The 57,671-nt window shown below is 61.7% G+C and carries 41 protein-coding genes (2 of these 41 cut by a window edge); 32 read left to right on the top strand and 9 right to left on the bottom strand.

Features of this window, described 5'->3' with window-relative positions:
* From accC to GTQ41_RS03185, 8 genes are all read left to right on the top strand, one after another.
* Positions 1–1,137, top strand: the 3' portion of a protein-coding gene (gene accC, locus GTQ41_RS03220) for an acetyl-CoA carboxylase biotin carboxylase subunit (RefSeq protein ID WP_041068145.1). 222 nt of this gene lie to the left of the window's left edge; 1,137 of the gene's 1,359 nt are visible here — the last part of the coding sequence; the start codon falls outside the window, past its left edge; the stop codon is at positions 1,135–1,137.
* Between the two features lie 235 nt (positions 1,138–1,372).
* On the top strand, positions 1,373–2,251 hold the full coding sequence (prmA, locus tag GTQ41_RS03215) for a 50S ribosomal protein L11 methyltransferase (protein ID WP_041068147.1): 879 nt from the start codon (positions 1,373–1,375) through the stop codon (positions 2,249–2,251).
* Between the two features lie 30 nt (positions 2,252–2,281).
* Positions 2,282–3,574 (top strand): DUF3426 domain-containing protein, encoded by a 1,293-nt coding sequence (locus tag GTQ41_RS03210; protein ID WP_047291055.1) that lies wholly within the window; start codon positions 2,282–2,284, stop codon positions 3,572–3,574.
* Between the two features lie 185 nt (positions 3,575–3,759).
* Entirely contained in the window at positions 3,760–4,770 is a 1,011-nt protein-coding gene (gene dusB / locus GTQ41_RS03205) for a tRNA dihydrouridine synthase DusB (RefSeq protein WP_047291054.1), read from the top strand.
* Positions 4,767–5,087: a DNA-binding transcriptional regulator Fis gene (gene fis, locus GTQ41_RS03200; protein ID WP_003221275.1), complete on the top strand. Its 321-nt coding sequence runs from the start codon at positions 4,767–4,769 to the stop codon at positions 5,085–5,087. The genes dusB and fis overlap by 4 nt, the downstream gene beginning before the upstream one ends.
* A gap of 82 nt (positions 5,088–5,169) precedes the next feature.
* Positions 5,170–6,777 (top strand): bifunctional phosphoribosylaminoimidazolecarboxamide formyltransferase/IMP cyclohydrolase, encoded by a 1,608-nt coding sequence (gene purH, locus GTQ41_RS03195; RefSeq protein WP_047291053.1) that lies wholly within the window; start codon positions 5,170–5,172, stop codon positions 6,775–6,777.
* Positions 6,778–6,967: 190 nt separating this feature from the next.
* Positions 6,968–8,263: a phosphoribosylamine--glycine ligase gene (gene purD / locus GTQ41_RS03190; RefSeq protein WP_047291052.1), complete on the top strand. Its 1,296-nt coding sequence runs from the start codon at positions 6,968–6,970 to the stop codon at positions 8,261–8,263.
* Between the two features lie 99 nt (positions 8,264–8,362).
* Complete coding sequence (locus tag GTQ41_RS03185; RefSeq protein ID WP_047291051.1) at positions 8,363–11,137, top strand: hybrid sensor histidine kinase/response regulator; 2,775 nt, start codon at positions 8,363–8,365, stop codon at positions 11,135–11,137.
* A gap of 49 nt (positions 11,138–11,186) precedes the next feature.
* On the opposite strand, the gene GTQ41_RS03180 is transcribed toward GTQ41_RS03185, so the two are convergent.
* Together GTQ41_RS03180 and GTQ41_RS03175 are read right to left on the bottom strand one after the other, a co-directional pair.
* Entirely contained in the window at positions 11,187–11,867 is a 681-nt protein-coding gene (locus tag GTQ41_RS03180) for a hypothetical protein (protein WP_131671005.1), read from the bottom strand.
* A 69-nt stretch (positions 11,868–11,936) separates the two neighbouring features.
* Positions 11,937–12,719: a hypothetical protein gene (locus GTQ41_RS03175; protein ID WP_041068162.1), complete on the bottom strand. Its 783-nt coding sequence runs from the start codon at positions 12,717–12,719 to the stop codon at positions 11,937–11,939.
* A gap of 237 nt (positions 12,720–12,956) precedes the next feature.
* On the opposite strand from GTQ41_RS03175, the gene GTQ41_RS03170 reads away from it, so the two are divergent.
* A complete protein-coding gene (locus GTQ41_RS03170) occupies positions 12,957–13,553 on the top strand; it encodes a MarC family protein (RefSeq protein WP_047291049.1) in 597 nt (198 codons plus the stop codon).
* A gap of 63 nt (positions 13,554–13,616) precedes the next feature.
* On the opposite strand, the gene GTQ41_RS03165 is transcribed toward GTQ41_RS03170, so the two are convergent.
* The 7 genes from GTQ41_RS03165 to GTQ41_RS03135 form a co-directional block, all read right to left on the bottom strand.
* Positions 13,617–20,585 (bottom strand): TcdA/TcdB pore-forming domain-containing protein, encoded by a 6,969-nt coding sequence (locus GTQ41_RS03165; protein WP_131671004.1) that lies wholly within the window; start codon positions 20,583–20,585, stop codon positions 13,617–13,619.
* Positions 20,586–20,684: 99 nt separating this feature from the next.
* Positions 20,685–27,752 carry a TcdA/TcdB pore-forming domain-containing protein gene (locus tag GTQ41_RS03160; RefSeq protein WP_047291048.1) on the bottom strand — a complete coding sequence of 2,356 codons (7,068 nt, stop codon included), beginning with the start codon at positions 27,750–27,752 and terminating at the stop codon, positions 20,685–20,687.
* Positions 27,753–28,163: 411 nt separating this feature from the next.
* Positions 28,164–29,864 carry a precorrin-3B C(17)-methyltransferase gene (gene cobJ, locus GTQ41_RS03155; protein WP_047291047.1) on the bottom strand — a complete coding sequence of 567 codons (1,701 nt, stop codon included), beginning with the start codon at positions 29,862–29,864 and terminating at the stop codon, positions 28,164–28,166.
* Entirely contained in the window at positions 29,864–30,595 is a 732-nt protein-coding gene (locus GTQ41_RS03150) for a precorrin-2 C(20)-methyltransferase (protein ID WP_047291101.1), read from the bottom strand. The genes cobJ and GTQ41_RS03150 overlap by 1 nt, the downstream gene beginning before the upstream one ends.
* Positions 30,595–31,221, bottom strand: coding sequence for a precorrin-8X methylmutase (locus GTQ41_RS03145; protein ID WP_047291046.1), 627 nt, complete (start codon positions 31,219–31,221; stop codon positions 30,595–30,597). The genes GTQ41_RS03150 and GTQ41_RS03145 overlap by 1 nt, the downstream gene beginning before the upstream one ends.
* Positions 31,214–32,512 (bottom strand): precorrin-3B synthase, encoded by a 1,299-nt coding sequence (gene cobG, locus GTQ41_RS03140; RefSeq protein WP_302183227.1) that lies wholly within the window; start codon positions 32,510–32,512, stop codon positions 31,214–31,216. The genes GTQ41_RS03145 and cobG overlap by 8 nt, the downstream gene beginning before the upstream one ends.
* 147 nt (positions 32,513–32,659) lie before the next feature.
* Entirely contained in the window at positions 32,660–33,316 is a 657-nt protein-coding gene (locus tag GTQ41_RS03135; RefSeq protein ID WP_047291044.1) for a hypothetical protein, read from the bottom strand.
* A gap of 229 nt (positions 33,317–33,545) precedes the next feature.
* Here GTQ41_RS03135 and GTQ41_RS03130 point away from each other — a divergent pair, with 229 nt between their 5' ends.
* The 23 genes from GTQ41_RS03130 to ureC form a co-directional block, all read left to right on the top strand.
* A complete protein-coding gene (locus GTQ41_RS03130) occupies positions 33,546–34,757 on the top strand; it encodes a bifunctional cobalt-precorrin-7 (C(5))-methyltransferase/cobalt-precorrin-6B (C(15))-methyltransferase (protein ID WP_047291043.1) in 1,212 nt (403 codons plus the stop codon).
* A complete protein-coding gene (locus GTQ41_RS03125) occupies positions 34,750–35,847 on the top strand; it encodes a cobalt-precorrin-5B (C(1))-methyltransferase (RefSeq protein WP_047291042.1) in 1,098 nt (365 codons plus the stop codon). Before GTQ41_RS03130 ends, GTQ41_RS03125 begins: the two co-directional genes overlap by 8 nt.
* Positions 35,844–36,572 (top strand): cobalt-precorrin-6A reductase, encoded by a 729-nt coding sequence (locus GTQ41_RS03120; protein WP_047291041.1) that lies wholly within the window; start codon positions 35,844–35,846, stop codon positions 36,570–36,572. The genes GTQ41_RS03125 and GTQ41_RS03120 overlap by 4 nt, the downstream gene beginning before the upstream one ends.
* 349 nt (positions 36,573–36,921) lie before the next feature.
* Positions 36,922–37,320, top strand: a complete 399-nt coding sequence (locus GTQ41_RS03115; protein ID WP_047291040.1) for a DUF2946 domain-containing protein — start codon at positions 36,922–36,924, stop codon at positions 37,318–37,320.
* 48 nt (positions 37,321–37,368) lie between these two features.
* Entirely contained in the window at positions 37,369–37,845 is a 477-nt protein-coding gene (locus GTQ41_RS03110; RefSeq protein WP_047291039.1) for a copper chaperone PCu(A)C, read from the top strand.
* Between the two features lie 21 nt (positions 37,846–37,866).
* Positions 37,867–38,307 carry a DUF2946 domain-containing protein gene (locus tag GTQ41_RS03105; protein ID WP_047291038.1) on the top strand — a complete coding sequence of 147 codons (441 nt, stop codon included), beginning with the start codon at positions 37,867–37,869 and terminating at the stop codon, positions 38,305–38,307.
* Between the two features lie 85 nt (positions 38,308–38,392).
* Entirely contained in the window at positions 38,393–40,513 is a 2,121-nt protein-coding gene (locus GTQ41_RS03100) for a TonB-dependent copper receptor (protein WP_047291037.1), read from the top strand.
* 117 nt (positions 40,514–40,630) lie between these two features.
* Positions 40,631–42,010 (top strand): PepSY domain-containing protein, encoded by a 1,380-nt coding sequence (locus GTQ41_RS03095; protein WP_217325416.1) that lies wholly within the window; start codon positions 40,631–40,633, stop codon positions 42,008–42,010.
* A 150-nt stretch (positions 42,011–42,160) separates the two neighbouring features.
* Complete coding sequence (locus tag GTQ41_RS03090) at positions 42,161–44,284, top strand: TonB-dependent siderophore receptor (protein WP_131671000.1); 2,124 nt, start codon at positions 42,161–42,163, stop codon at positions 44,282–44,284.
* Between the two features lie 170 nt (positions 44,285–44,454).
* A complete protein-coding gene (locus GTQ41_RS03085; protein ID WP_047291034.1) occupies positions 44,455–45,243 on the top strand; it encodes an ABC transporter ATP-binding protein in 789 nt (262 codons plus the stop codon).
* Positions 45,240–46,187 carry an ABC transporter substrate-binding protein gene (locus GTQ41_RS03080; RefSeq protein WP_047291033.1) on the top strand — a complete coding sequence of 316 codons (948 nt, stop codon included), beginning with the start codon at positions 45,240–45,242 and terminating at the stop codon, positions 46,185–46,187. The genes GTQ41_RS03085 and GTQ41_RS03080 overlap by 4 nt, the downstream gene beginning before the upstream one ends.
* Positions 46,184–47,194, top strand: a complete 1,011-nt coding sequence (locus GTQ41_RS03075; protein WP_047291032.1) for an iron ABC transporter permease — start codon at positions 46,184–46,186, stop codon at positions 47,192–47,194. The genes GTQ41_RS03080 and GTQ41_RS03075 overlap by 4 nt, the downstream gene beginning before the upstream one ends.
* 315 nt (positions 47,195–47,509) lie before the next feature.
* On the top strand, positions 47,510–48,775 hold the full coding sequence (urtA, locus tag GTQ41_RS03070) for an urea ABC transporter substrate-binding protein (protein WP_027613564.1): 1,266 nt from the start codon (positions 47,510–47,512) through the stop codon (positions 48,773–48,775).
* A gap of 236 nt (positions 48,776–49,011) precedes the next feature.
* On the top strand, positions 49,012–50,514 hold the full coding sequence (gene urtB, locus GTQ41_RS03065; protein ID WP_047291031.1) for an urea ABC transporter permease subunit UrtB: 1,503 nt from the start codon (positions 49,012–49,014) through the stop codon (positions 50,512–50,514).
* The gene (gene urtC / locus GTQ41_RS03060; protein ID WP_047291030.1) at positions 50,514–51,593 is read left to right on the top strand and encodes an urea ABC transporter permease subunit UrtC; all 1,080 of its coding nucleotides are present in this window, start codon (positions 50,514–50,516) and stop codon (positions 51,591–51,593) included. The genes urtB and urtC overlap by 1 nt, the downstream gene beginning before the upstream one ends.
* Before the next feature lie 23 nt (positions 51,594–51,616).
* Entirely contained in the window at positions 51,617–52,459 is an 843-nt protein-coding gene (urtD, locus tag GTQ41_RS03055; protein ID WP_179295001.1) for an urea ABC transporter ATP-binding protein UrtD, read from the top strand.
* A 120-nt stretch (positions 52,460–52,579) separates the two neighbouring features.
* Entirely contained in the window at positions 52,580–53,278 is a 699-nt protein-coding gene (urtE, locus tag GTQ41_RS03050) for an urea ABC transporter ATP-binding subunit UrtE (RefSeq protein WP_003221219.1), read from the top strand.
* 30 nt (positions 53,279–53,308) lie between these two features.
* Entirely contained in the window at positions 53,309–54,148 is an 840-nt protein-coding gene (locus GTQ41_RS03045) for an urease accessory protein UreD (protein ID WP_047291021.1), read from the top strand.
* A 140-nt stretch (positions 54,149–54,288) separates the two neighbouring features.
* A complete protein-coding gene (gene ureA, locus GTQ41_RS03040; protein ID WP_003221215.1) occupies positions 54,289–54,591 on the top strand; it encodes an urease subunit gamma in 303 nt (100 codons plus the stop codon).
* Between the two features lie 9 nt (positions 54,592–54,600).
* Entirely contained in the window at positions 54,601–55,134 is a 534-nt protein-coding gene (locus tag GTQ41_RS03035) for a GNAT family N-acetyltransferase (protein ID WP_047291020.1), read from the top strand.
* A gap of 6 nt (positions 55,135–55,140) precedes the next feature.
* Positions 55,141–55,677, top strand: coding sequence for a GNAT family N-acetyltransferase (locus GTQ41_RS03030; RefSeq protein WP_047291019.1), 537 nt, complete (start codon positions 55,141–55,143; stop codon positions 55,675–55,677).
* Entirely contained in the window at positions 55,674–55,982 is a 309-nt protein-coding gene (locus GTQ41_RS03025; protein ID WP_007966984.1) for an urease subunit beta, read from the top strand. Before GTQ41_RS03030 ends, GTQ41_RS03025 begins: the two co-directional genes overlap by 4 nt.
* 183 nt (positions 55,983–56,165) lie before the next feature.
* Positions 56,166–57,671, top strand: partial view of an urease subunit alpha gene (ureC, locus tag GTQ41_RS03020; RefSeq protein WP_047291018.1) — the 5' portion only. Its footprint extends 195 nt past the window's final position; only the first 1,506 of its 1,701 coding nucleotides appear in the window; its start codon is at positions 56,166–56,168; its stop codon lies off the right edge, out of view.

The following is a 57,671-nucleotide window of genomic DNA, read 5'->3' as shown; positions in this document are numbered from 1 at the left end:
GTGACTGGCGCCACCGCCATTCACCCAGGCTACGGTTTCCTCGCGGAAAACGCCGATTTCGCCGAACAGGTCGAGAACTCCGGCTTCGCCTTCATCGGCCCGAAAGCCGAAACCATTCGTCTGATGGGCGACAAGGTGTCGGCCAAGCACGCGATGATCGAAGCTGGCGTGCCGACCGTTCCAGGTTCCGACGGCCCGCTGCCGGAAGACGAAGAAACGGCGCTGCGCATCGGTCGTGAAGTCGGCTACCCGGTGATCATCAAGGCCGCTGGCGGTGGTGGTGGTCGCGGCATGCGTGTGGTGCACAAGGAAGAAGACCTGATCGCCTCGGCCAAGCTGACCCGCTCCGAAGCTGGCGCGGCGTTCGGCAACCCGATGGTCTATCTGGAAAAATTCCTGACCAACCCGCGTCACGTCGAAGTTCAGGTACTGTCCGACGGCCAGGGTCACGCCATCCATCTGGGCGATCGCGATTGCTCGCTGCAACGTCGTCACCAGAAAGTTCTCGAAGAAGCGCCGGCACCGGGCATCGACGAGCAGGCGCGTCAGGAAGTGCTGGCACGCTGCGTCAAGGCGTGCATCGACATCGGCTACCGTGGCGCCGGCACGTTCGAGTTCCTGTACGAGAACGGTCGTTTCTACTTCATCGAAATGAACACCCGCGTTCAGGTGGAGCACCCGGTTTCAGAAATGGTCACCGGTATCGACATCGTCAAGGAGATGCTCAGCATCGCCGCTGGCAACAAGCTGTCGTTCACCCAGGATGACGTGGTTATCCGCGGTCACTCGCTGGAGTGCCGGATCAACGCTGAAGACCCGAAAACCTTCATGCCGAGCCCGGGCACGGTCAAGCATTTCCACGCTCCAGGCGGCAACGGCGTTCGCGTCGATTCGCACCTGTACAGCGGTTATGCGGTTCCACCGAACTACGACTCGCTGATCGGCAAGCTGATCACTTACGGCGCGACCCGCGACGAAGCCATGGCGCGCATGCGCAATGCCCTGGACGAAATCGTGGTGGACGGGATCAAGACCAACATCCCGCTGCACCGTGATCTGACCCGCGACGAAGGCTTCTGCAAAGGGGGCGTGAACATTCACTACCTCGAGCACAAGCTGGCTGGCGACAAGCACTAAGCTTCAGCCCGCACCAGACAAGGCCGCCTTCGGGCGGCTTTGTTGTTTCTGGAGATTGCAAAAAACCTGTGGGAGCGAGCTTGCTCGCGAAGGCGGCACATCAGTCAGCATCAAAGTGACTGGCAATCCGCTTTCGCGAGCAAGCTCGCTCCCACAAAAGCTTTGCGCTCGCGTAAACTTGCGCGCTTCTCGCTGGCCGCTAGGCTGCAATCATATTTTTTCAAAGGTGCCCGCCATGCCTTGGCTGCAAGTACGTCTCGCCATCAGCCCGGAACAAGCCGAAACCTACGAAGACGCTTTCCTTGAAGTCGGCGCCGTTTCGGTGACCTTCATGGACGCCGAAGATCAGCCGATCTTCGAGCCGGAACTCAACACCACCCCGCTGTGGGCGCACACGCACCTGCTGGCCCTGTTCGAGGGCGGCACCGAGCCTGCGCCGGTGCTGGCGCATCTGGAACTGCTGACCGGCAGCCCGCTGCCCGAGCATCACAGCGAAGTCATCGAAGACCAGGATTGGGAACGTAGCTGGATGGACGGTTTCCAGCCAATGCGTTTCGGTCAGCGCCTGTGGATCGTGCCGAGCTGGCATGCCGCGCCCGAGCCTGATGCGGTCAACCTGCTGCTGGACCCGGGCCTGGCATTCGGCACCGGCACTCACCCGACTACCGCGCTGTGCCTGGAATGGCTCGACGGCCAGGATCTGAAGGACTGCAACGTACTGGACTTCGGCTGCGGCTCGGGGATTCTGGCGATAGCCGCCCTGCTGCTCGGCGCCAAAGAAGCGGTCGGCACCGACATCGACGTGCAGGCGCTGGAAGCCTCGCGCGATAACGCCGGGCGCAACAATATTGCCGACGAGCTGTTCCCGCTGTACCTGCCGGAAGATCTGCCGCAGGTCAAAGCCGACGTGCTGGTGGCCAACATTCTGGCCGGCCCGCTGGTTTCCCTGGCGCCGCAGCTGTCCGGCCTGGTCAAGTCCGGCGGGCGTCTGGCGTTGTCCGGGATCCTCGCCGAACAAGGCGAAGAGGTCGCTGCAGCCTATGCGCAGGACTTCGATCTGGACCCGATCGCCAATCGTGATGGCTGGGTGCGCATCACCGGCCGTCGGCGCTAGAATGGCCGCCTGCATAAACCGGATCGCCGCATGACCGACAGCTTCGTCACCCAGTGCCCGCATTGCCAAACCAGCTTCCGCGTCAGCCATGCTCAGTTGAGCGTGGCCCGCGGGGTGGTTCGCTGTGGCTCCTGCCTGCAAGTGTTCAATGCCGCCAAACAGCTGCTGGAACAACACGCCGGCAAGGAAGCGGTTACGCCGGTGGCGCCGGCCATTGTCCAGCCAGCACCGTCTCAGCCCGTGGTCAGCGAACCGCCGCCAGTGGTCGAAGCGCCCGTCAACGACGAACCGCCCGCGCCGCGCGCCATCAGCCAAAAGCAATGGAGCGCCAGCGAGCTGGACCTGGACAGCCTCGATCTGGACGAAGAACTGGCCCGCCTCGAACAACGGGAAATCCAGCCGACCACCGAATTCGGTCGCCAGCGCGAAGAGTCCCTGAGCGCCCGCCGCGACAGCCCTGAAGCCGATGAAACGGTGTGGCGCGACAGCCTGTTCAGCGCACGCGACGATGAACGCCTGCCCGAGCCCGAAGATGAAATCGAGCCCGAGATCGTCGAAGCCGAACCGCTGAAAACCGCGCGCACCGAGCCTTCGTTGTCGCTGGAGCCAGTGGATCTGGACGACGAGCCGCCGATCCCGCAACTGCGCCTGCATGACCCGATCGATCCGAATGCCCGCCGCGAACGCCTGTCGGCCAGCGTCGAACCGGACGATGACGAGTTGCCATCGGTCGAACCGCTGCGTAAAAAACGTGAACGTGCCGAACCCGGCGTACGCGCCGAAGTGCTGCAGGATCTGACTGACGATCCACTGCAACTGGACTGGCAGAAGCGCCGTTCGCCCTGGGGCCGGCGCCTGCTCTGGAGTTTGCTGGTTCTATTGGCTGCCGCTGGTCTGGCCGGTCAGTACATCGCCTATCATTTCGACGAACTGGCGCGCCAGGATCAGTACCGCCCGTGGTTCCAGCAGTTCTGCCCGCAGATTGGCTGCACGGTGCCGTCCAAGGTCGACATCGGCAAAATCAAAAGCAGCAACCTGGTGGTGCGCAGCCATCCGGAATTCAGCGGGGCGCTGGTAGTGGATGCGATCATCTACAACCGCGCAACATTCTCCCAGCCGTTCCCGCTGCTGGAGTTGCGCTTCGCCGATCTCAACGGGCACCTGATTGCCAGTCGTCGCTTCAAACCCGGCGAATACCTCAACGGCGACCTTGAGGGCATGGCGGAAATGCCGCCACAGACGCCGATCCACATCGCACTGGACATCCTCGATCCAGGCCCCAAAGCGGTGAATTACAGCCTGAGTTTCCACTCCCCCGAGTGAATCGCTTCATCGCTTCAGGTTTGACGGCAGTTTTCTGACTTCGCCCACGGCAACCAAACCGCTGGCAATAACAGAATAACTGTTCAGATTTTGTTCAATTCAGCCTTTATCCAGTCATCGAGAGCGGGTATCATGCCAACCCTTTTTCGAACTCTCATGATCCGGCCCCACTTCAGGGAAGTCCTATGTCGGCGGTACGCATCGGCCCATATACATTGCAGAACGGTTTGATTCTCGCCCCGATGGCGGGCGTCACCGACCAGCCCTTTCGTCAGCTGTGCAAGCGTTTGGGCGCAGGGCTTGTAGTCTCGGAAATGGTCACCAGTGACATGAGCCTGTGGAACACCCGCAAGTCGCGCATGCGCATGATCCACGAAGGCGATCCCGAGCCACGCTCGGTACAGATTGCCGGTGGCGACGCGCAGATGCTCGCGGATGCGGCCAGGGCCAACGTCGAGCTGGGCGCACAGATTATTGATATCAACATGGGTTGCCCGGCAAAGAAGGTCTGCAACAAGGCCGCCGGCTCCGCGTTATTGAAGGACGAAGCACTGGTCACCGAGATCCTGCAGGCCGTCGTCGCTGCAGTGGATGTGCCGGTGACCCTGAAGATCCGCACCGGATGGGATCGCGACAACAAGAACGGCCTGACCGTGGCGAAGATCGCCGAGCAGGCCGGGATCACCGCGCTGGCCGTGCATGGCCGCACGCGCGCCGATCTGTACACCGGCGAAGCCGAGTACGACACGATTGCCGCGATCAAGCAGGCGGTGTCGATCCCGGTGTTTGCCAATGGCGATATCGATTCGCCGGAAAAGGCCCGCTACGTGCTTGACGCGACCGGTGCCGATGGCCTGCTGATAGGCCGGGCTGCCCAGGGGCGGCCATGGATTTTTCGCGAGATCGAACACTTCCTGCGTACCGGCGAGAAATTGCCGGCGCCGGAGCTGAACGAAGTGGAACGCATCCTGCTGGAGCATCTGGCCGCCCTTCACGCCTTCTATGGGGATGTGATGGGCGTGCGCATTGCCCGCAAGCATGTGGGCTGGTATCTCGCAACCTTGCCGGGCGCCAGGGAGTTTCGCGCCCACTTCAATCGTTTGGATGGTACGGAAACACAATGCGCCAACGTTCGGGAGTTCTTCGCCGAGCGTTACAAGAGCCTGACAGGGGACGAAGAAGGGGTGGCCGCATGACGATGATGACCGAGACTTTAGTGAGTGGAACAGCACCCGTGAGCGACAACGTGAATTTGAAACAGCACCTCAATACCCCAAGCGAAGAAGGTCAGACCCTTCGCGGGAGTGTCGAGAAGGCGCTGCACAATTATTTCGCCCACCTTGAGGGCGCGTCCGTCACGGATGTGTACAACCTGGTGCTCTCCGAAGTCGAGGCTCCCCTGCTCGAAAGCGTGATGAACTACGTCAAGGGCAACCAGACCAAGGCCAGTGAGCTGCTGGGACTCAACCGCGGCACACTGCGCAAGAAACTCAAGCAGTACGATCTGCTGTAAGCATTCAATCAAACCAGAAAGGCGCCCGCGTAAAACCGGTCGCCTTTTTTGCTGACTTCCTTTGCTTTTGATGGAAATTGAGATGACCGACCAGACTACCCGCCTGCCGATCCGCCGCGCCTTGATCAGCGTTTCCGACAAGACCGGGATCCTCGAATTCGCCAAAGAGCTTGAAGCCCTCGGCGTCGAGATCCTCTCCACCGGCGGGACGTTCAAGCTGCTGCGCGACAACGGTGTTGCCGCAGTGGAAGTCGCGGATTACACCGGTTTCGCGGAAATGATGGACGGTCGGGTGAAAACCCTGCACCCGAAAATCCACGGCGGGATCCTCGGTCGTCGCGGTATCGACGATGCGATCATGAACGAGCACGGCATCAAGCCGATCGATCTGGTTGCGGTCAACCTGTACCCGTTCGAAGCCACCATCAACAAGCCAGGCTGCGACCTGCCGACCGCCATCGAGAACATCGACATCGGCGGCCCGACCATGGTCCGTTCGGCGGCGAAAAACCATAAAGACGTGGCGATCGTGGTGAATGCCAGCGATTACGCCAACGTCTTGCAAAACCTCAAGGCCGGCGGCCTGACCTACGCTCAGCGTTTCGACCTGATGCTCAAGGCCTTCGAACACACCGCCGCCTACGACGGCATGATCGCCAACTACATGGGCACCGTGAATCAGGCTGCCGAAACCCTGAGCACCGAAGGCCGCAGCGAATTCCCGCGCACCTTCAACAGCCAGTTCATCAAGGCCCAGGAAATGCGCTACGGCGAGAACCCGCACCAGAGCGCGGCGTTCTACGTGGAAGCCAAGCCTGCCGAAGTCGGTATCGCCACCGCGACCCAACTGCAAGGCAAAGAGCTGTCGTACAACAACGTGGCCGACACCGACGCCGCGCTGGAATGCGTGAAGAGCTTCGTCAAGCCGGCCTGCGTGATCGTCAAGCACGCCAACCCGTGCGGCGTGGCCGTGAGCCCGGACGCCGAGGGCGGTATCCGTCAGGCCTACGAACTGGCCTACGCCACCGACACCGAGTCGGCCTTCGGCGGCATCATCGCCTTCAACCGTGAGCTGGATGCCGAGACCGCCAAGGCGATCGTCGAGCGTCAGTTCGTGGAAGTGATCATTGCCCCAAGCGTTAGCGAAGAGGCTCGCGCCATCGTCGCCGCCAAAGCCAACGTGCGCCTGCTGGCCTGTGGCGAGTGGTCGGCGGACCGCGTTCCGGCCTGGGACTACAAGCGCGTCAACGGTGGCCTGCTGGTGCAGAGCCGCGACATCGGCATGATCGGCGCCGACGACCTGAAAGTGGTGACCAAGCGTGCACCGACCGAACAGGAAATCCACGACCTGATCTTCGCCTGGAAAGTTGCCAAGTACGTCAAGTCCAACGCCATCGTCTACGCCAAGAACCGTCAGACCATCGGTGTCGGCGCTGGCCAGATGAGCCGCGTAAACTCCGCGCGTATTGCTGCGATCAAGGCTGAGCATGCCGGTCTGCAAGTGGCCGGTTCGGTGATGGCATCGGACGCGTTCTTCCCGTTCCGCGACGGTCTGGACAATGCGGCCAAGGTGGGCATCACGGCAGTGATCCAGCCGGGCGGCTCGATGCGTGATGCTGAAGTGATTGCTGCTGCTGACGAAGCAGGCATCGCGATGGTCTTCACCGGCATGCGCCACTTCCGTCACTAACCAGTCGACGGCCGCACTGAAGCCGGCATCTGCTGCGTTGGAGCCGACCTCGATGATGCTCATTGCCAAAAGGCAACTCCGCTCATCGAGGTCAACTCCGCCTTGCATCTACCGACTTCATTGCGACCTCCTACAGCGTGAAGCGCTTTAGGCTCTAAAAACAGAATTAGCGTCATCCGAGGTTTTTGAAATGAATGTTTTGATCATTGGCAGCGGTGGCCGTGAACACGCCCTGGCCTGGAAAGTGGCTCAGGATCCGCGTGTGCAGAAGGTTTTCGTCGCGCCGGGCAATGCCGGTACCGCAATTGAAGCCAAGTGCGAGAACGTCGCCATCGACGTGCTGGCCCTTGAGCAACTGGCCGACTTCGCCGAGAAAAACGTTTCCCTGACCATCGTCGGCCCGGAAGTGCCGCTGGTGGCAGGCGTGGTCGATCTGTTCCGCTCCCGTGGCCTGGACTGCTTCGGTCCGACCGCCGGCGCTGCGCAGCTGGAAGGCTCGAAAGCCTTCACCAAGGATTTCCTGGCCCGCCACAAGATCCCGACCGCCGACTACCAGAATTTCACCGAGATCGAGCCGGCTCTGGCTTATCTGCGGGAAAAAGGCGCACCGATCGTGATCAAGGCCGATGGCCTGGCCGCCGGTAAAGGCGTGATCGTGGCCATGACCCTGGCCGAAGCCGAAGACGCCGTGCGCGACATGCTCGCCGGCAATGCGTTCGGCGACGCCGGTTCGCGCGTGGTGATCGAAGAGTTCCTCGACGGCGAAGAAGCCTCGTTCATCGTCATGGTCGACGGCAAGAATGTCCTGCCGATGGCCACCAGCCAGGATCACAAACGTGTTGGCGACGGCGACAGCGGCCCGAATACTGGCGGCATGGGTGCCTATTCCCCTGCCCCGGTGGTCACCGCCGATGTGCACCAGCGCGTGATGGACCAGGTGATCTGGCCGACCGTGCGCGGCATGGCCGAAGAAGGCAACGTCTACACTGGTTTCCTGTACGCCGGTCTGATGATCGACAAGGCCGGCAACCCGAAAGTCATCGAGTTCAACTGCCGCTTCGGCGACCCGGAGACCCAACCGGTGATGCTGCGTCTGCAGTCGAGCCTGGTGTTGCTGGTCGAAGCCGCTCTGGCGCAAGCGCTGGACAAGGTTGAAGCCCAGTGGGATCCACGTCCGAGCGTCGGCATCGTATTGGCCGCCGGTGGCTACCCGGGCGACTACGCCAAGGGTGCAGCGATCAACGGTCTGGACGCAGCCGCAAGCCTGGAAGGCAAAGTCTTCCACGCTGGTACGGCGCTCAAGGATGGCAACGTGGTGACGGCCGGTGGTCGCGTACTCTGCGCCACTGCCATGGGCGCCAGCGTCAGCGAAGCCCAGCAGCAAGCCTACAAGCTGGCCGCCGCTATCGACTGGGAAGGTTGCTTCTACCGCAAGGACATTGGCTACCGCGCCATTGCCCGTGAACGTGGCGAAACCCAGGAATAAGTTGTCCTTCAGGTCCGGCGCGGGATGCAGTCCCTCGCCGGGCTGTTCCGCCGCTGCGCATCGTTATATTCTGGCATCAACCTACGAAGGGATTTCGCCGTGCGCTGGCTCAGGATTGCCATAAGCTTCACCGTCACGCTGCTGACCTTGCTCTGCATGCTTCCGGCGCTGGCCGCGCAAGGCAGTGGCTGGTCGGTATTGCTTGACGATCAGGGCAATCTGCAACTGAGCGACATCCGCTCGACTCGCTACACCAATCAATTCAGCCCTATCGAACTGGATCGCCTCACGGCGGCCGAGCCCGATGGCGCACTCTGGCTGCGTTTCAAACTGGCGCCGGGCAAGCACGAGCAAGTGCTGCGTATCTTTGCGCCCGACCTGTCCAGCCTCAGCCTGTACGTGCTGGACGGCGACAAGCTGATCGAGCAACGCCTCTCCGGCACCCACCAGCCGCAGGCAGAGCGACCACTGCCCAGCAGCGATTTCCTGCTACCGCTGCCGCAAAGCGACAAGCCACTCGACATCTATCTGCGCATGGTCTCCGACCATCAGCTGCGCCCGCACATCACCCTGCAATCGGCGGTGATGAGTGCCGCCAATCAGAACCAGACGCTGATTTTCGGCCTGCTGTTCGGTTGCCTCGGCATGTTGCTGCTGCACAACCTTGTGCGCTATGCCTACTCGCGCTCGCGCAGCAGCCTGTGGCTGGCGGTCTGCGAAGGCCTGCTGGGCCTGAGTCTGTTGCTGCTGCTCAACCTCGCCGGCCCGTGGCTGCCGAACTGGCACGCGATCCAGACGCCGGGTGCTTATCTGGCGCTGCTGCTGACCGCCCCCGCCGGGTTGATGTTCGCCCTGCGCTTCTTCGCCCCGCTGGGCCCGCACCCGCTGAACAAACTGTTGCTGGGCGACATTCTGTTCATCGTGATCTGCAGCCTGCTGCTGTTGTTCGTCAACACCCTGCCGCTGAACATCATCACCTACGCGCTGGTGGCGCTGGCCGGCCTGAGCATGTTGCTGGTCGGCTTCTATCACTGGCAGAAGGGTTACCGTCCGGCGCGGCTGTTCGTGGCCGGGATGGTGGTGTTCAACATCGGCACGCTGATTATTTTGCCGGCCCTGCTGGGGCTGACCCTGGTGGCGCCGCAAGGCCTGATCATGACCCTGATGGGCTTCATCTGCATCAGTGGCCTGCTGATGAGCATCGCCTTGGGTGAACGCCAGCGCAGCATCACCGAAAGCCGTTTCAGCATCAGCCGCGACCTCGCCGCCAGCAACGCCGAGATCAACGCCAAGGCCGAATTTCTCGCCAAGATCAGCCACGAAATCCGCACCCCGATGAACGGCGTGCTGGGCATGACCGAGCTGCTGCTGGGCACACCGCTGTCGGTCAAGCAACGTGATTACGTGCAAACCATCCACAGTGCCGGCAACGAACTGCTGACGTTGATCAACGAGATCCTCGACATCTCCAAGCTCGAATCCGGGCAGATCGAACTGGATGATGTGCAGTTCGACCTCAATGCATTGATCGACGACTGTTTGAGCATCTACCGGGCCAAGGCCGAACAGCAGAACGTCGAGCTGATCAGTTTCATCCAGCCACAGGTGCCGCGCGTGATCAGCGGCGACCCGACCCGCTTGCGCCAGACCCTGCTGAGCCTGCTGGAAAACGCCCTGAAAAAAACCGACGAAGGCGAAGTGCTGATCGTCGTCGCCCTCGACGAGCGCAGCGTCAAGCCGCGCCTGCGCATCGCCGTGCAGGACAGTGGCCAGCCGATGGAGGCAGATGAGCGTGAGGCGCTGCTGCACGCCGAGCTGCACAGCAAGCACTTCCTCTCGGCCAACCGTCTGGGTGGCAACCTTGGGCTGGTGATCGCCCGGCAACTGATCCGCCTGATGCACGGTGAGTTCGGGATCAAGAGCGGCGCCAATCAGGGCAGCACCTTGTGGCTGACCCTGCCACTGGACCCTGACCGTCTCGAACACCCGACCTCCGACCTCGACGGCCCGCTGCAAGGTGCGCGCGTGCTGGTGGTGGACGACAACGACACGTGCCGCAAGGTGCTGGTGCAGCAATGCAGCGCCTGGGGCTTGAACGTCAGCGCGGTGCCCTCGGGCAAGGAAGCGTTGGCGCTGCTGCGCACCAAGGCGCATCTGCGTGACTACTTTGATGTGGTGCTGCTGGACCAGAACATGCCCGGCATGACCGGCATGCAACTGGCGGCCAAGATCAAGGAAGACCCCAGCCTGAACCACGATATCCTGCTGATCATGCTCACCGGTATCAGCAACGCGCCGAGCAAGATCATCGCGCGCAACTCCGGGATCAAACGCATCCTCGCCAAACCGGTGGCCGGCTACACGCTCAAGACCACGCTGGCCGACGAGTTGAACCAGCGCAACAAGGGCCAGGTGGTGTTCCAGCCGCAAGTGGTCACGCCCGCCACCGCCGCCAAGGTGCCGAGCGATTTCCGCATTCTCGTCGCCGAAGACAACACGATTTCGACCAAAGTGATTCGCGGCATGCTCGGCAAACTCAACCTGCAACCGGACACCGCCAGCAATGGCGAAGAAGCCCTGCAGGCGATGAAGGCTCAGCGTTACGACCTGGTGCTGATGGACTGCGAAATGCCGATCCTCGACGGTTTCTCGGCGACCCAGCAATTGCGCGCATGGGAAGTCAGCAATCAGCGCACCCGCACACCGATCGTCGCGCTGACCGCGCACATCCTCGCCGAGCACAAGGAACGCGCGCGCCAGGCCGGGATGGACGGGCACATGGCCAAACCGGTGGAGTTGTCGCAACTGCGTGAGCTGATCGAGCACTGGGTGGCCCAGCGTGATCAGCAGAACCGCACGGCCTCGACATTCTGACGATTCCGTTCATCGCCCGAAAGCGCTTGCAGCACCCAGGCAATCCGCCTCAGACACCGAGCTCGATCGCCTCAGCCAATGGCGCCACGTTCTGCGCCAGTCGATCTCCAAGCTTTCGCGCCACGGCCTGACGCGATAGTGCGTAGAGCGTTTGCGACAGCGTCGCTCGCGCATAACGCACGCACACCGGACCTTCGACTTCAGCGCTCGCGAAACGCTGCGACCACGGATTGGCAGCCAGCGTCTGTCGCGTCTTGAACTCAAGATAAAGGCTGCTGATCGATGTCGGACTTTGCGCTGCAACGGCCAGCAGGCGCACCACCTGAAGCGCAGGCCTCGGCGTTTGCATGAGCGCTTCGCCAGGCGGCTCGGGCAACGTCTGCACCGCCGAAACACCGTCAGTGATTCGCGCCGCATATGCCATCAGCCCGCCAAGTGCCGGATCGTTGCCAGCGTTATTGGCCAACACTGTCGAGGCCCACTCCAGCGCCGACCCTGTTCCTGCCTGAGCGACAGAAAAATCCTCGCGCGACTTCAGGCTTCGCACCCAGAAGTCATCCAGCACGGCGATGTAAGCGTCGTACCAACTTTCAACTTTCGCGTCTTCTATTTTTTTATTGGCGACCAGTTGCGCCAACAGACTTGATTGGACGAGATCATCATAATCCGAGCTGTGCCCGGATTCCGGCAACGCCAAAACAGCATGCCCCACTGCCAACAACTTATACAACCGAGTCATTATCAACCCTCAATGAAAAAAGGGCGGACCGATAACGGCCGCCCTATCAATAACACTCAATCAGATCTCGTAATCCTCGATCTTGGTTTTTGCGTTCAAACCCAGTTTGACGCGGATGGTATCGCGGGTTTGCTCGACGATCGAAGGCACTTTGCGGAATACCGAATCACCCCGATAGAGTTTCACTTCGCGCGAATCCCAATCCATGAACAACACTTGTTTGGCCGTGTTTTTGCGGATGAATCGAACAGTCCCCAGGGCCATGGTGACTTCGCCATTGATTTCGGTACAGGTGCCTGCCGCCATACCGCCGACACCATGTTCAAGCATGTTGCGCTCGTACAGCGTCAGCGCGGTTTCACGCTTTTTCAGGGCAGTGATCGCGTCACCTGCGACTTTCAGCATCAACACCGAAGCCGAGCCCGGCACAGCAAGCCCGGCCACGACGCTGCCGAGGATCTCCAGCACCAGTTGATCCATCCGGACGGTGTTACCGCCGATGTTCATGTCGTTGTAATACTTGCTCGTTGGCAGCCAGCCGGCATCGGTCATCACTTGCAGAAACAGGTAGTACCATTCCTTGCCCTGATATTCGTACGGATATTTCTTGTTGGCGACCAGCGTGGCGAACAGGAACGCGTGTTGCACATCTTCGCGATTCTGTTCACTCAAGTTTCCGGTAAAGGACAGAATGCCTTCACCGACGATGGAACCCTTGCCCGGCTCTTCGATTGCCGGCAGCGAAAGACCACGAGGACGAATAGCCGCGCCGTCCAGTTCATAACTCTGCAAGCGGTGGACACACTCAGCAACGGCGCAATCTTCAACATCATGAATATTCATTATCAAATCCTTATTAATTAAAAACGAGCTCCTCTTGAACCCGCGAAAGAACAATAAACAGAACAATAAAAAACCACAAACCAGAACATGTAACTTGCTAATAACAAGAACCGAAAACACCCACTTCAAACTACAACTTGTTCAGTTACTCCGAGGATATTTGTTTTCGCCATCCCCCCAAAAATTAAACCGGCTGATAGACTCCGCCCTGTCCATCTGCCGCCGCGAGCCAACACCATGCTCCACGTGTTATTCAGCGTTTACCTGAAGATGCTGGTGCTCTACAGCCCCTTCTTCGTGTTGTCCTGCTTCATCAGCCTGACCCGTGGCTACTCGCGCAAGGAGCAGCGGCGCCTGGCCTGGAAAGTGGCGATTGCCACGCTGGTGTCCAGCGTTTTGCTGTACCTGTTCGGGCGGGTGATTTTCGATGTGTTCGGGATCACGGCGGACGCATTCCGCATCGGTGCCGGCAGCGTGTTGTTCATCTCGGCGCTGGGCATGGCCCAGGGCAAGCCGGTGGTGCAGAGTGACAACGTGCAGCAGGACGTGACGATCGTTCCGCTGACCATCCCGCTGACCGTCGGCCCGGGCACCATCGGCGCCCTGCTGGTGATGGGCGTCAGCCAGCCGCACTGGGACGATAAACTGACCGCGATCATGAGTATCACGCTGGCCAGTTTCACCGTCGGCGTGGTGCTGTACCTGTCCAATCACATTGAACGGGTTCTCGGTGATCAGGGCCTGCAGATCGTCAGTCGGCTGATGGGCCTTTTCGTCTGTGCCTTGGCGGCGCAAATCATCTTTACCGGGATCAAGGGCTACCTGGGATCCTGAACGAAAACGGGCTGCGGAAGAAGAATACCCGCAGCCCGATCTGATCAGTCCATGCAGAATGACTTATTGATCGCTGGACAGGCCGAGCAGCGCACCAAGCTCCAGCAAGGTTTCGGTGGACATCGCACTCATCAGCTCCTCCAGGCTGACGGTCACCGAGAGCGCGTCAGGTAAAGGAATATCGAATATCACCTGCTGTTGCCGTGCCGCATCAGCGCTCGAGGCGTCACGCAAAACAATACTGCTCCCCGAGTCGGGATCCGTCAGCAGCAAGTGACCGCCGGAGGCCGAGACCAGCCACCGATGCATCGGCTCCAGCCTCAGCAGCAGATGAATGCCTGCTTCTGCGGAGTCGACGATCAGGCAATCAAGCCGATCCCACGTCTGTCGGTCCAGCGAAATGTAACCGGCGGATTGTGCGAACTTGAGTAGCAGCGTATCGACGCCATCCGGAATCGGCGCCATCCTGCCCGATGAGCCAATACCATCAATGACCAGCGTACTGGCCACTCGACTGACCTCTTGCACGGTCATCCCGTCATCCATGCGAGTGTCGTCGTTTCTGGTGTTGCTGAACAACCGGCCCGTCACCGGGTCATGCAACACCGGAATCTGACCGTTCTCCAGGCCCAGATAGTGCGGCCATTCCTGGCCTGATGCCGTGGCGCTGAGCAGGCGACCGGCAGGGACGTCATACCAGCTGCACAGATCACCACGCCTGCCCGCCGTCAGGTAAGAAGCGCTGTGCTGACCTGCGAGCAATCGTGCCAGCTTTTCTTCCCGTGCCTGAAGTGAATCGGCGCCGTTGAAGAATTCGACCTCCACGCCGACGATACGCGGCGGCTCTCCGTCGATCAGATCGACCAGTACATGGTCATGCCGGCGGGCGCGCAGACCTGATCCATGCGGCACGGCCCAGGCAACCGTGTGCCGCGGCATGACGCGCTGCATCGGTGGCAGCAAGTCCGCCTGCAGCAGACGTGTCCCCGAACCGAATGCCGCCGCCAGGTTCTCCGGTTCCATGACCGGCTGACGATAGATTCGCCCGGTTGCCCGGTCCATCATCCACGCCGCTTTTTTGTCAGGCGTCAGCCTTAACACGCGCAGGGCCTTGCCCGCTGTGTCGGCAATCAGGAACTGCTGATCCAGATACACGACATACAGCGGTGTCTTGCCCGTTGCGTCACTGATGCCTCCGACCTCCACACCCTCGGCTGACCATTTCTGAATGCCGGTCGCGACCGTGTACCACCACCTGAATCCGCCGACACTACGCAGCTGCTCCGCCGACAGCCATGCTTGATTGAGGCCCACCAGACGCGTTTTGCCGTCGTTGCTCATCTGGAACAACATGCCGTCATCTGTGAGCAAGAGGTATTGCCCATGCTGGCGGTGCACCCGCTGCACCTTGAGCGGCAAGACACTTTGCGCAAACGTCTCGGGTGCCTGATCCGCCGTGGCGATGCGCTGGCGATAAACCAGACGATCACCCAGATGATGAAACAACACGGTATCGCCATCGCCAGCCACTTGAAGCGGATCAAGCAGCTCCCAATCATGAAAATCCGCTGAGCCTTCAACGTTACGCAACAGGGGTCGAATCAAGCGCTCATCGTCGCTGCGCACCCACGTTCGGGTGGCCTTGCGCAAGTTCTCGTCCAAGGCGTGGATCTTAATCATTGCGCCCAGCGTGAACTCCACCCGCTGCTCATCCAGCGCTTCATGGAACAGGTAGCTGTGCCGTTGGAGAAACTCCGCCACATTGCTGCGCCCATCGAGAATCAGCGACGGGTGGCCTGGATTCATATCGGAAATAGCAATGAGGGACAGGACATTTTCACCGAGCAGGTAAGTCATCTTGTAGACATTTTTAATCGCGTCTTCAAAACGCTGGACCACCTGCAGCAGCCCCTCTGGCGTAGGCTGAATGGAAACAATGCAGGGGTTGTTTTTCGAATCGATATTCATCAACCGGTAAATGCGCCTGATCTGCCCGGTCACCAGATCCGTGCGCCAGATAAATCCCTGCACCGGGCAGTAGTAAAACATCTCCTCGCCGACCTTCGGTCCCATGCAGATATCCGCCGCGTACTTCAGATCCAGCCCCCGCACCAGGTGCAAGGCATCTTCGGTGTGGTCGTACCAGGCAGTGGTACGAACGCCAGTCAGGGCATCGTGGTAATTGCGGATGACCGTCGGGCTGTCGGCCAGACGCTGGTTGCGCGCGAGTTCGCGCAGGTGCTCGCGTGTGGCCTGAGCGTCGGCGTCGTTGACCGCGTCGAGTTCAGTGAAGAGCAAGGTTCCCGTCGCCCAGCCAATCTGATAGATACCGTCCTTGAGTTGCAGATACACAACATGCCTGGCAGGCACCTGCACCCGTATCGAGCCCAGGTGAAACGTGTCCTGCTCCAGTTTCACCGCCGCCGCACTCACCCACGGGGCACGCAGCGACCATGTCATCGCATGGTCGGATGCAACCTGCAGGCGCAATGACTTGACGCCCTCGGCCAGGGTGATCGAGCAGTGTCCGCCGGAGGCATCGATGTCATAGCTAAGGTAACCGTGCACCTCCTGCGGCAATGGGGGGATGTGCAGAAAACGCTGATCGGGGCCAATCGCCACGCTGACATTGGTTTCCACGTAGTTGGGCACCATTTTTTCCATGATGTATTCGGTCGGTGCCTGGTAAAAGCTGAACCAGAATTGCTGCTTGCCTGCCCGCTTGTATTTTTCCAGAGCCAACGCCGTTTCCATGTCTTCTCTGAGCGTTGTCGCAAAAGGCAGACCTTCATGGACGAAGCCCAGGAAGCACTCCGGCACACTCGGCAGCACGACGCTTTCAATACCCGGCGCCGTATCGAAGGAAATCGAGTCGCGAAGGTCGAGAGCCTCTCGAATGCTGAAGGCCTTGCTGCGATCCCCGATGATCCTGGGCTTTTGCAGAGCGTGGTAGTCTTCCGCGGCGAAAATTTTGTGGCCGCCGAAGGTAATGAGTCCGTTGCGCAAATCAAGGCCGGTGTAGACCGCACACGGATTGGCAATGTAGCTATCGCCCTGTACCGAATGGCTTTCCGGTCGATAGGCCGCATGCACATCATTGAGATACCGGCCGATCCGCTTCCCACGTTCGGTCCTGGCACTGAAGCCCTCGACCAGCGCGCCGATGCCCACCGCCAGCCCCCCCAGAATCACCCCGGCGCCGCCGAGAAAGGCCGCCGCCGTCCCCGCGCCCACGATACCCGCGCCCAAAGCGCCGACACCCAGCGCCAGCCCGCCGGCATCGAATGCCAACTGAGTGGCATAGACCGCGCGCTGGATATCGTCCTGTGCATTGACCAACAGATAAATGTCGAAGCCGATGCTGGCCAGTTGCAAGACGCTTCCGACGCCGTCGTTCAATACGTTACCCAGTGCATTACTGACGATCGACGAGGTGGTTTTGGCTACCCGCAGACCATCGCTAAAAGCATGCCGCACCAGATTCAGCAGTTGTGCGGCGTCAACCACAAGCCCATGTGCCATCTGCGCGTAGGCGAGATAACCGTGGATACGCACTGCCGATGTCAGCGCCGTCGCCCCCATCCCGGACTCGGCACTTTGCAACCCGAGCAGCAAGGCTTGAATGGCAAATCCGGCATTGAGCGTGTGTACCGCACCGGCGTCCGTCGGATCGATCACGGCTGACCCGGCGCGTCTGCCGGACAACGCTTCAAATGTATCGCTGAGGTAAGACTTGATTCCGGACAGGCGCGGGTCATCGGTCTGCACCGTGCGTGTGCGCTGTGGATCACTGGCACTGACCAAGGTGATTTCGCTGCGCCCTTGTGCAGCGCTCTTCAGGGACTCGAACACCGGCACGAAGTCACGGGACAGCTGATGCTGGTCCTGCAACCGCAGGGTCGCGCTTTCGATTGTCCGTACCCACTTGTGGCTGTCCACACTGCTCAACGCCTGCCCCAGACGCGCGTTCTCTGACAGGGAACGCGCACGCAACGCGGCATGCTGACTCCACGGCTCGACGGCACGCCCACCGCCCAGCGGGTCACCACTGAGCAAATGTTCAACGCGGATATCCGAAGGCAACGAATGACCGGCAATATTTGCGCCGTCGAGCTCGATGACCTCGAAAATGCTCGCAGCCGCCTGTTCCAGACCATAAAGCCTGGCAATCGACTCCTCCTGCACGAAGCGCTGAACCCCTTGCTGCAGCGCCTCGATCCGGGCGAACGCATACAGCCCGAAGTTCGGATCGTAGAAGCGATAGGATGTCTCGCCCTGCGTCACGACCTTGCTCACCAGCATCGAGTGATTGTCGGTGTTGAGCAACAGGCTGCCGGCCGTGCTTTTCGCTTCCAGCGCCTGCATCACAGCGGCCAGGTTCGCCGCCGGTCTTTTTTCGCCGAACCGCGCCATGGGTACGCCACGCAACTCGTCCAGCACCTTGAGCAGTGCATGGACTTGTGGCGCGTCGGGTGTGAGATTGGCCAGCGCCAGTTTACCGATCAGCGCACGCTCCGCCGAAGCGCCCTTTTCCAGCGCGGCGGCCATGATCAGCGCCAGCGGATAGCAGCGTCGACCCGGATCGCCCGCACCGCGCACCAACAAGTCTTGTGGCAACTGTCTGGCCGTGTGCGCACCCGCTTGAAAAAACGCCTCACGCACTGCCGCCCCCCGCGACAGGATCAAAGCCCGGCGCTCCTGCATGGCAGCGACTTCGATCCGACTCACGTACTCACGCCATTGCCGTACGCTGATCGGCTCGGCAAATGCCTGGGCCTTCAGCGCTCTGGAGTTCTGGCCGAGCAATTCGCGCTCCGATGCATTGACTCGCGTCTGGACCGCTGCAGGATCGCGACTGAGCAGGGTCTGCTCGATCACTTCATAGCGCGCGACCAAGCCGCGGTCCCGCGTATCTTCGGCAAAGGCGACCGTGGTTGCCCATGCCTCAGCGAACCCGGTCTGGTCCAGCGTCGCGGCGCCGAACAGGCCCCCGAACATCACCCGGTGCAACGGACTCAACTGTTCCAGTGGCAACTTGCCCGCAGCGATGCGCGCCAAGGCCTCATTGAGGTTGCCCAGGGACTCCGCCCCGATGGACGTCGGAACAGCGTCGGTCGACTGGTTCAGCACCTGCTGTCGGGCATCAAAACCAAGGCGGATGGGGGCGTTGAACGTAACATCACCGGTCAATCGGTCATTCATCGCCCGCACAAACGGCTCACCCAGATCATCCAGCAGTTGCTGCAGGACCGACGTCAGCAACACCGGTTTGCCTTCGATGACCGGCCAGCCAAGTTTGAACGTAAGCGTCCGCTCTTTCAGCAAATCGGACAGATTGCCGGCGTAGCGCGACTTGAGCTTGCCCGAGCTCCACTTCTCATGTTCTTTTGCCAGCCAGTCTTCGGGGGTACCTTTTACTGCCCAACCGGAGATCATTTCCTCTTCGGTGAAGACGTTGAAGCCCTCGACCTGCTTCAGATATTTACGAATCGCCGGCAGGTGTTCACGTTGCAGGTCTCTTTCGAAATAGCCGATTACGCCACCTTGAAGCGCGCCGGGTCCGGTCATGTCGATGGTGCCCAAGGCGTCGAGACGAATCCCGTCCTGGTAATAACCGAGGATGGCAGCGGTGAGTTTGTAGGGTAAGTTGGCGGTCGACGGCAAGCGCCCGTCAGCCTGGGCTTCAAGTACAACCTCGGACGTTATATTCCGGACCGAGGACTCATCTGATCGTGTCACGCCCGCAAGGCTCATGCGGCGCTCAACCTCATACAGGCAGTCATAATTTGCCCGGATCAATTGCATGCTCGCATTGACCATGCCGCTGCCAGAGTGAGCCAGAATATAGGCATTCATTTCATTGGCCGTCGGACTGCCAAAGGCGGTGCCGCGCCGCATGGCATCCTTGGGCAAAGACACCGGCAATGGCGAAGCGAAGATCTTCTCCACACCCGGTTTGCTTCGGGCGAAGGCGCTCAGTGCCTCAAGATGTTCGGCGGGAATATGTCCGGTTCTGTCGGCATAGCGCTGCCGGTCGCGCCCCGGCATCAAAGCTTCATCATGGTTGAGGAGCAGCTGCAGGACACCGATCCTGGCGCGGTCACTGAAGCCACTGATGTCCACGCCGCCCGGCCTTTCGATCAGGGGTGGCAAATAATCCATATCGCTGTACCGCCCACCTTCGAAAAACTCGGCCTGCAGCCGCACCACATCACTGGCTGCTGCAAAATTGCCGCGCATGGCGACTTCGCGCTGGTAGACGTCTGCCAGAAAGTGACTGGCAAACTCCTGCCGAACATCGCGCAGGCGCAGATCCTCACCGACCATGGCCTGATGCGAGTCCAGACATTTCTGGCGGAAGGCTTCGAGCGTCACACGGTCCTTGCCATAACCGCGCACCATCAGATCGATCCGCGCCTCGTCCGCACGCCCGGCCCAGCGCGGCTGATTCAGGTAATCGAACATCTGCTGCTTGAGCACTCTGGCGCGGTCTTCGATCATGCTCGACAACTTGCTCGGAGATGCCGTTGCAGCCTCTGGCGACTCCATCGTGTGCACACGAGCGCTGTCGAGAATCACCCGGTTCATTTCAAAGGCCAGCAGTGCATCACTGTCATACCAGAGATTGAATGCATAGCCCTGCGCCGCCAGCACTTTGCGCCAGATGTTCATGTAGTCACGCTGGTTCGGTCCGACCTCACTGCCACCGACCCAGACAAAATGCATGATGCGCGGTATCGGTTTGCCAGCGGACAGCATTTCCAAGGTGGCGGTCAGACGGCGATGGTAGTCGCTCAGTTTCAGGCGCAGCGTCTTGACCTGGGCATCCGAAGAATCCAGCTGTGTTGATTCCATCGCGCCCTTGAGCAACCTGACCGCTATCAGTTGCTCTGAAAGACTGGGAGCCGCCGCAGCGGCGTCGTAGTAGCGCAAGGGAGCCTCGCCAAGGCTGCCACTCACCGACTCAAGTTCAGCGCGCGCGACATGATCGGCGAACACCGTGCCCATATAGATTTCATCCGTAGTATTCAATGCAATTTCCTTTTTTCAGCCAAGCGAACGCATCACGACGACATCAGCCGTCGCGACACAGAGAGAAAACAAACTTGAAAAACCAACCAGGACTTTGCGTCAGGCCGGCACGGCTCCCAGCAACTGCGCAAGCGTTGCACTGCCGTCGGCATCTTCGACCTCGACGACTTCACGCAGCCTTTGCACCAGACTCGATACCGCATGGGAGCGCTTGCCCTCGAAGCCGAGGAAGACGTCGCCGCGCATCGCCGGATCCGTCGAGCACACATCCCTCAGGATGAGGCTGTGCTGGCGATCCGGGTCGACGATCAGCAAGTGCTCGTCGACAAACGACAGTTGCAGTTTTTGCGGAGCGTCCAGCGCCCAGACCAGCTTGCCGGGAATCATCGGCACCTCGCCCAGTGGCGGACGACAATCGACGATGACCGATTCCAGCCGCAACCAACAGGCCTTGGACAGGTGATACGTCACACCGCCCTGCCCCACGCGCAACACCAGACAACTCACGTCATCAGCGATCAGTGGCAAGAGGTCTTCGACTTTTTTCTGACCCTCGACCACCAAGACCTGGGCGTCGCGCCGCATATATTCGAAAGGGCCAATGCTCTCGTGACCGGGGTAGACGAAGACGCGGTGTGCAGGGCGCTCGTGCAACAGCACATGCTGATGGCGCGTACCAAGCAATTCGCAATCGTGCGGCAGGTCCTGGCCCGCGATCCGGATCAGTTGTGCATTCGCCGCGTCGAACCACTGCAGTTTGCCCGCGCCGGACTCCACGGCGATGTAGGGAGCATGCTCGGCAGTCTCCAGCAATGCCTGCAGAGAATCTGCCAAATGCTGCGCGTGTTCGCTTGCCCAGCGCTGATTGACGCCCATGATTCGTTCAGCTTCCTGATAAGGCAGCTTGAGTGACACGCCGTTGACGGACGTCCCGCGCAGACCGGAACCGTCACTGCTCACGGTGTTGAACCGCCAGTTGTCCCACTCGGGTTGCGGTACGGGCAGCAGCGCGCTCGCCAGTAGCTGTGCGCCATCGCCGAATGCTGCTGCGAGTTGCCGGCTGTCGAAGAACAGCTGACGCCAGACCTGACCGCTGCCGACGTCGAACAGCCAGACCGCCTGATTGTCCGGGGTCACGCCGAGCAGGCGCATTTCCCGGTCGTGCCCCGGGTCGCACAACAGCACGCGGTTATCCACGTACCAGGCACACAGGTTGCGATCACCGCTGGCGTTGCGCAGCCCCAGAATGGCGAAACTGTCGACCGGGTATTTCGCCGCCAGCGCTTCCAATGCTTGCCACCACTGGGCCCGCCCCTTGAGCCAGCGCTCACTCAAGCCACCCAGCTGCACTTCACCCTCGGCGGTCAGATTGAAGAACAAGCCGTCATCGGTCAGGGCCAGATACCCGTCCTGTACCGGCACCACGTCATTCAGTCCATCAGGCTGAAGCCATTGATGCGTCCATTGCGCCGGCCAGCGCTCGCTGCCTGCGGATACACGGCGTTGCACCCTGCACAGTTTTTGCGCCAGCCGGTCGTAGATGAAAAACAGCGTGTGCTCATCGTTGACCGGCAGCAGCAACAGCTCATCAAGATGCTTGATCGAATCGGCCCAGCCGCGGTGACGCCCAGAGGCAAACGGATGAATGCACAACAGGTCACGGCTGCGAATCCAGACCAGATCGCGCTTGTCCGGATTGAACTTCCAGCACACCGACACGTAAGCGGCCGGTTGCCAGTCGACGGTGGTGACGCCTGCGCGTTCGGGCACCGGCGATAACGGGAAATAGTGACCCAACACCACCGACCAATGTGTCAGGGTCGGATTGGCGAACACTCGCTGGCCCAAGTCTCGGTCCATCTCTCGGGTCACCGCAACCAGCTGCAGCTGGCCCTCACGGATCAGGTAATTGAACTGCGTGACTTGCTGATCGGCGCCCAGACATTGTTGCTCGATGTGAATCACCCCTTGGGCATCGACATCGATACGCCGCACGCTGCACTGCCCCTTCATCACCAGCAGTCGGTAGCGGCATTCGAGTAAACCGCTGACGGCATCGACCTGCCAGATATCGTAGTTGTGCGTCTCGTAGAAAAACGCAGAATCGTCGACCACGGCGCCCAGCAGCATTTCATCGGCCGCGAGTACCTCTTCATTGCGAATGTACAGAAAGCGATCCCTGGCAGCGTCGTACCAGGCCGTGGTGTAGCGCGGTCGCTCCTCGGGCTCGAAAGGAATCGGAAAGTGATGAACCGGCGTGTAAGGCATCACCAGCCGATGCTCCCGGGCCAGCGTCTGGTAGTGCGTGAGCAGCGATTGCTCATGCTCCCCGGCGGGCGCGTCCTGCTCGAGAACGTCGAGTCGTCCGTCACCGCGGTTGACCTTGAACGTTTGTCGCCCGGTCAGTTGCAACGTGACGTCATGCCGTCCTCTGCCGGTGAAGGTCACCTTCACGCCCCCCACCGAAAGCATTCCGCCGGCTTCGATATGCACATCGCTCTCGGTGGCCCAGGCGGCGGACAACTTCCAGTGACACAGCTGCAGGCTGGGAGACTGCAACTGGAGATTGGCCCCACGATTGAGAATCAGCGAACAGACACCACCCGCTCCTTCGATGCGGTATGACAATTTGTCTTGCCAGACCGGCGGCGTCATGGGTACTGCCAGCGCACGCTCACGGGCATCCAGCCGCACCTCGATCACGGTTGAGCGATACGACGGTATCAGACGGTTGATGATGTAGTGCGCGGGAAAAGAGTAGAACGAAAACAGGAACTGCCACTGGCCTGCCGCATCCTTTTTCTCCAGCTTGCGGGCCGTATCGAAACCGGTGTCGTGACGCAACGTCGAGAACGGCAGCGCCTTGTATTCGTACCCGTAGTAGGTGGTCGGCGTGCAGGGCAGGACAACCAATTGCGTGCTCGGCGGATCGAAGCGGATGTAACCTGGTAGCCCCAGTTCACGCCGCAGATCGAGCGCTTGTTGATCATCCGGATTGATACCCGGCACCCCGAAATGGTCGCGCAGCCGATACACCTTCGGACTGTCAAGGACCAACATCGCGCGATTGAAGTCCAGGCTCCGAACGACCAGCGAAGGATGAGCGACCCACGCCCCAAGCCCGTCGTCATAACGATAACCGACACCGCGACAGGCCCGCTCCAGAGCGTCGAAAAACAACCCGACCTCCTGCGCCTGCCCGGCGATCCTGGCGAACCCCTGAGCCAGTGCCGCCACACCCACAGCCAATCCGCCCAGAACCACCCCGGCGCCGCCGAGCACGGCTGCCGCAGTCGCCGCGCCCGCCGTGGCGGCTCCCAGACCACCGGCAGTCAACGCCAGACTGGTGGCATCGAAGGCCAACTGAGTGCCGAACTGCGCGCGCTCGATCTCGTTGTCTGCCGTCGCCAATTGATAGATGTCGAAACCGACATTGGCCAGCCCCAGCACCGCGCCGACGCCTTCGTTGGCGACATGTCCCAGCGCCTCGCCCACCACTGGCGCACAGGTACGGGCAATGACTTTCTCTTCATTGAGTGCGGTCTTGATCAGACTGAGCAGACCGGCGACGTCGGTGACATTGCCGTGCAGCAATTGCGCGTAATTGACGTAGGCATGCAACCTGACGGCGGTGGTCAAGGTGCGGTCATCGCCCTCTCGTCCACGCAAGACATTCATCAGCGCCTGGATCGTGAAGCCGGTATTGAGGGTGTGAACGGCACCAGCCTCAACCATCTGCGGCGTGGCTCGGGTGCCCAGTACCGAAAACTGCTCGGACAGATAATTTCTGATGCGCAGCAGGCGATGATCGCTGCTGACCACCTGCACCACATGCTCGGATTGCGCGGGATCGATCAGGTTGATCCGGTACTCGCCGGCGGGCGTTATCTCCAGGGTTTCGAACAACGGCACCAACGGCTTTGCTGAAGCATGCAAGTCCTGTAAAGCGTCGGTCGCCTGGGCAATCTGCTGTCCCCACCAGTGACTGTCCAGATCGCGCAGGCTGCGCCCCAGGTGCGGATTGCTCACCAGCGAATGGCCGCGGGCACTGTTCAGGCGCCGACGGATGGGCCGCTGTGCCTGCTCCGGCAGCACATTGTCGGACTCCAGCAATTGTCCGACGCTAAATCCGCCGGACAGATTCAAGGCCGATATCTTTTGCCCCTGCAGCTCGATCAGATCAAACGTCGGACGCGCGTCGTCGCCATAGGCCGCATAGTATTTCGCCATGCCCTGCTTGTGAAAAAGGTCAGTCAGTGCCAGTTGCAACTGATCCGGCTGACTGAACTCGAACACGCCGAAATTGGGATCATAAAAGTGATAGGTGGCGTGCCCACCCTTGAAGGTTTTCGCCACCAGCATGGCGTGATTGTCCGAGTTGAGCATCAGCGTGCGCGTGCTGGCGAACGCCTCCAGCGTGGTGCCGAGGCGTTGCAGATCGACTCGCCCCAACGGCTTGCCGATGTCGTGCAATTGCACGTCGTGCAACTCTTCGAGCGCCTCCAGAAACACCATTGAATCGTGCTGCTGCGGCTCGGCAGAGGCCAGGAAGAACCGTTCGCGCAATCGTCGCGACGCCGCCACGCCCTGCTCCAGAGCAGCACTCATGATCAGCGCCAGCGGGTAACAGCGGCCACCGGGATCGCCCGGCCCTTCGAGCAACAGATCCTGCGGCACCAGTTTGACGTCACTGGCTTCGATTTGTCCCAGCACCTGACCCAGCCGCAGGATCACCTGCTCGCGATGCTCGCGGGTGGCAACGGTCTGAATATGGGCAACATGACGCCCCCATTGAAACAGCGTGTACGCCTGCGACAGCGCGGCCCGCTTCAGCGTCAACGCGCTGTCCGACGCCACCATCGGCTGATCGACATGACTGGCAAGACCGGCCATGAACTGCGGGGCCCGCTGCTGATACAGATGGCGTTCAATGGCCGCATAACGTACCGACGCCCCTACCTCGGCAACGCTGTTGGCCAGATTGTCGAGCTCGGTGGCAAGTTGACTGAGACTTGAGTTATCCAGTGAGTGTGCACCGAGCATCTGTCCCAACACCACCCGTTGCAACGGACTGATCTGGAAGAACGACAGCGAACCCTCGGCAATGCCGCTTAGCAACTCATCCAGCGCCAGCCCCTGAATCCGCGCATCGCTGAGCGACGCCGGAGCCTGCAAAGTGACGGGCTGGGCCTTGATGGCCTGGCGATCATCGAAGCCGAGCCCCGCCCCGTCGGGAAACCATAATGAGCCGTTATGTCCGTCACGCATCGCGGCCACGAACGGTTCACCGAGTCTGTCGATCATCCGTTGCAGCACATCCGTCAACAGCACTGGCCGGCCCTCGATAACCGGCCAGCCCTCCTCGAACGCTATGCTCTGCTGGATCAGCAATGCCTTTACATCACCGCTGTAGCGCGCGCTGTAATGTCCTTCCTGCCAGCGCCGCTGCTCGTCGAGCACCCACCGCTCGACATCAACGGCGTTGTTTTTCCAAGAGTGGTCCAGCTCTTCCTCGGTCTTGTCGTTGACCATCCACAGCGGCTCGATCGCCGCCTCCACACGCAAGGTTTCCACCTCGCGCGGAACGAAGTTGCGCCGTTCGTAGTCGGCCATGCCATCGCGCATCGCCCCAGGTCCGGTCAGATAAATCGTCCCCTCGCTCTGCGGGCGAATGCCGTCACTGAAGTAGCCCGCGATGGCCAACATCAAAAAGCTGGCCGCCATGTCCTCGGTCATCGACAGCTCGGCCAGAGGGCCAAATGCCTGTTCGAGAACTTCTCGCGCCAGCTCTGTCATGCCCTCGAAATCGGTCAATGCGACGCCTCGTTCGGCGGCGAGGCGGTTTGTCTGGTCGATGGCCTCATAGTTGAACCGGAACCGCTCGATCACGCTGTTAAGCATTGGCGATTGCGCATGAGCCATCAGGAACGAGTTGCTCAACGTTTCCTGCACGGCAACCGCGCGCAAGTCCTGCGGGCGCACCAGCAGTTCGGCCGGCGCCTGGAACACCTCGTGCAGTGCCGGTTGCTGCCGGGCGAAAGCCTCCAGCGCGGCGCGGTGTTCGTCGGGAATCCGGCCCCGATAATCGGTGTATCGGTCGCGCAATGCCTGGCGTCCCGGCATCCAGTGCGGATTGTGATCAAGCAGCAGTTGCAGAACGCCAAGGCGCGCGTCGCCGCCGAACGCACTGATGTCGACCCCGCCCAGGGTTTTGACCAGAGGCGGCAAGTTATCGACATCCACGTAGCGGCCAGCCTCCTCGTACAAGACCTCGGCCCGCACCACGTCAGAGGCGGCGGCCAGATTTCCGCGCAAGCGGGTCTCGCGATCGTAGATGGCTTGCAGTCGCAGCGGTGCGTCGAGGTCACGCAAGTCACGCAACTGCAAATCATCGCCTGCCAGATCGAGCAGACTGCGCCGGTTCTGCTCGATCAAGGCTTCCAGTTGCTCCGCGTCCTGGCCGTAGGCGCGGGACAACAAGTCGATCCGCGCTTCATCCGCCGATTGCCCTCGTTCCAGCGCCTCATTGATGTGCATGAACATCTGCTGCTTGAGAACGATGACCCGCTCTTCGTACAACGTCCCAAGCCTGGTGTCGGTAATACGCTCGCTACCGCCATGTTGCATGGCGTCAGCCTTGGCGGCCTCGACGATCAACTTATTGGTTTGCCAGGCCAGTAGCGCGTCATTGTCATACCAGAGATTGAGGCTGTACCCCTGCCCGCTCAATACCTGCTTCCAGAGGTTGAGATAGTCACGCTGAATCTCGCCAAGGCCACCGCCCAGCCAGACGAAATGCAGATTTTTTACAACCGGAGTGGCGGCAGTGTTCGCGTAAATCTCGCTGTTTCGCAGACGGGTCTCGAACGCCTGAATAGCGTTGTAAATGCCCGATAAAGCGCTTTTCGGCGGTTCAGACTGGCCCGGCGTGTCACGGCGCACACGCGGCACGCCGATCAACTGTTCCAGGGAATGCTTGAGTAATGTCAGGGGTTCAATTATTCGCGGGGAATTGAGCAAACCGATACATGCAAAGTAATAGCGCCACACTGACGGATAAACGTCACTGTCCCGGTGTACCAACAGGGCTTGTTCGAGATCAGCCTGTTTGAACAGATTGATAAAACTGACATAACCACTGGCATCTTTAAATCTTTGATCGTGCATGAAAGTTCCTCCGTTATTCTGACCGACATCATGAGCGCACACAGGCACTTGAATGGCAGCAAAGTTAACGAATGGGGACTTCGCACTCAAACTTCAGAACTTTCAATACATGTCAAAACAGACAATTAAAAAACAACTGATAACGCATGTAACCGCAACAAGTTATTGCGACAACCCTGATCAAAAAATCAATATAACTGCGAAAGTCGGCGGCACAACTGCGCATCGACTTTTTACTGCGGCCAATCAAGATTCAGGATAAGTCCGACAAAATGTAAGTCATAAGAAAGATCCCACGCGGTAGTGGAGCAAATCTCACACGCACCGCTGAAAGATATGACATCGGCAAATCCGGAAACAATCTCCCCGTCCTGGCCGGCATGGCGAGGGAGCAAGCCCCCTCGCCTGCGCTCATGCCTGCGGCTTTTCGCCGTACCAGCGCGGTGTGTAGACCCACACGCCACCTTCGGCCTTGGGGAAGGTGCACGTGGTCGAAGAACCAATCAGCACCATCGTGCGCATGTCCACCTGATCCGGAGTCAGTTGCCCCAGTGTGGTGACCCGCAGGGACTGCCCCGGCCGACCGATGTCGCGCCCCAAGACCACTGGCGTCGCCTCCGTGCGATGCTGCGCGACGATTTCCAGCGCACGGCCCAGTTGCCACGGACGCGCCCGGGAGATCGGGTTGTAGAAGGCCAGGGCCAGGTCGGCGGCGGCCGCCAGATCCAGACGCTTCTCGATGATCGACCACGGCTTGAGGTTGTCCGACAGCGACATCACGCAGAAATCATGACCCAGCGGCGCACCCGCTTGCGCAGCCGTGGCGAGCGAAGCGGACACTCCCGGCAGGATTTCCAGCTCGACGCTGTGCCAGGCCGGATCGGTCGACTCGTGCAATGCTTCGAGCACCGCTGCGGCCATGGCGAACACGCCGGGGTCGCCGGACGAAACGACGATCACCGAACGGCCCTCGGCCGCCAGCCGGAAGGCGTGGCGGGCGCGCTGCATTTCTTCGCGATTGTCGGTGCAGTGCTGCACCTGATCAGCGCGAAACGGGCCGGCCATGCGCACATAGGTTTCATAACCGAGCACATCGGTGGCCCGCGCCAATTCCGCCTTGACCGCTGGCACCATCAGTTCGGCAGCGCCGGGGCCGAGGCCGATCACCGCCAGGCGTCCACGCTGACGACCGATCTGCGCGACGTCCAGCGGCTGTTCGGCGCGCGCAATCGCCAAGCCGTTGGCACGGCTGATCGTGGCCTGCGGCAGTGCGTGACGCGCCAACGCGTCGAGGTCGTTGTGCGCCGCGACAAAGCGCAGCGGCACACCCAACTCGATGGCGGCTTCACGCAGTTTGGCCGCCGCCATTTCCGTGTCAGCCGCCAGCAGACAAGCCAGCGCCTGCTGCGCAACCCCGGCCTGCTGCAACGCGGCGCGGACAGCGTTCGGCAGATCGTCCAGCTGCGCACTCACCGCCACCGCGACGCTGCGCGGATAAATCAGTAGCTCGTAGGCGCTCGCGATACGTTCGGCACTGCCGACATGAATCGAGCGCTGCGCCTGCGGGTCTTGCGGCAACTGCGCCTGATCCAGCCACGGCGCCGCACCTTCGATGCGCACGCTGTGCCCGGCCAGCAGGTCGGAAACGAAACGCTTGCCCAGTTCCAGATCCGCCAGCGCATAGCCGCTGGGTGGGTTGAGCAGGCAAGTGCCAAAGCGCAATTCGCCACTGGTGGTGATCGCCGCTGCGACCTGCAATGCGCCAGCGATTTCCCGGGCCATGACATTCACCCCGCCGAGGCCACCGAGCAGCGGCACCACGGCGCTGCCGTCTTCGGCAACGGCGAGTACCGCCGGTTCCGCGCCCTTCTCGATCAGTAACGGTGCCAGGGTGCGAATGACAATACCGGCCGCGCACAGGGCAATGATCGGCGTGTCTTGCTGGTACAACTCACGCAGGGTCGCGCCAAATTCCTGATAGCTGCGGTCGGCGCCTTCGACGCGTCCGGCGAGGCCGTGGATCTGCGCCGTCGGATACACCTGCTGGATACGTCGCGCGGTGGCCAGCGCGCTCTGTCCGAGGATGACAATGGCCGGTGTGGATGGCGTCATCAACCTTGCCACCGTAGGCCCGGGACGATGATCAGCGAGAAGTACGGCGAGGACATCGGCTCGACCTGATCCAGCGGCACGATCTTCTGATTGGCCATGGTCGCGCGTTCGACGTACAGCGCCCGCTCGGCCAGCCCGAGCTCTTCGAGTACCGCACGGACTTTGGGAAAGTTGCGCCCCAGTTTCATGATCACCGCCGCATCGGCGTCGGCCAGACGCCGCTTCAGATCCTCGTGCGGCAATACGCCGGAGAGCACCGACAGGCTCTGGTTGCGATACACCAGCGGCGCGCCGAGCACCGAGGCGCCGCCAAGCATTGAGCACACGCCCGGCACCACTTCGGCTTCATAGCGGGTGGACAACCGGTCATGCAGATACATGTAGGAACCGTAGAAGAACGGATCGCCTTCGCAGATCACTGCAACGTCGCGGCCGGCGTCCAGATGCGCCGCGACCTCTTCGGCGGCAGCGTCGTAGAAATCACTGATCACCTGCTCGTAGGACAGCGGCGCCGGCAGCACTTCGGTGGTCACCGGGTACACCAGCGGCAGCAGGTTCTGCGCGTCCTGCAGGTGCGCTTCGATGATGCCGAACGCATTGCCTTTTTTACCTTTGGCAACGAAGTACGCCACCACCGGCGATTCGCGCAGCAGACGCAGGGCTTTGACGGTAATCAGCTCCGGATCACCGGGGCCCACGCCGAGGCCGATCAGTCGTCCTTTTACTTGCATCATTCGATCTCCGTGGCGAGGGCGTTCACGGCGGCGGCGGCCATGGCGCTACCGCCGAGCCGGCCTTGCATGATCACGAACGGTACGCCGCGACTGTCAGCCGCCAACGCCGCTTTCGATTCGGCGGCGCCGACGAAGCCCACCGGGAAGCCAAGAATCAGCGCCGGTTTCGGTGCGCCGGCATCCAGCATTTCCAGCAGATAGAACAGTGCGGTCGGCGCGTTGCCGATCACCACCACGCTGCCCTCCAGGTGCGGACGCCACAGCTCCAGCGCCGCCGCCGAGCGGGTGTTGCCCAGCTCACGGGCCAGGTCGGGCACGCTGTCGTCGCGCAGGGTGCAGATCACCTGGTTGTTCGCCGGCAAACGCGCACGGGTCACGCCTTCGGAAACCATCCGCGCATCGCACAGGATCGGCGCACCGGCCGCCAGCGCATCGCGCCCGGCCTTGCCGGCACCTTCGGAGAATTGCAGACCGTCGACTGCCTCGACCATGCCGCAGGCGTGGATCACCCGCACCGCGAGTTTTTCCAGATCGGCCGGGATGCGTGCCAGATTGGCCTCGCTGCGAATGATCGCGAAGGAGTTGCGATAGATCTCCTGACCGTCGCGGATGTAATCAAGCATCAAGGGGGCTCCGTGAGCGGGCGTCGAGCAGGATCGCGGCCGCTTCAATAGTAAGGTTGCGTGCGTGCAGCGTGCCGAAACCCGGCAGCGCTGCATCGCGAAAATAGAGGTCGTAATGACCGGGGCTGATCGCCAGCAAGGTGGCGGGTGCGCAATGGGCCGCCGCGCAAGAGCGCGGGCAGCCGGACAGGTGCACGTTCTGCGCCTGTGGCAACAGCGTCGCCAGCCATCGGGCGTCGTGTTTGGTATCGGCCAGGCCTTTGCCGCATCCGCTGGAGCCGGTGCAGGCAATCAGCCTGGACAGCGGCTCACGGGCATCGGTCAGCCAGTGCAATTGCGTCAGTGTTTGCAAGACGTGCGCCGCGTCGGAGGGCTTCACGTTCGGCAGCAACAGACTTTGCCACGGGGTGAAACGCAGGCTGCCATCACCGTACTCGCGGGCCAGCCGGGCGGCGCCACGCAGCATGACCGGGTCGAGACGGCCGAGCGCCGGCACCGCGCCGACATACACCCGGTCGGCAGCGTTTTGCGGGTGAACACCGATGTGCAGAGCCTCCGCCAGCGGCGTGCGCTGTCGGGCAACGACGGCTTTGATCGCCACGCGCTCGCGCAACTGTTCGAGGAAGGCCGGCATCGGCCATTCATCAAGCAAATGGCGCATGCGCGTCTGCTCTGGCCGAGCCCGCTCGAGGAACAACTCCAGCACCGCGACCACCAGCGCATGGCCATTTTCCAGGGTCACGGCACCGGCCGCCCGATCGGTCGGGCAGCCAGCCAGACCGAACGCCAACATGACTTCACCGTCACGCTCAAACGCCGACAACCACAGATCATGCGGATGTGCGAGCATCGCCAACGCCTCACCGCCGTCCAGTTGCACGGCAAACTTGGCGCTCAACTCGGGAAAGCGCGGATGCGTCTGCAATGTCAGCAGAATCTGTTCGGCCAGAGGCCGGGTATCGAATAGCAATCGCCGATCGATACCGGCACTCGGGCTGAGCATCAGGTTACGCACATCGTCACCCGCTGCGGTTTGCGGCCCCAGGCCGGCGGCCAGCAGACGGTCGATCAATACCGCTGACTGCTCACCGATGCCGCGAATCTGCAGGTTGGCGCGGTTGGTCGCCTCGATTTCCCCACGGGCGAAACCCTCGGCGGCGTTGGCCACCGCGTCGGCCTGATCGGCAGTGATCGAGCCGCCATTGAGCTTGATCCGGCAGATGCCGCCGTCCAGCGCCTGGACGATACGCAGCAACCCCGGACAAGCCGAGGGGCGCAGAGCGGTGGACAGAGGGCGTTCGTTCAAGGGATGACCGGCTGGCTGGCAGCGCTGTAGTGGGCGAAAGGTCGCCATTATGCCTGCTTTGCCCGAGCGCATGAAAATGCCTGCCGGTCGGAAACTGCACCCAGGCAACAATTCCCGCCGCCTGGCGTTGCTTCAGAGTTGGTATTCCTCAAACTTGGACGCATGCGCGCCAATGGCTTGCTCCACGCTTGCCCGGTTGGCATCCATGGCCCGGCGCTTGATCAGCAGCTTTCTGGCGCGAATGTCCAGTTGTGACATCGGTTGATGAACCTGCCAGAACAGATAGTTGGTATTGAGTACCAACTTGATAAAGCGGATATGGCTGAGTACCACCACCAGCTCGTCACGGGTGTTCTGACTGACCGGCAAAATATGCGAGTTGAAGGTTTTGCCACTCAGCGCGGAAAACTGCTTCAACAATGCGGCATCTTTTTCCAGCGCTGCAAGTCCCGCTTCAACCTGGGTCAGTTGAGAACGCGCGAGCAACGGCGCAGTCAATCGCCGCCATGCCTCCTGCACACTCCCGGAAAACGCCGTCTGCACAAGCACCACTGGCTGTTCCTCAAGGCTCCAGCCAAACGACCAGAGGATGCCGGCAAAATGATCAAACCACTGCGCAGGCTGAGTACTGCTGTTATAAACGCCGTCCGCCTTGATCTGCGCGAGATAAATGCAGTGCTTCACAAAGTTGTTATCGGCCTCGGCCTGACCTTCCAGGCCGGTGAATAACATATTGTTAACGGCCACTGCGTTATTCTGACTTAAACGTGTATTGGAACTGATATCCATATCATCTCCTGCCAACTTGGCATTGGTTATTTATCGTTCTATTGCGCCAGACTTATTAAATAACTGACCTGAAGCAAACTAACAAAAACAGCAGTTGAAAAAACCAATATTGCTCAACAACACATTTCCGGTCGGCTCTCGCCCCCCTGCGACGACAGACCCGCGTCAGATGCCGGCCGCCGCGTTATCATGCCGCCCTTGAAGATCTACCCTGGATTTAAGGAACGGCATGACACCCTGGCTGACGGTTGTGGGAATCGGTGAAGACGGCTTCAAGGGCCTGGGCAAAAATGCGCGGCGCGCCCTGATGGGCGCCTCGCGGATCATCGGCGGCCAGCGGCAACTGGACTTGCTGCCGGTATGCATACGCGGTGAACGCGCGTTGTGGCCAAGCCCGTTTTCCCTCGCGCCGGTGCTGGAGCAGCGCGGCGAAGCGGTGTGTGTGTTGGCCAGTGGTGATCCGATGTTCTACGGCGTCGGCGCCAGCCTCGCGCGGCACGTGCCGAGTGCCGAGATGCTGATCCTGCCGGCGCCATCCTCCTGTTCGCTGGCCGCCGCCCGACTCGGCTGGCCGTTGCAGGATGTAGTGACACTGTCGCTGGTCGCGCGACCTTTGGCGGCACTCAATGCGCAACTGTTCAGCGGCGTACGCCTGTTGCTGCTGAGCAATGACCGGCAAAGTCCGGCGGCGGTCGCGGCGTTGCTGCGTGAGCGCGGATTTGGCGGCAGTCGCCTGAGTGTTCTGGAACACCTGGGCGGCGACGCCGAGCGGCGTATCGACGGCACTGCCGATGACTGGAACGACCCGGCGATTGCCGATCTGAATGTGATCGCCATCGAATGCCTGGCCGATGCGCACGCACCGCGCCTGTCGCGTCTGGCCGGACTGCCCGACTCGGCATTCCAGCACGACGGGCAACTGACCAAACGCGATGTCCGCGCCATCACCCTCGCCCGCCTTGCGCCGATCCCCGGCGAACTGCTGTGGGATGTCGGCGGCGGTTGCGGCTCGATCGGCATCGAATGGATGCGCGCGCACCCCAGCTGCCGTGCCATTGCCATCGAGGCGGACGAAGGCCGACAGGCCTTGATCGAACACAACCGCGACGCGTTGGGCGTACCCGGTCTGCAATTGGTGCGGGGCCGCGCACCGCAGGCGCTCGCCGGGCTGGAGCGCCCCGACGCGATCTTCATCGGCGGCGGCGTGACCCGTGAGGGCGTGTTTGCAACCTGCTGGGATCAACTCAAACCCGGTGGTCGACTGGTGGCCAACGCCGTGACCCTGCAAAGCGAAGTCACCCTGATGAACTGGCGCGAACGCCATGGCGGCGAACTGACCCGAATCCACGTTGCCCAGGCGCAGCCACTGGGTGAGTTCGACACGTGGCGGCAGGCGCTGCCGATCACCTTGCTCGATCTGGTCAAACCCCTCGATGCGTGACGAAACCGCCGAACAACCCGCGCCGCTGCGTAGCGGCCTGACCACCGGCAGCTGCGCCACCGCCACCAGCCTTGCCGCCGCGCGCCTGCTGCTCGGCGGCACCTCGGCGGATGCAGTGCAGATCGTCCTGCCCAAGGGCAAGCAGGTGCAGATGCGTCTGGAGTTTTGCCGCTTGACCGCCGACGGCGCCGAGGCCGGAACGATCAAGGACGCCGGCGACGACCCCGACGTGACCCACGGTGCGCTGCTCTATTCGCACGTGCGGCTGCTGGCCGCGCCGGGGATTCGCTTCGTCGCGGGCACAGGTGTCGGCACCGTGACCCGGCCGGGGCTGGTACTCGGCGTCGGTGAGCCGGCAATCAACCCGGTGCCGCGCAAGATGATCAGCGATCACTTGAGCCTGCTCGCCGCCGAACGCGGTTATGCCGGCGGCTTTGAGGTCACCGTCAATGTCGAGGGCGGCGAAGCGCTGGCGCTGAAAACCATGAATCCACGGCTGGGCATTCTCGGCGGGCTGTCGATTCTCGGCACCAGCGGTATAGTCCGGCCGTTTTCCTGCGCGGCGTACATCGCCTCGATCCATCAGGGCATCGATGTGGCGAAAACCAATGGTTACCTGCACATCGCCGCGTGCACCGGCAACGCCAGCGAAGACACCATGCGCCGGGTCTACAACCTGCCGGAAATCGCCTTGATCGAAATGGGTGACTTTGTCGGCGCGGTGCTCAAGCATCTGCGCAAAGTGCCTGTGGATAAACTCAGCCTGTGCGGCGGCTTCGGCAAGATCAGCAAACTGGCAGCCGGGCACATGGATCTGCACTCGCGCCATTCCAGCATCGACCTGCCGCAACTGGCCGAATGGGCGGCGGCGATTGGCGCCGACCAGGCGTTGCAACAGAGTATTCGTGAAGCGAACACCAGTCAGCAGGCCTTGGCGATGGCCAGTGCGGCAGGCGTGGCCCTTGGCGATGAAGTCTGTCGCCACGCGCTGACTTTCGCCCGCAGCGTGGTGCCGGCGCAGGTTCAGGTCGAAGTGTTTGCGATTGATCGCCAGGGCGGCATTGTCGGCCACGCCGGAGGTTTTGCATGAAGCGCATTCTGTTGCTGGGCGGCGTCACCGAAGCCCTGGCCATCGCCCGTACGTTGGGGCCAGAACACATCTACAGCCTGGCCGGCGTGGGCCGGGTGCCGACCGACCTGACCTGCCAGGTACGCGTCGGCGGCTACGGCGGGGCCGAAGGTCTGACTCAGTTCATGCGCGACGAAGGCATCGACCTGCTGCTCGACGCGACCCACCCCTACGCCGCGCAAATCAGCCACAACGCCGCCCGCGCCGCGCAACTGAGCGGCATCCCTTGCTGGGCCTTGCGCCGCCCCGCATGGCAGCCGCAACCGGGCGATGACTGGCGCGAAGTCAGCGACTGGGCCGAACTGACCGCAGCCCTCAAACCGTTCCGCCGCCCGCTGTTCACCCTCGGCCGCGAACCGCTGCAACACCTCGATGAAATCCCTGCCAGCCAGTTCTGGACCCTGCGCGCCCTCGACGTCTACCCCGGCAACGAACGCTGCGAAGTGATCGGCGCCCGTGGGCCATTTCTGCTTGAGGACGAACGCGCACTGTTCGAGCGCCGGCAGATCGATGTCCTGATCAGCAAGAACAGCGGCAGCACTGCGACCGAACCCAAGCTGGAAGTGGCGCGGGAGTTGGGGGTGCCGGTGATTGTGTTGAAGCGGCCGGTGTTGCTGGGGGTTGATCGGGAGTTTCTGACGACGTCTGAAGTCTTCGCTGCCCTTGCCGCCTTCACCCGGTTTTAACCAAGTGCAGACCTCGAGTACGCCTTCGCGGGCAAGCCCGCTCCCACAGTGGTCGGCGCCGACTGCATAGTTTGTGTATGACACGGATCCTGTGGGAGCGGGCTTGCCCGCGAAGGCGTGCGACCTGACAGCTCGTATCTTGAACGTTAAAAAGCAGATCAAAAGATCGCAGCCTCGTTCCACTCGTCAGCTCCTACAGGATCGGTGGATGAGTCTGGCGTTGCACATTTCCACCGCTACACTCATTTCCATTGATCTGCGACACCAAACCGCACGACGCCTTTTTACTTATCGGCCCTGATCAGGCTAAATAGCCCGCGTCTGATCGCCCACCCAACGGATCTGTCCCATGAACCGACACCGGCTCGCATTTGCCTGGATCGCCTGCTTTGCAGTGCTGTTCAACATGCTCGCCATGCCGATGACCGGGGCGCTGGCGCAGGCGGCCAATTCACCGGCCGAACAGGTGCTGTGGAGCAGTTTCTGCACCGGCAGCGGGACGAAAATGGTGGCGATCAACATCGGCACCCCGGAGCAGAAAGCCCCGTCCAACGACAGCCATTCCAACATGCAGCATTGCTGGTGCTGCTCGGGTTCAGCGCCGCTGGTGGCGTTGCCGGGGCATGCGCCGCAGCTGTATTTTGCCCGTTACGAAAGCAATCGCAGCGTGGCCCCGCCCTCGTTGCAAACACCGACACCGCGCCAGCAATGGCCGAGCCTTAATCCGCGCGCCTCGCCTCTGGTTTGATTTGTTCTCGCAATTGACCTGCGTATCAAATCGTTCTGGAGAACTGCCATGTTGAACAAACTCTTCGTCATCGCTGCGCTGTTGCTGCCGGCGTGCTTCGCCCATGCCCACGAATACAAGGCCGGCGAGCTGGAAATCGCGCACCCGTGGTCGCAGGAGCTGCCGCCCAACGCGCCGACGGTTGCCGCTTACTTTGTGATCAGCAATCCCGGCAAGGCCGACGATCGCCTGCTCAGCGTCGACTCGCCGATCACTGACAAGGCTCAGTTGCACGAGCATGTGATGCAGGGCGATCTGATGAAAATGCAGCAAGTGCCCAACGTGGTGATTCCGGCCGGCGGCAAAGTGACGTTCGCGCCGATGGCCTATCACGTGATGCTGCTCAATCCGAAAGACCGCAGCCTGCTCAGCGACGGCAAACGCTTCCCGCTGACCCTGCATTTCGAGAAGGCCGGCAACGTTACCGTCGAAGTCGCGGTGCAGAAGAAACCGCCGGAAACCAAGGCACACGATCACGCCCAGTAACCGATCCGGCTGACCACGCCCGTGCGCCCGCAACGCGCCGGGGCGTCCAGCAAGCATCGCCAGAGACAGGCTCTGACCTGCGGTAGCTGGATCGCCCTGTTCGCCATGTTGATGATCTTCATCGGCCCGCTGATTTCTCAGTCGATGCCGATGGATCAGCACGCCTCGAGTTCCATGCCGATGAGCATGGACATGGCCATGCCGGGTATGGATCACGCCGCGCACGGCGCACAACCGGCTGCCGAACACTGTCCGCCGCAATCCCCGCACCACGCCCTGTGGGAAAAGTGTGGTTATTGCAGCCTGCTGTTCAACTGCCCGGCGCTGACCGGTGGCGGCACGTTCGCCACATTCAGCATCGCCCACGTCAACACCTTCGTCCCATCCTCCCCGCGTCTGGGGCATGCCCGGCGGACTTTCTTCCCCGGCGCCCGCACCCGCGCCCCGCCCGTCGCCGCGTAAACACCGCACCTTTGATTGCACACGGTCGAGAAGACAGCTTCAGGCTGCCGGCCGTGTCGTTTACGACTGTTTGATGGAAATTGTCATGTCCAGGTTTTCTGCTGTTCCACGCCCGGGTTCTGCCCAGGCGTCCTTCGCGCTGAACGCATCACGCATTCGTTTCTTGCACGCCACCGCCGCCCTTTGCGGCGTCCTGCTGTCCCCGCTGGTGCTGGCCGATGACCACGCCGGTCACGTTGATGAACTGAGTCCGACGGTGATCACCGCCATCGCCCCGAGTTCACCGCTGACCATCGTCACCAACCCCAAGGACCCGCGCCAACCGGTGCCGGCCAGCGATGGCGGCGATTACCTGAAGACCATTCCCGGCTTCGCCCTGGTGCGCAATGGCGGCACCAATGGCGACCCGGTGCTGCGCGGCATGTTCGGTTCGCGGCTCAACATTCTCACCAACGGCAGCATGCTGCTCGGCGCCTGCCCGGGGCGGATGGACGCACCGACCTCGTACATCTCGCCGGAAACCTACGACAAGCTCACGGTGATCAAAGGCCCGCAAACCGTACTTTGGGGCCCGGGCGCATCGGCGGGCACGATCCTCTTCGACCGTGAGCCGGAAAGCTTCGGCGAACTCGGCACACGGGTGAATGCAAGCGTGCTGGCCGGCTCCAACGGGCGCTTCGACAAGGTCGTCGACGCCGCTGCCGGCGGGCCATTGGGCTACGTGCGGGTGATCGGTAACACCGCGCACTCCGACGACTACCGCGACGGCAACAACGACATCGTTGCCTCGCGCTACGACAAGTGGAACGGTGATATCGCGCTCGGCTGGACCCCGGACGCCGACACCCTGATCGAACTCACCGCCGGCAAGGGCGACGGCGAAGCACGTTACGCCGGACGCGGCATGGACGGTTCGCAGTTCCTGCGCGAAAGCCTCGGCCTGCGCTTCGAAAAATCCAACATCACTGACGTACTGGAGAAACTCGAAGCCCAGGTCTACTACAACTACGCCGACCACGTGATGGACAACTACACCCTGCGCACACCGTCCGGCACCGGGATGATGGCCGGGCCCATGGCCTCCAACGTCGACCGCCGGACCCTCGGCGCGCGGATCAAGGCGACCTGGCGCTGGGCCGACATCCAGCTGATCACCGGCCTCGATGCGCAGACCAACGAACACCGCCAGCGCAGCGGCATGGGCATCGACACCTACAAGGATCAGCCCTACACCAAGGACGCCGATTTCCATAACTACGGCGTGTTCAGCGAAATGACCTGGTACGCCGCCGACCGCGATCGGCTGATTACCGGCGCCCGGGTCGACCGTGCTTCGGCCAAGGATTACCGGCAGCGCATTGGTTCGGGAATGATGAGCCGGCCAAATCCGACCGCCGACGAGACCCGCGCCGACACCTTGCCCAGCGGCTTCGTGCGCTACGAGCATGACCTGGCCGACACACCGGCCACGCTGTACGCCGGCCTCGGTCACGCGCAGCGCTTTCCGGATTACTGGGAGCTGTTTTCACCGAAGTCCGGCCCGGCCGGTTCACTGAATGCGTTCGACTCGATCAAACCGGAAAAGACCACCCAGTTCGACTTCGGCGTGAACTACAAGACCGCCGAACTCGAAGCCTGGGCCTCGGGCTACGTCGGTGTGGTGCGCGACTACATCCTGTTCGACTACACGCCAACGATGATGGGCATGAGCACTTCGCGCGCGGAAAACATCGACGCACGGATCATGGGTGGCGAACTCGGCGCCGCCTACAAACTCACCGATAACTGGAAAGCCGACGCGACCCTGGCTTACGCCTGGGGCAAGAACAGCAGCGATGGCAAGGCCCTGCCGCAAATGCCGCCACTGGATGCCCGCTTCGGCCTGACCTACAGCGAAGACCACTGGAGCGCCGGGGCGCTGTGGCGCGTGGTCGCGGCGCAAAACCGCATCGACCAGAACAAAGGCAACGTGGTCGGCAAGGACTACGACAAGAGCGGCGGCTTTGGCGTGTTCTCGCTCAACGGCGCCTACCGGATCAACAAGAACTGGAAGGTCAGCACCGGCGTCGACAACCTGTTCGGCAAGGCTTACGCCGAGCACCTGAACCTGGCCGGTAACGCCGGTTTCGGCTACCCGGCCAACGACCCGCAAGCGATCAACGAGCCGGGGCGCACGCTCTGGACCAAGGTCGACATGAGTTTCTGACAAGAAAAAATCAAAAGATCGCAGGCTCCTGCAGGGGAGCGCGTAGATCCTGTAGGAGCTGCCGAAGGCTGCGATCTTTTGATCTAAAAAAATGATTCGCCAAGCGGAGCAAACGTGATGCAAAAGCCCAAACCGAATTTCTACAACCTGGCCTGGCGCTGGCATTTCTATGCCGGATTATTCGTCGCGCCGTTCATGGTGATGCTGGCCCTGACCGGCATCGTCTACCTGTTCAAACCGCAACTCGACTCACTGATGTACAGCAGCCTGCTCAAGGTTCCGGCCGGGCATCACACGGTGCCGGCCGATGATCTGCTGCAACGGGTCAAGAGCGCTTATCCACAAGGTCAGATCACCCAATACCTGCCACCGGCTAACGCCGAACGCAGCGCTCAGTTTGTCGTCAAGAATGAGGGTCATGAACTCAACGTGTTCATCGATCCGTACCACGGCGACATCCTCGGCGAACAGGATGCGAAGAAAAATCTGCAAGCCATCGCCCGCGCCATTCACGGCGAGTTGATGATCGGCACCGTGGGTGACCGCTTGATCGAACTCGCCGCCGGTTGGGGTGTGGTGTTGGTGGTGTCCGGAGTGTTCCTGTGGTGGCCGCGCGGGCAGGCCGCCGGGATTCTGTGGCCACGTCTGAGCAGTCGCGGGCGCGTGTTGTGGCGTGACCTGCACGCGGTCACCGGATTCTGGGGCGCCGCACTGTTGCTGGTGATGCTGCTCAGCGGCATGACCTGGACCGGCTTCTGGGGCAAGCAATATGCCCAGGTCTGGAACGTGTTCCCGGCCGCGATGCGGAACAACGTGCCGACCTCCGACGTCGAGGCCGGCAGCCTCAACAACGCCGCGCGCCAGACCGTGCCATGGGCGATGGAAAACACGCCGATGCCGATGTCCGGTGACCACGCCGAGCACATGGCCCACGGCGGCATGCAACACGGTCCCGCAGCGCCCGCGATCAGCCTGCAAGACGTGCAGAACATCGCCATTGAGCGCAAGGTCGAACCCGGCTACAGCATCACTCTGCCGACCACCGCGACCGGGGTATTCACCATTGCCGTGTTCGCCGACGACCCGCGTAACGATGCGACCCTGCATGTCGATCAGTACACCGGCAAGGTCCTCGCCGATGTGCGTTTCGAGCAGTACGGCGCGGTGGCACGGGCCACGGAAATCGGTGTGATGCTGCATGAGGGCAAGATGTTCGGCACTTTCAACCAGATCGTCGTGCTGCTGATCTGCCTGATGATTCTGCTCAGCGCCGTCAGCGGTGTGGTGATCTGGTGGAAGCGCCGTCCGCAGGGCAAGTTCGGCGTGCCGCCGCTGCGCCATGACCTGCCGAAATGGAAAACCGGCGTGGCGATCATGCTCGCTCTGGCCGTGATCTTTCCGCTGGTGGGCGCTTCGCTGGTGCTGGTCTGGCTGCTGGATCGCCTGCTGTTGTCGCGTCTGGGGCGCCAAGCTGAATCTGCCTCAACTTCAACGTGAAGCAGGCGAGATGCGCGTTTCAGACAGATCTTTAAACTGCCGGGGTTTAAACTCCGGCAGATTTTAGTGTTACTGTATAACGCAAATGTGCCGCTCTGCCCGCGATCAAAAGTTGCGGGCTTTCTTTTGAAGAAGTGATTCACCGCCCCGATGAACAAGTACCTCTTGTCCAGCCTCTGCCTGTTCGCCCTGAACAACGCCAACGCCGACAGCCAGCCGCTGACGCTGCCCACCGGCACCATCAGCGCTCCGGCCATGGATGACGAAAACGTCAGCCTGACCACGCCGACCACCGCCGGTTCGCGCCTGAACCTGACGGCCATGGAGACCCCGGCCAGCGTCGAAAGCCTCAGCGGCGAGCAGGTGCGCGCCCGTGGCGATCGCAGCGTGCAGGACGCCGTGTCGCGCAGCACCGGCATCAGCCGCACCGGCACTCCGGGCGATGGCGGCACCTCGCTGCAGGCACGCGGCTTTACCGGGCAGAGTTCGGTGATGCAGCTGTATGACGGCAACCGCATGTACACCGGCATGGGCACCGTGACCTTTCCGGTCGACACCTGGTCGGTGCAGCGCGTCGACGTGCTGCGCGGCCCGGCCTCGGTGCTGTACGGCGAAGGCGCGACCGGCGCGGTGGTCAACGTGATCCCGAAGAAACCGTTCGAGGGCGACATCGAAAACCACTTGCGCCTCGGCTACGGCTCCTACGACCGTCAGCAGCAGGCGTTCGACAGCGGCGGCTCGCTGAGCGACACCCTGAGCTATCGGCTCAATCTCAATCGTCTGCGCAGCAACGGCTGGGTCGATCGCGGTGATTCCTCCGGCGACTTCATCAGTGCCGCGCTGCGCTGGCAGGCCACCGACGACCTGGCCTTCACCCTCGCCCACGATTACGGCGATCAGCGCCCGCAGAACGACTTCGGCACGCCGTTGATCAACGGCCAATTGAAAGACAGCCTGCGCTACAAGAACTACAACGTGCGCGACGACCAGCAGCACTACAACGATCAGTGGACGCGCCTGACCACCGATTGGCAGATCAACAACGCCGTCAGTGCCAGCAACGAGCTGTACTACCTCAAGGCCCGGCGCCGCTGGCAGAACGCCGAGAACTACAACTTCGACACCGCCACGCAACAGCTCAGCCGCAGCGGCTACTTCGGCATCGGCCACCAGCAGGAACAGGTCGGCGACCGCCAGACCTTCACCTTCAAGCACTCGCTGTTTGGCCTCGACAGCCAGACCGTGACTGGCGTCGATTACAACCGCATCCGCTTCCAGCTCAACAGCAACTCGCCGTTCAACGACGTGTTGCCCAACGGTCAGGCTTTGGATCTGTATCACCCGCAGCCGGGCTATTTCGAAAGCGCCAATCCGTACCGCGACCAGTTCGACAGCACCACCAAACAGATGTCAGTGTTCGGCGAAAACCGCACGCAACTGAGCGAGCGCTGGTCGCTGGTGACCGGCGTGCGCCGTGACTATGTGCAGGTGGATCGCAACAACCTGGTCGACGACAGCCAGAGCGACAAGACCCTGACCGGCAATAACTGGAAGGCTGGACTGGTGTTTGCCCTGACGCCCGAGACTTCGTTTTACGCTCAGGTCGCGACCAGCACCGACGGCATTGGCGGCCTGATATCCCTGAGCCCGAGTCAGCAGCAATACGACCTGTCGACTGCACGCCAGACCGAGGTCGGCCTGAAGCAGTTGTTCTGGGATCAACGCGGCGAGTTCACCCTGGCGGCCTATCGCATCGTCAAGAAGAAGCTGCTGACCGACGATCCGGGCAACCCGACGCTCAAGCAGCAGGTCGGTCAGCAATCGTCCAACGGTTTTGAAGCCAGCCTCGACCTGCAACTGCCGCACGCCTGGCAACTGCAGGCCAACGCCGCCATCGTCAAAGCCAAGTACGATGACTTCTCCGAAGTGGTCAACGGACAGACGCTGTCGTACAACGGCAATCGCCCGGTGGATGTACCGCGTCGAACCGCCAATCTGTGGCTGAATAAAAACCTCAGCGATGATCTGAAGGCTGGCGCCGGCGTGCGTTATGTCGACGCGCGCTACGCCGACATGGCCAACCGCAACGAGCTGCCGAGTTACACCGTGGTCGATGCGACGCTGTCGTGGCAAGCCTTGCGCAACACCACGCTGGGCCTGCAGCTGAACAATCTGTTTGACCGCCGGTACGCACAAAGCCAATACAATGACGGCCAGCAATGGATTCTCGGCGAACCGAGATCGTTCTTCGTCACGGCGGATTACACCTTCTAAAAGCTCAAACATTCCTGTGGTGAGGGGATTTATCCCCGATCGGCGGCAGCCGTCGCAATCCGATGAATACAGTCTTCTGACAAATCGTGATTACAGGTTTTGGGACCGCTGCGCGGTCCATCGGGGATAAATCCCCTCACCACAAATGATCTAACGAATTCAGGAATTTGATGACCTCGCTAAATCTCGCCAACCTCGCCTGGACACCTCTGGGCCACGGCCACTGCCATCACCAGTTCCAGCTGCGTGATGCCTCGTTGCAGGTGGCCGCCGGTGAGTTTGTCGGGCTGATCGGCCCCAACGGCAGCGGCAAGACCAGCCTGCTGCGCTGCGCCTATCGCTTCAGTCAGCCGGAAAGCGGCGAGGTCAGACTCGATCACCACAACGTGTGGAAGCAATCCTCGCGCTGGTGCGCGAAACGCATCGCCGTGGTTCTGCAGGAATTCCCCGATGCCTTTGGCCTGACCGTCGAAGAAGTGGTCGCCATGGGCCGCACGCCGCACAAAGGCCTGTTCGATGGCGACACACTGGAAGATCGCAATCTGGCGACGCAAGCGCTCAAATCCGTCGGCCTCGACGGCTTCGAAGACCATGCGTTCGCCACGCTGTCCGGCGGTGAGAAGCAGCGGGTGATCCTTGCCCGCGCCCTGACCCAGCAACCGCAACTGTTGATCCTCGACGAACCGACCAACCACCTCGACCCGCGTTATCAGTTGGAACTGCTGCAACTGGTCAAGCGTTTGCAGATCGGCACGTTGGCGAGCATCCACGACCTGAACCTGGCCGCCGCGTTCTGCGACCGTTTGTATTTGATCAACCACGGTCGCATCGTCGCCAGCGGCACCCCGCAAGAAGTCCTGACCGTCGAACTGCTGCGTGACGTGTTCGGCGTCGAAGCATTGATTGATCCACACCCCCTCCACGGCTACCCGCGAATCACCTGGATAACCCGACCATGACTTTGCGCTCCCTGCTTTGCCTCGCTCTGCTGCTGGGCACCACCCACGCCTTCGCCGAGGCCACGAAGTACCCGCTGACGATCCAGAGCTGCAACCGCGAAGTGACCTTCAATGAAGCGCCGCAGCACGCGGTCAGCCACGACATCAACATGACCCAGATGATGCTCGCCCTCGGCCTCAAATCGCGCATGGCCGGTTACAGCGGCGTCAGCGGCTGGAAGTCGGTGACGCCCGAGATGCAGTCGTTGCTCGACGGTTTGCCGGAGCTGGCTGCGAAATATCCATCGGTGGAAACCCTGCTCAACGCCAACGTCGATTTTTTCTTCGCCGGCTGGGATTACGGCATGCGCGTCGGTGGCGACCTGACGCCGCAGACCCTGCAACCACTGGGCATCAACGTGTATGAGCTGACCGAATCCTGCGCCTTCGTGATGAAGCGCCCGGCGGCGACGCTGGATGACACCTACAACGACCTGCGCAATCTCGGAAAGATTTTCGACGTACAGGATCGCGCCAACGCACTGATCGCCGACATGCAGAATCAAGTCGCCGAGATCCGCAAAGACCTGCCCGCCGACAAGCCGCGCGTGTTCCTCTACGACAGCGGCGAGGACCGCGCCATGACTTCCGGACGTCTCGGCATGCCGCAGGCGCTGATCGACGCGGCGGGTGGGCGCAACATTCTCGATGACGTCGAAGCGAGCTGGACCCGGGTCAACTGGGAGACCGTGGTCGAGCGCAATCCGCAGGTGATCGTGATCGTCGACTACAGCGAAATCACTGCCGAGCAGAAGATCGAATTTCTGCTGAACAACCCGGCGCTGCAATCGGTGGACGCGATCAAGAACCAGCGCTTCATCGTCATCCCTTACGTGCAGGCCACGCCGGGGATCGATAACGTGCTGGCGGTGGAAACCCTGGCCAAAGGATTCCACGGCGAATGATCGACCGGCGCTACGCCCTGTTGCTCACCGCCCTCGGTGCCCTGTTGCTGGTGTCGTGCGTGGTCTCGCTCGGTTTTGGTCCGGCGCGGGTGCCGGTGGACGTGGTGTGGCGGATTCTGCTGCACAAGGCCTTCGGTTTCGGCGAGGTGAGCTGGAGCGCCGGGCAGGAACACATTGTCTGGCTGATCCGCGTGCCGCGCATGTTGCTCGGGGCGTTGGTCGGTGCCGGGCTGGCGTTGATCGGCGCGGTGTTGCAAGCGGTGACGCGCAATCCTCTGGCCGATCCGCACCTGCTCGGCGTCACCTCCGGCGCAACCCTCGGCGCAGTGATCGTGGTGCTGCATATCGGTGAAATCGTCGGACTGCTGACCTTGCCGATTGCCGCGTTCATCGGTGCATTGCTGAGCATGTTTCTGGTACTGGGCATCGCCAACCGGCAGGGTCGACTCGACAGCGACCGCTTGCTGCTGTGCGGCGTGGCGGTGTCGTTCGTGATGATGGCGATCGCCAACCTGCTGTTGTTCATGGGCGACCATCGCGCCAGTTCGGCGGTGATGTTCTGGATGCTCGGCGGCCTCGGCCTGGCGCGCTGGGAGCTGCTGACGATACCCGCGCTGAGCGTGCTGCTTGGCCTGGTTTTGCTGTTGGGCATGGCCCGCCCGTTGAATGCACTGATGGCTGGCGAGCAGACCGCCGTGACCCTCGGTCTGAACGCTCGGGCGGTGCGTTTGCGGGTGTTTGTGATCGCCTCGTTGATGACCGGGGTGCTGGTGTCGATCAGTGGTTCGATCGGCTTTGTCGGACTGATGGTGCCGCACATTGCCCGCCGTCTGGTGGGTGCCGAACATCGCCGTCTGCTGCCGGCCTGTGTGCTGCTCGGCAGCCTGTTTCTGGTGTGGGTCGATGTGGCCGCACGAACCCTGATCGCGCCGGAAGACCTGCCCATCGGCGTTGCCACCGCGGCCATCGGCGGCCTGTTCTTCATCGGCCTGATGCGCCGCCGCTGATCCAACATCGATCAAAAACTGTAGGAGCTGCCGCAGGCTGCGATCTCTTGATCTTGCTTTTGATCATTGAAAATCAAAGTCAAAAGATCGCAGCCTTCGGCAGCTCCTACAGGATCAGAGCGCGCCCTAATCTGGCGCACACGAGTGCACCGTGACACGTGACTCGTCCCTTCATGGTGCGCACTGCCCACGCGCGACCGCTCTAAACCGACATTTTCCTGTCCGATCCCGACCGGGCACAGCCCTTGCAAAACACCCTTCAGTCGTCCGCATCTGCCAACCATAAAAAACTTTAACGTTCATGGAGATCGCACAATGAAGCGTCGCAGTTTGATCAAGGCTTTCACACTCACGGCATCCATTGCCGCGATGGGCATGACCTGGACTGTCCAGGCCGCCGAGACCATCAAGGTGGGGATTCTGCATTCGTTGTCCGGGACCATGGCGATTTCCGAAACGTCGCTCAAGGACATGGCGCTGATGACCATCGACGAGATCAACGCCAAGGGCGGGGTGAACGGCAAGATGCTCGAACCGGTGGTGGTCGACCCGGCATCGAACTGGCCGCTGTTCGCCGAGAAAGGCCGACAGTTGCTGACCCAGGACAAGGTCGCGGTAGTGTTCGGCTGCTGGACCTCGGTGTCGCGCAAATCGGTGCTGCCGGTGTTCGAAGAACTCAACGGCCTGCTGTTCTACCCGGTGCAATACGAAGGCGAAGAGATGTCGCCGAACGTGTTTTACACCGGCGCTGCGCCGAACCAGCAAGCGATCCCGGCCGTTGAATACCTGATGAGCGAAGAAGGTGGCAGCGCCAAGCGTTTCTTCCTGCTCGGCACCGACTACGTCTACCCGCGCACCACCAACAAGATCCTGCGCTCGTTCCTGCACTCCAAAGGCGTGGCCGACAAGGACATCGAAGAGGTCTACACCCCGTTCGGTCACAGCGACTATCAAACCATCGTCGCCAACATCAAGAAGTTCTCCGCCGGCGGCAAGACCGCTGTGATTTCCACAGTCAACGGCGACTCCAACGTGCCGTTCTACAAAGAGCTGGCCAACCAGGGGCTGAAGGCGACCGACGTACCGGTGGTGGCGTTCTCGGTGGGTGAAGAAGAACTGCGCGGCATCGACACCAAACCGCTGGTGGGCAACCTCGCGGCGTGGAACTACTTCGAGTCCGTGGAGAACCCGGTGAACAAGAAGTTCGTCGCTGACTGGAAGGCTTACGCGAAGAAACACAACCTGCCGGGCGCGGACAAAGCGGTGACCAACGACCCGATGGAAGCCACCTACGTCGGCATCCACATGTGGGCGCAAGCGGCGGAGAAAGCCAAGTCCACCGACGTCGACAAAGTCCGCGAAGCACTCGCCGGCCAGACCTTCGCCGCGCCGTCCGGTTACACCCTGACCATGGACAAGACCAATCACCACCTGCACAAACCAGTGATGATCGGCGAGATCCAGAACGATGGTCAGTTCAACGTCGTGTGGCAGACCGAAGGCCCGATCCGCGCTCAGCCATGGAGTCCGTTTATCGATGGCAACGACAAGAAACCGGATTATGCGGTGAAGAGCAACTGAGCCATTGGGTGTCGGCCTCGCGCCTGGCGTGAGGCCGACTCGATTCCCCTGTGGGAACAATATTTCGTGGTGAGGGGATTCATCCCCGATGGGTCGCGAAGCGACCCCAAATGCTACAGGCGCGATGTACCGGTGAATCGCGGCGACTGTTTTTGCGACTGCTTCGCAGCCGATCGGGGATGAATCCCCTCGCCACAAAGCCAGCTCCCACAATGTCCGTGTCAAGGCGACTTACCATGCCCACCGCCCTTTACCGCCTCATCCTCGCCATCGCACTGCTGTTGCCGATGACGGCCTTTGCCGGCGACGCCGAAGACTTCGTCGCCGCCAACCCGGTGCAACAGGCCAAACTGCTGGAAGCCTGGGCTGCGCAGCCCGAGCCGGCGCGCATCGAACTGATCAACGCCCTGCAGCAAGGCGAATTGACCCTCGACGGCCAAACCAAAACCCTGCGCCTGAACAACCGCCTGCGGGGTCTGATCGACACCGCTCTGGCCAGCCACCAATTGCTCGCCGCCGACGCCAAAACCCGTCTGACCGCCGCGCAGCAATTGCAGAAAAGCGCGAAACCCGCGCAGCTGAAATTCCTCGACCAGCAACTGGCTGGCGAAAAAGACGAGAATGTCCACGCCGCCCTGAGCCTGGCCCTGGCCAACCTGCAACTGGTGGACAGTGACCCGGCGGTGCGTCTGGCCGCCGTACGCCTGCTCGGCGAAACCGGCGATCCGCTGGCCCGCACCCGCTTGGAAGGACTGCTCGAACCCGGCGTCGAAAGCGATGCCGGTGTACGTACCGCCGCCGAAACCAGCCTCGCGCAGGTCAAGCGCAAACTGCTGATCGGTGAAGTGTTGGGTCAAGCGTTCAGCGGCATGTCGCTCGGCTCGATTCTGCTGCTCGCGGCTCTCGGTCTGGCGATCACCTTCGGCCTGCTCGGGGTGATCAACATGGCCCACGGCGAGATGCTGATGCTCGGCGCCTACTCGACCTACGTGGTGCAGTTGCTGTTCCAGCGCTACGCGCCGCAGGCGATCGAGTTCTATCCGCTGATCGCGTTGCCGGTGGCGTTCTTCGTCACCGCAGCAATCGGCATGGCGCTGGAGCGCACAGTGATTCGTCACCTCTACGGCCGGCCACTGGAAACCCTGCTCGCCACCTGGGGCATCAGCCTGATGCTGATTCAACTGGTGCGCCTGCTGTTCGGTGCGCAGAACGTTGAAGTGGCGAATCCGGCGTGGCTGTCCGGCGGCATTCAGGTGCTGCCGAATCTGGTGCTGCCGTACAACCGCATCGTGATCATCGCCTTCGCCTTGTTCGTGGTGGTGCTGACCTGGCTGCTGCTGAACAAGACCCGCCTCGGCCTCAATGTCCGCGCGGTCACGCAGAACCGCAACATGGCCGCCTGCTGCGGCGTGCCCACCGGGCGCGTCGACATGCTCGCCTTCGGCCTCGGTTCGGGCATCGCCGGCCTCGGTGGCGTGGCGCTGAGCCAGATCGGCAACGTCGGCCCGGACCTGGGCCAGAGCTACATCATCGACTCGTTCCTGGTGGTGGTGCTGGGCGGTGTCGGCCAACTCGCCGGCAGCGTACTGGCGGCGTTCGGCCTGGGCATCGCCAACAAGATTCTCGAACCGCAGATCGGTGCGGTGCTCGGCAAAATCCTGATCCTCGCGCTGATCATTCTGTTCATCCAGAAACGTCCGCAAGGCCTCTTCGCACTGAAAGGACGGGTGATCGACTGATGAACCAGCCTCTACTTGTCACGGCCACGCAAAAGGCCGGCCCGAAACTCACCCTCGCCATCGGCGCGGTGATCCTCGCGCTGTTGATCGCCCTGCCGTTGCTCTCGCTGTTGCCGGCGGACAGCGCGCTGCATGTCTCGGCCTACACCCTGACGCTGGTCGGCAAAATCCTCTGCTACGCCATCGTTGCTCTGGCGCTGGATCTGGTCTGGGGTTACGCCGGGCTGCTGTCGCTGGGCCACGGGCTGTTCTTCGCCCTCGGCGGTTATGCGATGGGCATGTACCTGATGCGCCAGGCCGCCGGTGACGGCTTGCCGGCATTCATGACCTTTCTGTCATGGACCGAACTGCCGTGGTACTGGAGCGGCACCAGCAGTTTTATCTGGTCGATGTGTCTGGTGGTGCTGGCGCCGGGTCTGCTGGCGCTGGTGTTCGGTTTCTTTGCCTTCCGCTCGCGGATCAAGGGCGTGTATTTCTCGATCATGACCCAGGCCCTGACCTTCGCCGGCATGCTCCTGTTTTTCCGCAACGAGACCGGCTTCGGCGGTAACAACGGCTTCACCAATTTCCGCACGATTCTCGGCTTCGGCATCACTGAACCGGGTACCCGCGCGGTGCTGTTTCTGACCACCGTGCTGTTGCTGGTGGCGAGTCTGTTCATCGGCTGGCGTCTGGCGCAGAGCAAGTTCGGCCGGGTGCTGACCGCGCTGCGCGATGCGGAAAACCGTCTGATGTTCTGCGGCTACGACCCGCGCGGTTTCAAGCTGTTCGTCTGGGTCTTGAGCGCGGTGCTGTGCGGTCTGGCCGGGGCGTTGTACGTACCGCAAGTAGGGATCATCAACCCCAGCGAAATGTCGCCGACCAATTCGATCGAAGCGGCGGTGTGGGTCGCCCTTGGCGGACGCGGCACGCTGATCGGGCCGCTGCTCGGCGCCGGTGTGGTCAACGGCATGAAGAGCTGGTTCACCGTGGCGTTCCCCGAATACTGGCTGTTCTTCCTCGGCGCACTGTTCATCGTCGTGACGTTGTATTTGCCCAAAGGTGTGATCGGCCTGCTGAAGAAACGAGGTGAACAATGAGAGTCACAGCGAGTGCTGAATTCATGCTCGAACCGGCGTTTTTCCCCGTAGAACCGAACAAGGACGAAGGCACCAGCCGCGACTCGATCGGCCTCGGCCAGCGCGTCGGCCCGGGCCTCGATACCCGCCACGGCACGATCCTGACCCTGGAAGACATCAGCGTCAGCTTTGACGGTTTTCGCGCCCTGAACAATCTGAACCTGTACATCGGCGTCGGCGAGTTGCGCTGCATCATCGGCCCCAACGGCGCGGGCAAGACCACGCTGATGGACGTGATCACCGGCAAGACCCGCCCCAGTCACGGCAAGGCCTGGTTCGGCGAAACCCTGGATCTGACGCAAATGAGCGAAGTGCAGATCGCCCAGGCCGGGATTGGCCGCAAGTTCCAGAAGCCGACGGTGTTCGAAGCGCTGAGCGTGTTCGAGAACCTGGAATTGGCGCAGAAAACCGACAAGTCGGTGTGGGCCAGCTTGCGCGCACGCCTGAGCGGCGAGCAGCGCGAGCGCATCAGCGAAGTGCTGGAAACCATTCGCCTGACCACCTCGATCAATCGCCCGGCGGGCCTGCTGTCACACGGCCAGAAGCAGTTTCTGGAGATCGGCATGCTGCTGATGCAAGACCCGCAACTGCTGCTGCTCGACGAACCGGTGGCGGGCATGACCGATGCCGAAACCGAATTCACCGCCGAGCTGTTCAAGTCGCTGGCCGGCAAGCATTCGCTGATGGTGGTGGAGCATGACATGGGCTTCGTCGGCTCGATTGCCGACCACGTCACGGTGCTGCATCAGGGCAGCGTGCTGGCGGAAGGGTCGCTGGAGCAGGTGCAGGAAAACGAGCGGGTGATCGAGGTCTACCTCGGCCGCTGATGATCCATCCCCTGTAGGAGCTGCCGAAGGCTGCGATCTTTTGATCTTGATCTTAAAAACAAGATCAAAAGATCGCAGCCTTCGGCAGCTCCTACACAGGGATTTGAGGAGATTTTGAGAATGCTGCAAGTCGACAAACTGCACCAATACTACGGCGGTAGCCACATCCTGCGCGGCCTGAGCTTTGACGTGAACGTCGGCGAAGTCACCTGCCTGCTCGGGCGCAACGGCGTGGGCAAGACCACCCTGCTCAAATGCCTGATGGGCCTGTTGCCGGCCAAGGAAGGCGTGGTGAACTGGGAGGGCAAGGCAATCACCACACTCAAGCCGCACCAGCGCGTGCACGCCGGGATCGCCTATGTGCCACAGGGCCGGGAAATCTTCGGCCGGCTCACGGTGGAAGAGAATCTGCTGATGGGTTTGTCGCGGTTTCCCGGCAGTGAAGCGAAGGAAGTCCCAAGTTTCATCTACGAATTGTTCCCGGTGCTGCTACAAATGAAGCAGCGCCGAGGCGGCGACCTGTCCGGCGGCCAGCAACAGCAGCTCGCTATCGGTCGCGCCCTGGCCAGTCGTCCGCGTTTGCTGATCCTCGACGAACCTACCGAAGGCATCCAGCCCTCGGTGATCAAGGAGATCGGCGCCGTGATCAAGAAGCTCGCGGCGCGGGGCGACATGGCCATTTTGCTGGTGGAGCAGTTCTACGATTTCGCTGCGGAGCTGGCCGATCAATACCTGGTGATGTCCCGGGGCGAGATCGTGCAACAGGGTCGCGGCGAAAATATGGAGGCCGAGGGTGTACGAGGTCTGGTAACAATTTAATCTGTAGCTTCCTAACGATAATCACAAACCATGAACTTACCGCTTCCCACTGCCCTGTTTACCCCGAGCTGGCACGCCGAGCTGGAACTGGCCTACGCCCGCTTCGGTGACTGCACGCGCCCGGTCAAGCGCCGGCATCTGGGACCGCTGCGGGTGCAGAAGCACCTGTACGCCGAAGGCCCCGAGGTCTGCCAACACATCATCGTCCACCCGCCGGGCGGGATCGCCGGCGGTGACCGGCTGAACATCAGCGCCCGCGTCGAACAGGACGCCTGGGCGCAGATCACCAGCCCCGGCGCCGCCAAATGGTATCGCGCGGCGGGGCCGGCGTATCAACAGCTCGATCTGCAAGTCGCGGCCGGCGCGACGCTGGAGTGGCTGCCGCAGGAAACCATCGTCTACAGCGCCGCTCAGGCTGAACTCACCACCTCGATCGAGCTTGAAGGCGATGCGCGGCTGTTCTACTGGGACGTGGTGGCACTGGGCCGACCGGCCAGTGGCGAGCGCTTCGACCTCGGACACTTTCAGGCGCATCTGGATATCCGCCGCGACGGGCGATTGCTCTGGCACGAGCGTCAGAGGATTACTGGCGGTGACGGTTTGCTGGATTCGCCCATCGGCCTGGATGGCCGCCCGGTGTTCGCCACATTGTTGGTCACTGGTGAAATTGATGCCGAGCTGCTGGAGCGCTGTCGTTCGCTGCGGCATGCCGTGCGCGGGGATTTGACCCAGTTGCCCGGCCTGTTGGTGGCTCGGTGTCTGGCGTCAGAAGCACTGCTCGCCCGTGCCTGGCTCATCGATTTATGGCGCTTGTTACGCCCGGCTCTGCTAGGCCGCGAGGCCCAGCCACCCAGAATCTGGAACACCTGAAATGCATTCCCCTGTAGGAGCTGCCGCAGGCTGCGATCTTTTGATCTTGCTGTAAAAAATCAACGTCAAAAGATCGCAGCCTTCGGCAGCTCCTACAGGGTGTACGACTTAACTTTCTTCTGCCGAGATTTGAAAAACAAATGGACCTGACCCCACGCGAAAAAGACAAGTTGCTGATCTTCACCGCCGGCCTCGTCGCCGAGCGCCGACTGGCCCGTGGTGTGAAGCTAAACTACCCGGAAGCGATGGCCTACATCTCCGCCGCGCTGCTCGAAGGCGCCCGTGACGGCCAGACCGTCGCCGAGCTGATGCACTACGGCACCACCCTGTTGAGCCGCGAGCAAGTGATGGAAGGCATTCCGGAAATGATCCCGGAGATCCAGGTCGAAGCGACGTTTCCCGACGGCACCAAACTGGTCACCGTCCACCAACCGATCGTTTGAGGACTCGCCATGACCTACACCATTCGCGATGCCCTGCACGCCGACCTGCCGGCGATCCGTGACATCTACAACGACGCGGTGCTCAACACCACGGCGATCTGGAACGAATCGGCGGTCGACCTCGGCAACCGCCAGGCGTGGTTCAGCGCCCGTCAGGCCCAGGCCTACCCGATTCTGGTGATCGTCGACGCCGACAACGTGGTGCTCGGCTACGCTTCCTTTGGCGACTGGCGGCCGTTCGACGGTTTCCGTCACACCGTCGAGCACTCGGTCTACGTCCGTAGCGACCAGCGCGGCAATGGCCTTGGCCCGCAATTGATGAGCGTGCTGATCGAGCGGGCCAAAGCCTGCGACAAGCATGTGATGGTCGCCGCCATCGAAAGTGGCAATGCCGCTTCCATTCGTCTGCATGAACGCGCCGGTTTCAGCATCACCGGACAGATGCCGCAAGTCGGCACCAAGTTCGGCCGCTGGCTCGACCTGACCTTCATGCAACGGATCCTCAACCCTGGCGCGCAGCCGCCGGTCGCCAACAAGGAGTGACACGCGATGAACCCCGCCCAACTGCGACGCGTCAATGCGGAAAGTTTTGCGCACTATCGTCAGGGCCTGATTGATCTGCTGCTCGACGCCGTGGGTTATGGCGCCAGCGTCGGTTTCATGGCCGACCTCGATGCCGCGCAGGCCCGCGCCTATTTCGATGAAGTGCAGCAACAGGTGAACAAGGGCAGCGTGTTGCTCTGGGTGGTGGTCAAGGATGAAGAGGTGCAGGCCAGCGTGCAGTTGGGTCTGTGCCAGAAAGCCAACGGCCTCAATCGCGCCGAAGTGCAAAAACTGCTGGTGCGCGAACAGGCCCGGCGGCGTGGGCTCGGCCAGCAGTTGATGAATGCGCTGGAGCTCGAAGCGGCCAAACACAAGCGCGGCATGCTCTACCTCGACACCGAGGCTGGCTCGCCCGCCGAAGAGTTCTACAAGGCGCTGGGTTACACCCGTGCCGGTGAAATTCCCGATTACGCCTGTGACCCGCACGGCACGTACCGCCCGACCGCCCTCTACTACAAGATTCTGCAAGGAGCCCGGCCATGATTCCCGGCCAGTACCAGATCCAGCCCGGCGACATCGAACTGAATGTCGGCCGCCGCACCCTCAGCCTGAAAGTCGCCAACAGCGGCGACCGACCGATTCAGGTCGGTTCGCACTATCACTTTTTCGAAACCAATGACGCGCTGACCTTCGACCGCGCCGCCAGCCGTGGCATGCGCCTGAACATCCCCGCCGGCACCGCCGTGCGCTTCGAGCCGGGGCAAAGCCGCGAGGTCGAGCTGGTGGAGTACGCCGGGCATCGGCGGGTGTTCGGCTTTGCCGGGCGGGTGATGGGTGATCTCGACTGACGCTGATTCATCTGTGGTGAGGGAATTTATCTGTGGTGAGGGGATTCATCCCCCGATCGACCGCGCAGCGGTCGCCAACGGCCGCCTGCCCCACCACAAAATCACTTTTGCTGAATGGCGGGTGCTTCGCACCCGATCGGGGATGAATCCCCTCGCCACAATAAATTTGTGCAAGGAATTCGGATGAAAATTTCAAGACAAGCTTACGCCGACATGTTCGGCCCCACCGTCGGCGACAGGGTGCGCCTGGCGGACACCGAGTTGTGGATCGAGGTCGAAAAGGACTTCACCACCTACGGCGAAGAAGTGAAGTTCGGCGGCGGCAAAGTCATCCGTGACGGCCAGGGCCAGAGCCAGTTGCTCGCCGCCGAAGTGGTCGACACGCTGATCACCAATGCGCTGATCATCGACCACTGGGGCATCGTCAAAGCCGACGTCGGCCTCAAGGACGGGCGCATCGCCGCGATCGGCAAGGCCGGTAACCCGGACGTACAACCGAACGTGACCATCGCCATCGGCGCCAGCACCGAAGTGATCGCTGGTGAAGGCATGATCCTCACCGCCGGCGGCATCGACACGCACATCCATTTCATTTGCCCGCAGCAGATCGAAGAAGCGCTGATGAGCGGCGTCACCACCATGATCGGCGGCGGCACGGGGCCGGCGACCGGTACCAACGCCACCACCTGCACCTCCGGCCCGTGGCACCTGGCGCGCATGCTTCAGGCCGCCGACGCGTTCCCGATGAACATCGGCCTCACCGGCAAGGGCAACGCCAGCCTGCCGGAGCCGTTGATCGAGCAGGTCAAGGCCGGGGCCATCGGCCTCAAGCTGCACGAAGACTGGGGCACCACCCCGGCGAGCATCGACAATTGCCTGAGTGTCGCCGACCAGTACGACGTACAAGTGGCGATCCACACCGACACCCTCAACGAGTCCGGTTTCGTCGAAACCACCTTGGGCGCGTTCAAGGGCCGCACCATCCACACCTATCACACCGAAGGTGCCGGTGGCGGCCATGCACCGGACATCATCAAGGCCTGCGGTTTCCCTAACGTGCTACCGAGCTCGACCAACCCGACCCGGCCGTTCACCCGCAACACCATCGACGAACACCTCGACATGTTGATGGTCTGCCACCACCTCGACCCGAGCATCGCCGAAGACGTGGCGTTCGCCGAAAGCCGCATCCGCCGCGAGACGATTGCCGCCGAAGACATCCTCCACGACCTCGGCGCGTTCTCGATGATCAGTTCCGACAGCCAGGCCATGGGCCGTGTCGGCGAAGTCATCACGCGCACCTGGCAGACCGCCGACAAGATGAAAAAGCAGCGCGGCCCGCTGCCCCAGGACGGCGAAGGCAACGACAACTTCCGCGCCAAGCGCTACATCGCCAAATACACGATCAACCCGGCGATCACCCACGGCATCAGCCATGAGGTGGGCTCGGTGGAGGTCGGCAAATGGGCCGACCTGGTGCTCTGGCGCCCGGCGTTCTTCGGCGTAAAACCGACGCTGATCCTCAAGGGCGGTGCCATTGCCGCCAGTCTGATGGGCGACGCCAACGCGTCGATCCCAACCCCGCAGCCGGTGCACTACCGCCCGATGTTCGCCAGCTACGGCGGCTCGCTGCACGCCACCAGCCTGACCTTCATCAGCCAGGCGGCGCAGGAATCGGGACTGCCCGAC

It is taken from the genome of Pseudomonas sp. AN-B15, from assembly GCF_019056475.1.
Lineage (GTDB): Bacteria > Pseudomonadota > Gammaproteobacteria > Pseudomonadales > Pseudomonadaceae > Aquipseudomonas > Aquipseudomonas parakoreensis.
The sequence above is the reverse complement of the archived record's forward strand: the minus strand, read 5'-3'. Positions and strand labels throughout refer to the sequence as shown.

Excerpts from the sequence above, each read along its gene's own strand:
- prmA (WP_041068147.1), top strand. The coding sequence starts at position 1,373 with ATGCCTTGGCTGCAAGTACGTCTCGCCATCAGCCCGGAACAAGCCGAA.
- GTQ41_RS03210 (WP_047291055.1), top strand. The coding sequence starts at position 2,282 with ATGACCGACAGCTTCGTCACCCAGTGCCCGCATTGCCAAACCAGCTTC.
- dusB (WP_047291054.1), top strand. The coding sequence starts at position 3,760 with ATGTCGGCGGTACGCATCGGCCCATATACATTGCAGAACGGTTTGATT.
- fis (WP_003221275.1), top strand. The coding sequence starts at position 4,767 with ATGACGATGATGACCGAGACTTTAGTGAGTGGAACAGCACCCGTGAGC.
- purH (WP_047291053.1), top strand. The coding sequence starts at position 5,170 with ATGACCGACCAGACTACCCGCCTGCCGATCCGCCGCGCCTTGATCAGC.
- purD (WP_047291052.1), top strand. The coding sequence starts at position 6,968 with ATGAATGTTTTGATCATTGGCAGCGGTGGCCGTGAACACGCCCTGGCC.
- GTQ41_RS03175 (WP_041068162.1), bottom strand. The coding sequence starts at position 12,719 with ATGAATATTCATGATGTTGAAGATTGCGCCGTTGCTGAGTGTGTCCAC.
- GTQ41_RS03170 (WP_047291049.1), top strand. The coding sequence starts at position 12,957 with ATGCTCCACGTGTTATTCAGCGTTTACCTGAAGATGCTGGTGCTCTAC.
- GTQ41_RS03160 (WP_047291048.1), bottom strand. The coding sequence starts at position 27,752 with ATGCACGATCAAAGATTTAAAGATGCCAGTGGTTATGTCAGTTTTATC.
- cobJ (WP_047291047.1), bottom strand. The coding sequence starts at position 29,864 with ATGACGCCATCCACACCGGCCATTGTCATCCTCGGACAGAGCGCGCTG.
- GTQ41_RS03150 (WP_047291101.1), bottom strand. The coding sequence starts at position 30,595 with ATGCAAGTAAAAGGACGACTGATCGGCCTCGGCGTGGGCCCCGGTGAT.
- GTQ41_RS03145 (WP_047291046.1), bottom strand. The coding sequence starts at position 31,221 with ATGCTTGATTACATCCGCGACGGTCAGGAGATCTATCGCAACTCCTTC.
- GTQ41_RS03135 (WP_047291044.1), bottom strand. The coding sequence starts at position 33,316 with ATGGATATCAGTTCCAATACACGTTTAAGTCAGAATAACGCAGTGGCC.
- GTQ41_RS03130 (WP_047291043.1), top strand. The coding sequence starts at position 33,546 with ATGACACCCTGGCTGACGGTTGTGGGAATCGGTGAAGACGGCTTCAAG.
- GTQ41_RS03125 (WP_047291042.1), top strand. The coding sequence starts at position 34,750 with ATGCGTGACGAAACCGCCGAACAACCCGCGCCGCTGCGTAGCGGCCTG.
- GTQ41_RS03120 (WP_047291041.1), top strand. The coding sequence starts at position 35,844 with ATGAAGCGCATTCTGTTGCTGGGCGGCGTCACCGAAGCCCTGGCCATC.
- GTQ41_RS03115 (WP_047291040.1), top strand. The coding sequence starts at position 36,922 with ATGAACCGACACCGGCTCGCATTTGCCTGGATCGCCTGCTTTGCAGTG.
- GTQ41_RS03110 (WP_047291039.1), top strand. The coding sequence starts at position 37,369 with ATGTTGAACAAACTCTTCGTCATCGCTGCGCTGTTGCTGCCGGCGTGC.
- GTQ41_RS03100 (WP_047291037.1), top strand. The coding sequence starts at position 38,393 with ATGTCCAGGTTTTCTGCTGTTCCACGCCCGGGTTCTGCCCAGGCGTCC.
- GTQ41_RS03095 (WP_217325416.1), top strand. The coding sequence starts at position 40,631 with ATGCAAAAGCCCAAACCGAATTTCTACAACCTGGCCTGGCGCTGGCAT.
- GTQ41_RS03090 (WP_131671000.1), top strand. The coding sequence starts at position 42,161 with ATGAACAAGTACCTCTTGTCCAGCCTCTGCCTGTTCGCCCTGAACAAC.
- GTQ41_RS03085 (WP_047291034.1), top strand. The coding sequence starts at position 44,455 with ATGACCTCGCTAAATCTCGCCAACCTCGCCTGGACACCTCTGGGCCAC.
- GTQ41_RS03080 (WP_047291033.1), top strand. The coding sequence starts at position 45,240 with ATGACTTTGCGCTCCCTGCTTTGCCTCGCTCTGCTGCTGGGCACCACC.
- GTQ41_RS03075 (WP_047291032.1), top strand. The coding sequence starts at position 46,184 with ATGATCGACCGGCGCTACGCCCTGTTGCTCACCGCCCTCGGTGCCCTG.
- urtA (WP_027613564.1), top strand. The coding sequence starts at position 47,510 with ATGAAGCGTCGCAGTTTGATCAAGGCTTTCACACTCACGGCATCCATT.
- urtB (WP_047291031.1), top strand. The coding sequence starts at position 49,012 with ATGCCCACCGCCCTTTACCGCCTCATCCTCGCCATCGCACTGCTGTTG.
- urtC (WP_047291030.1), top strand. The coding sequence starts at position 50,514 with ATGAACCAGCCTCTACTTGTCACGGCCACGCAAAAGGCCGGCCCGAAA.
- urtD (WP_179295001.1), top strand. The coding sequence starts at position 51,617 with ATGCTCGAACCGGCGTTTTTCCCCGTAGAACCGAACAAGGACGAAGGC.
- urtE (WP_003221219.1), top strand. The coding sequence starts at position 52,580 with ATGCTGCAAGTCGACAAACTGCACCAATACTACGGCGGTAGCCACATC.
- GTQ41_RS03045 (WP_047291021.1), top strand. The coding sequence starts at position 53,309 with ATGAACTTACCGCTTCCCACTGCCCTGTTTACCCCGAGCTGGCACGCC.
- ureA (WP_003221215.1), top strand. The coding sequence starts at position 54,289 with ATGGACCTGACCCCACGCGAAAAAGACAAGTTGCTGATCTTCACCGCC.
- GTQ41_RS03035 (WP_047291020.1), top strand. The coding sequence starts at position 54,601 with ATGACCTACACCATTCGCGATGCCCTGCACGCCGACCTGCCGGCGATC.
- GTQ41_RS03030 (WP_047291019.1), top strand. The coding sequence starts at position 55,141 with ATGAACCCCGCCCAACTGCGACGCGTCAATGCGGAAAGTTTTGCGCAC.
- GTQ41_RS03025 (WP_007966984.1), top strand. The coding sequence starts at position 55,674 with ATGATTCCCGGCCAGTACCAGATCCAGCCCGGCGACATCGAACTGAAT.